The organism is Caballeronia jiangsuensis (assembly GCF_046030135.1).
Lineage (GTDB): Bacteria > Pseudomonadota > Gammaproteobacteria > Burkholderiales > Burkholderiaceae > Caballeronia > Caballeronia jiangsuensis.
This window is the reverse complement of record NZ_JAQQDB010000058.1, coordinates 1-40,651: the sequence shown is the minus strand read 5'-3', so window position 1 is coordinate 40,651 and position 40,651 is coordinate 1. Positions and strand designations below refer to the sequence as shown.

The 40,651-nt window shown below is 63.0% G+C and carries 40 protein-coding genes and 1 pseudogene; 20 read left to right on the top strand and 21 right to left on the bottom strand.

The window, feature by feature from the left end; genetic code table 11:
• Nucleotides 1-141: 141 nt before the first annotated feature.
• The 3 genes from PQR08_RS35695 to PQR08_RS35685 all read left to right on the top strand — a co-directional run bounded on the left by PQR08_RS35695 (nucleotide 142) and on the right by PQR08_RS35685 (nucleotide 2,716).
• On the top strand, nucleotides 142-906 hold the full coding sequence (locus PQR08_RS35695) for a ParA family protein (protein ID WP_187608054.1): 765 nt from the start codon (nucleotides 142-144) through the stop codon (nucleotides 904-906).
• 32 nt (nucleotides 907-938) lie between these two features.
• Nucleotides 939-1,622 carry a methyltransferase family protein gene (locus PQR08_RS35690; RefSeq protein ID WP_250484883.1) on the top strand — a complete coding sequence of 228 codons (684 nt, stop codon included), beginning with the start codon at nucleotides 939-941 and terminating at the stop codon, nucleotides 1,620-1,622.
• Nucleotides 1,623-1,813: 191 nt separating this feature from the next.
• Nucleotides 1,814-2,716, top strand: a complete 903-nt coding sequence (locus PQR08_RS35685) for a LysR family transcriptional regulator (RefSeq protein ID WP_250484882.1) — start codon at nucleotides 1,814-1,816, stop codon at nucleotides 2,714-2,716.
• A gap of 9 nt (nucleotides 2,717-2,725) precedes the next feature.
• Here PQR08_RS35685 and PQR08_RS35680 read toward each other — a convergent pair whose 3' ends face one another.
• The 3 genes from PQR08_RS35680 to PQR08_RS35670 form a co-directional block, all read right to left on the bottom strand.
• Nucleotides 2,726-2,890 carry an FmdB family zinc ribbon protein gene (locus PQR08_RS35680; protein ID WP_187607916.1) on the bottom strand — a complete coding sequence of 55 codons (165 nt, stop codon included), beginning with the start codon at nucleotides 2,888-2,890 and terminating at the stop codon, nucleotides 2,726-2,728.
• A gap of 81 nt (nucleotides 2,891-2,971) precedes the next feature.
• A complete protein-coding gene (locus tag PQR08_RS35675; RefSeq protein WP_187607915.1) occupies nucleotides 2,972-3,784 on the bottom strand; it encodes a mechanosensitive ion channel family protein in 813 nt (270 codons plus the stop codon).
• Nucleotides 3,785-3,943: 159 nt separating this feature from the next.
• A complete protein-coding gene (locus PQR08_RS35670; RefSeq protein ID WP_035506019.1) occupies nucleotides 3,944-4,474 on the bottom strand; it encodes an Lrp/AsnC family transcriptional regulator in 531 nt (176 codons plus the stop codon).
• A 138-nt stretch (nucleotides 4,475-4,612) separates the two neighbouring features.
• Here PQR08_RS35670 and mdeB point away from each other — a divergent pair, with 138 nt between their 5' ends.
• Nucleotides 4,613-7,324, top strand: a complete 2,712-nt coding sequence (gene mdeB / locus PQR08_RS35665; RefSeq protein ID WP_250484881.1) for an alpha-ketoglutarate dehydrogenase — start codon at nucleotides 4,613-4,615, stop codon at nucleotides 7,322-7,324.
• Here mdeB and PQR08_RS35660 read toward each other — a convergent pair.
• Both PQR08_RS35660 and PQR08_RS35655 read right to left on the bottom strand, forming a co-directional pair.
• Nucleotides 7,321-7,971, bottom strand: a complete 651-nt coding sequence (locus tag PQR08_RS35660) for a phosphoribosyltransferase (RefSeq protein ID WP_250484880.1) — start codon at nucleotides 7,969-7,971, stop codon at nucleotides 7,321-7,323. The two genes, mdeB and PQR08_RS35660, sit on opposite strands and share 4 nt — an antisense overlap.
• Nucleotides 7,968-8,774, bottom strand: a complete 807-nt coding sequence (locus PQR08_RS35655) for a crotonase/enoyl-CoA hydratase family protein (protein WP_250484879.1) — start codon at nucleotides 8,772-8,774, stop codon at nucleotides 7,968-7,970. The genes PQR08_RS35660 and PQR08_RS35655 overlap by 4 nt, the downstream gene beginning before the upstream one ends.
• A 292-nt stretch (nucleotides 8,775-9,066) precedes the next feature.
• Here PQR08_RS35655 and PQR08_RS35650 point away from each other — a divergent pair, with 292 nt between their 5' ends.
• From PQR08_RS35650 to PQR08_RS35640, 3 genes are all read left to right on the top strand, one after another.
• A complete protein-coding gene (locus PQR08_RS35650; RefSeq protein WP_250484878.1) occupies nucleotides 9,067-10,269 on the top strand; it encodes an ammonium transporter in 1,203 nt (400 codons plus the stop codon).
• Nucleotides 10,270-10,328: 59 nt separating this feature from the next.
• A complete protein-coding gene (gene nadE / locus PQR08_RS35645; protein ID WP_250484877.1) occupies nucleotides 10,329-11,186 on the top strand; it encodes an NAD(+) synthase in 858 nt (285 codons plus the stop codon).
• 86 nt (nucleotides 11,187-11,272) lie between these two features.
• Nucleotides 11,273-13,468: a hybrid sensor histidine kinase/response regulator family protein gene (locus tag PQR08_RS35640; protein ID WP_250484876.1), complete on the top strand. Its 2,196-nt coding sequence runs from the start codon at nucleotides 11,273-11,275 to the stop codon at nucleotides 13,466-13,468.
• Nucleotides 13,469-13,474: 6 nt separating this feature from the next.
• Here PQR08_RS35640 and PQR08_RS35635 read toward each other — a convergent pair whose 3' ends face one another.
• Genes PQR08_RS35635 through PQR08_RS35625 form a run of 3 tightly spaced genes read right to left on the bottom strand, consistent with a single transcriptional unit; the run spans nucleotide 13,475 to nucleotide 15,442 of the window.
• Entirely contained in the window at nucleotides 13,475-13,936 is a 462-nt protein-coding gene (locus PQR08_RS35635) for a hypothetical protein (protein ID WP_250484875.1), read from the bottom strand.
• The gene (locus PQR08_RS35630; protein ID WP_250484886.1) at nucleotides 13,937-15,223 is read right to left on the bottom strand and encodes a PQQ-dependent sugar dehydrogenase; all 1,287 of its coding nucleotides are present in this window, start codon (nucleotides 15,221-15,223) and stop codon (nucleotides 13,937-13,939) included.
• Between the two features lie 51 nt (nucleotides 15,224-15,274).
• Complete coding sequence (locus tag PQR08_RS35625; protein ID WP_238213376.1) at nucleotides 15,275-15,442, bottom strand: hypothetical protein; 168 nt, start codon at nucleotides 15,440-15,442, stop codon at nucleotides 15,275-15,277.
• A 242-nt stretch (nucleotides 15,443-15,684) separates the two neighbouring features.
• On the opposite strand from PQR08_RS35625, the gene PQR08_RS35620 reads away from it, so the two are divergent.
• On the top strand, nucleotides 15,685-15,867 hold the full coding sequence (locus PQR08_RS35620) for a hypothetical protein (RefSeq protein ID WP_238213377.1): 183 nt from the start codon (nucleotides 15,685-15,687) through the stop codon (nucleotides 15,865-15,867).
• 67 nt (nucleotides 15,868-15,934) lie between these two features.
• Here PQR08_RS35620 and PQR08_RS35615 read toward each other — a convergent pair whose 3' ends face one another.
• The 7 genes from PQR08_RS35615 to ehuB all read right to left on the bottom strand — a co-directional run bounded on the left by PQR08_RS35615 (nucleotide 15,935) and on the right by ehuB (nucleotide 21,740).
• Complete coding sequence (locus PQR08_RS35615) at nucleotides 15,935-16,309, bottom strand: DUF3175 domain-containing protein (RefSeq protein WP_187607906.1); 375 nt, start codon at nucleotides 16,307-16,309, stop codon at nucleotides 15,935-15,937.
• 9 nt (nucleotides 16,310-16,318) lie between these two features.
• A complete protein-coding gene (locus PQR08_RS35610; RefSeq protein WP_250484874.1) occupies nucleotides 16,319-16,942 on the bottom strand; it encodes a UdgX family uracil-DNA binding protein in 624 nt (207 codons plus the stop codon).
• Between the two features lie 10 nt (nucleotides 16,943-16,952).
• On the bottom strand, nucleotides 16,953-18,512 hold the full coding sequence (locus PQR08_RS35605) for an FAD-dependent oxidoreductase (RefSeq protein WP_250484873.1): 1,560 nt from the start codon (nucleotides 18,510-18,512) through the stop codon (nucleotides 16,953-16,955).
• Between the two features lie 76 nt (nucleotides 18,513-18,588).
• Nucleotides 18,589-19,413 carry an ectoine/hydroxyectoine ABC transporter ATP-binding protein EhuA gene (gene ehuA / locus PQR08_RS35600; protein WP_284509054.1) on the bottom strand — a complete coding sequence of 275 codons (825 nt, stop codon included), beginning with the start codon at nucleotides 19,411-19,413 and terminating at the stop codon, nucleotides 18,589-18,591.
• A 73-nt stretch (nucleotides 19,414-19,486) separates the two neighbouring features.
• Nucleotides 19,487-20,155 (bottom strand): ectoine/hydroxyectoine ABC transporter permease subunit EhuD, encoded by a 669-nt coding sequence (ehuD, locus tag PQR08_RS35595; protein WP_404989827.1) that lies wholly within the window; start codon nucleotides 20,153-20,155, stop codon nucleotides 19,487-19,489.
• Nucleotides 20,152-20,835: an ectoine/hydroxyectoine ABC transporter permease subunit EhuC gene (gene ehuC / locus PQR08_RS35590; RefSeq protein ID WP_187607903.1), complete on the bottom strand. Its 684-nt coding sequence runs from the start codon at nucleotides 20,833-20,835 to the stop codon at nucleotides 20,152-20,154. Before ehuC ends, ehuD begins: the two co-directional genes overlap by 4 nt.
• Nucleotides 20,836-20,885: 50 nt before the next feature.
• Nucleotides 20,886-21,740 carry an ectoine/hydroxyectoine ABC transporter substrate-binding protein EhuB gene (gene ehuB, locus PQR08_RS35585; RefSeq protein ID WP_187607902.1) on the bottom strand — a complete coding sequence of 285 codons (855 nt, stop codon included), beginning with the start codon at nucleotides 21,738-21,740 and terminating at the stop codon, nucleotides 20,886-20,888.
• Nucleotides 21,741-21,973: 233 nt separating this feature from the next.
• Here ehuB and ehuR point away from each other — a divergent pair, with 233 nt between their 5' ends.
• The 9 genes from ehuR (at nucleotide 21,974) to PQR08_RS35540 (ending at nucleotide 32,283) form a co-directional block, all read left to right on the top strand.
• The gene (gene ehuR / locus PQR08_RS35580) at nucleotides 21,974-23,371 is read left to right on the top strand and encodes a MocR-like ectoine utilization transcription factor EhuR (protein WP_250484872.1); all 1,398 of its coding nucleotides are present in this window, start codon (nucleotides 21,974-21,976) and stop codon (nucleotides 23,369-23,371) included.
• An 81-nt stretch (nucleotides 23,372-23,452) separates the two neighbouring features.
• A complete protein-coding gene (eutB, locus tag PQR08_RS35575) occupies nucleotides 23,453-24,418 on the top strand; it encodes a hydroxyectoine utilization dehydratase EutB (protein ID WP_035505986.1) in 966 nt (321 codons plus the stop codon).
• A gap of 4 nt (nucleotides 24,419-24,422) precedes the next feature.
• On the top strand, nucleotides 24,423-25,427 hold the full coding sequence (locus tag PQR08_RS35570; RefSeq protein ID WP_250484871.1) for a cyclodeaminase: 1,005 nt from the start codon (nucleotides 24,423-24,425) through the stop codon (nucleotides 25,425-25,427).
• Between the two features lie 11 nt (nucleotides 25,428-25,438).
• Nucleotides 25,439-26,665 (top strand): ectoine hydrolase DoeA, encoded by a 1,227-nt coding sequence (gene doeA, locus PQR08_RS35565; RefSeq protein WP_250484870.1) that lies wholly within the window; start codon nucleotides 25,439-25,441, stop codon nucleotides 26,663-26,665.
• 4 nt (nucleotides 26,666-26,669) lie between these two features.
• Complete coding sequence (gene doeB / locus PQR08_RS35560) at nucleotides 26,670-27,692, top strand: N(2)-acetyl-L-2,4-diaminobutanoate deacetylase DoeB (RefSeq protein ID WP_250484869.1); 1,023 nt, start codon at nucleotides 26,670-26,672, stop codon at nucleotides 27,690-27,692.
• A gap of 1 nt (nucleotide 27,693) precedes the next feature.
• Complete coding sequence (locus PQR08_RS35555) at nucleotides 27,694-28,176, top strand: Lrp/AsnC family transcriptional regulator (protein WP_238213383.1); 483 nt, start codon at nucleotides 27,694-27,696, stop codon at nucleotides 28,174-28,176.
• Between the two features lie 812 nt (nucleotides 28,177-28,988).
• Nucleotides 28,989-30,467 carry an NAD-dependent succinate-semialdehyde dehydrogenase gene (locus tag PQR08_RS35550; protein ID WP_250484868.1) on the top strand — a complete coding sequence of 493 codons (1,479 nt, stop codon included), beginning with the start codon at nucleotides 28,989-28,991 and terminating at the stop codon, nucleotides 30,465-30,467.
• A gap of 46 nt (nucleotides 30,468-30,513) precedes the next feature.
• Nucleotides 30,514-31,932 (top strand): aspartate aminotransferase family protein, encoded by a 1,419-nt coding sequence (locus PQR08_RS35545; RefSeq protein ID WP_250484867.1) that lies wholly within the window; start codon nucleotides 30,514-30,516, stop codon nucleotides 31,930-31,932.
• Nucleotides 31,933-32,049: 117 nt separating this feature from the next.
• Nucleotides 32,050-32,283, top strand: coding sequence for a hypothetical protein (locus tag PQR08_RS35540; RefSeq protein ID WP_408164049.1), 234 nt, complete (start codon nucleotides 32,050-32,052; stop codon nucleotides 32,281-32,283).
• Nucleotides 32,284-32,344: 61 nt separating this feature from the next.
• Here PQR08_RS35540 and pqqA read toward each other — a convergent pair whose 3' ends face one another.
• From pqqA to PQR08_RS35520, 4 genes are all read right to left on the bottom strand, one after another.
• Nucleotides 32,345-32,419 (bottom strand): pyrroloquinoline quinone precursor peptide PqqA, encoded by a 75-nt coding sequence (gene pqqA / locus PQR08_RS35535; RefSeq protein ID WP_008353049.1) that lies wholly within the window; start codon nucleotides 32,417-32,419, stop codon nucleotides 32,345-32,347.
• A gap of 273 nt (nucleotides 32,420-32,692) precedes the next feature.
• On the bottom strand, nucleotides 32,693-32,926 hold the full coding sequence (locus PQR08_RS35530) for a DUF2795 domain-containing protein (protein WP_238295228.1): 234 nt from the start codon (nucleotides 32,924-32,926) through the stop codon (nucleotides 32,693-32,695).
• An 81-nt stretch (nucleotides 32,927-33,007) separates the two neighbouring features.
• Nucleotides 33,008-35,929, bottom strand: coding sequence for a bifunctional diguanylate cyclase/phosphodiesterase (locus PQR08_RS35525; protein WP_250484866.1), 2,922 nt, complete (start codon nucleotides 35,927-35,929; stop codon nucleotides 33,008-33,010).
• A gap of 175 nt (nucleotides 35,930-36,104) precedes the next feature.
• Nucleotides 36,105-37,169, bottom strand: coding sequence for a GlxA family transcriptional regulator (locus tag PQR08_RS35520; RefSeq protein ID WP_408164047.1), 1,065 nt, complete (start codon nucleotides 37,167-37,169; stop codon nucleotides 36,105-36,107).
• Between the two features lie 57 nt (nucleotides 37,170-37,226).
• Here PQR08_RS35520 and PQR08_RS35515 point away from each other — a divergent pair.
• A pseudogene (locus tag PQR08_RS35515) lies at nucleotides 37,227-37,918 on the top strand (DJ-1/PfpI family protein).
• A gap of 57 nt (nucleotides 37,919-37,975) precedes the next feature.
• Here the strand turns inward: PQR08_RS35515 and PQR08_RS35510 are convergent.
• A complete protein-coding gene (locus tag PQR08_RS35510) occupies nucleotides 37,976-38,398 on the bottom strand; it encodes a GNAT family N-acetyltransferase (protein WP_250484862.1) in 423 nt (140 codons plus the stop codon).
• Nucleotides 38,399-38,408: 10 nt separating this feature from the next.
• Nucleotides 38,409-39,146, bottom strand: coding sequence for an ABC transporter substrate-binding protein (locus tag PQR08_RS35505; RefSeq protein ID WP_250484859.1), 738 nt, complete (start codon nucleotides 39,144-39,146; stop codon nucleotides 38,409-38,411).
• A gap of 89 nt (nucleotides 39,147-39,235) precedes the next feature.
• On the opposite strand from PQR08_RS35505, the gene PQR08_RS35500 reads away from it, so the two are divergent.
• Together PQR08_RS35500 and PQR08_RS35495 are read left to right on the top strand one after the other, a co-directional pair.
• The gene (locus PQR08_RS35500) at nucleotides 39,236-39,745 is read left to right on the top strand and encodes a cupin domain-containing protein (RefSeq protein WP_250484858.1); all 510 of its coding nucleotides are present in this window, start codon (nucleotides 39,236-39,238) and stop codon (nucleotides 39,743-39,745) included.
• A gap of 55 nt (nucleotides 39,746-39,800) precedes the next feature.
• On the top strand, nucleotides 39,801-40,583 hold the full coding sequence (locus tag PQR08_RS35495; RefSeq protein ID WP_238213401.1) for an IclR family transcriptional regulator: 783 nt from the start codon (nucleotides 39,801-39,803) through the stop codon (nucleotides 40,581-40,583).
• Nucleotides 40,584-40,651: the final 68 nt, after the last annotated feature.

Sequence of the window (40,651 nt, the reverse complement as noted above, 5' to 3'; positions counted from 1 at the left end):
ACAAATAGACCGACGCGAATCCGGGATCCGGCAAAAAAACAAAAACCAATGCGCTAAGATCACACCTCGGGAACCGAATCGCGACCCACCCAGAACGCCTTAAAAAAACCGAGCGTTCATAAACCGAGGATGAATAACCCGATGCGCCGTGTGGTCTTCAATCAAAAGGGTGGCGTAGGCAAGTCCACCATCGTCTGCAATCTCGCCGCGATCAGCGCCTCGCGCGGCCTGCGCACCCTGGTGATCGACCTCGATCCGCAAGGCAACGCGAGCCAGTACCTGCTCGGCGCCGAATCCCGCGATGCCCAGCCGAATCTCGCGAGTTTCTTCGAATCCGCATTGAGTTATAGCTTTCGCGAACCGGCGTTCGAATCTTTCATTCATTCGACGCCCTTCGAGAATCTCGACATCGTGCCGTCGCATCCGACTCTCGAAGCGCTGCAAAGCAAGCTCGAATCGCGATACAAGATCTACAAGCTGCGCGACGCGCTGAAGGGTATGCAGCAATACGACGCCGTCTATATCGACACGCCGCCCGCGCTGAACTTCTTCACGCGCTCGGCGCTCATCGCGGTCGAACGCTGCCTGATTCCGTTCGATTGCGACGACTTCTCGCGTCGCGCGCTCTATTCAGTGCTCGATAACGTGCAGGAAATCCGCCACGATCACAATCCAGACCTGAGCGTCGAAGGCATCGTCATCAATCAGTTTCAGCCGCGCGCGAGCCTGCCGCAGCAACTCGTCGACGAACTGCGCAAGGAAGATCTGCCCGTGCTCAATTCGCATCTGTCGCTCTCCGTGAAAATTCGCGAGAGCCATCAGCACGCGCGCCCCATGATCTATCTCGAACCTCGTCACAAGCTCGCGCAGGAATATGTCGCGCTGCACGAGGAACTGAACGGCTGAAGCGCACGGAAACGCCAACGCGCCATCACGCCATGCCGCTCGCATCGAAAGTTGCGATTGCAGTCATCGTCGAAGCAGCGGTGTTCGTCGCGCTGCTGTTCGGCGCGGCGGGCACGCTCGAATGGGGCGCGGGCTGGGCGTGGATGTTCCTGATGTTCGTCGGTGGCGGCGTCGTCACCGTGCTCATCGCGCAGCGCGATCCGGCATTGCTCGCCGAACGCATGCGCTCGCCGATGCAGCCCGATCAGCCGCTATGGGACAAGATCTTTCTCGTCGCGATGGGCGCGCTGTGGTGCGCATGGCTCGTGCTGATGGGCCTCGACGCCGTGCGCTTTCGCTGGTCCGTCATGCCGCTCTGGCTCGCATCGGTCGGCGCGGCGCTCGTCGCCATGTCGTTCTGGCTCGTCGCGCGCGTGTTTCTCGCGAACACGTTTCTCGCGCCCGTCGTGAAGATTCAAAAGGAGCGCGGGCATCGCGTCATATCGAGCGGGCCGTATGCAATCGTGCGTCATCCGCTCTATGCAGCGGCCTGCATCATGATTCCGGCGAGCGCGCTCGTGCTCGGCTCGTGGTGGGGCCTCGCGTTCTCCGCGCTGCTGCTCGCGGGGATCGTCTGGCGCACGGTGATGGAAGAGCGCGAACTCGTCGCGCATCTCGAAGGCTATGCCCAATATGCGCAACGCGTGCGCTATCGGCTCGTGCCCTTCGTCTGGTAAGCGCGCGCGATACGAAATTGCGGGAATAAATCGGCGTCGGGAACGTTCATGCAGGAGACAGGCGCATTCCGTCGCGCCTCATTTCCCGCCAGATCATGAACAATATGACGACCGTTCCATCGCAGGCTCCGCATGGGTCTCTTGCCGGGAATTCCCCCGGGGCGTCTCCCTCGACAGAAAGTCTCTCCGGCATGGTCGCGTTCGTGCGCGCGGCGGAGTCGGGCAGTTTCGTGGCGGCGGGGCGCGCGCTCGGGCTGTCGGCGTCGGCGGTGGGCAAGAGCGTGATGCGCCTCGAAGCGAAGCTCGGCGTGCAACTGCTCAATCGCACGACGCGCCGGATCGGTCTCACGCACGAAGGCGCGCGCTTCTTCGCGCGCTGCAAGCGCATGCTCGCCGATCTCGAAGAAGCGGAGAGCGAGCTGTTCCATTCGACCTCTTCGCCGCGCGGCCGGTTGCGGATCGCCGCGCCGTCGCTCGGCAGCCGGCTTTTGATGCCGCTCGTGCCGGAATTCAGGCGGCGTTTTCCGGATATCGAACTGGACATCGATTTCAGCGACCGCGTGGTCGATATCACGCAGGAAGGGTATGACGCCGTGATCCGCACGGGGCGTCTCGCCGATTCGCAATTGCTTGCGCGGCCGCTCGCGCAGTACGGGCCGGTGGTGGTCGGCTCGCCCGCCTATTTCGCGGGACACGGCGAGCCGATGACGCCCACCGATCTCGAAGGCCATGCGTGCATCCGCTTCCGCTCTCCGGCGAGCGGCCGGCCCGAACCCTGGCGCTTCGCACGCGACGATCACACCTTCGCCATCGATCCGCACGCGACGCTCACGTTCAACGACATGGAAGCGGTGCTTGCCGCCTGCATCTCGGGCCTGGGCCTCGCATGCGTGCCGGATTTCGTCGCGAAGAGCGCGCTGGAAGGCGGTCTGTTGCGCGCGGTGCTCGGCACGCATATGCGCACCGAAGGCGTGTTCCAGATTCTGTGGCCGCCGAGCCGTCACGAAGCGCCGCGCCTGCGCGCGTTCATCGATCACGTCGCGCAGCGTCTGGGCGGCCTGCCGTCACACGAGGTGCGGTTCCGCGCGGCGTAAAGGTAAAGATCAGCTTTTCTTCGTGGTCTTCGCGACGAACGGCGCGGGCGCGTGCGCGATTTTCTCGCTGCCGCACTTCGGACATTTGAGCTGCACCGTCGCATGTTCGGCCATATGCTCCGCGTGCTCGAAGTTCTCGCCGCAATCCTGACAACGGTACTGATAAGTCGGCATGGCATCCTCCGCGCGCGCGCGGTGATCCGGCGCGAGCGGCGCCGGTTCCACCCATTCTAGTTCAGCAATGGCGCATGAAAATCAGTTCAGGACGCGGCGCACGAGCGGCGTTTCCGGCGTCGGATAGCCGGCTTGCTTGAATGTCTCGATGATCGCGCGATTGGTATCGAAATAGACCTGCCAGTAGTCGTTGGTATTTGTATAGGGCCGCACGCACAACAGCGGGCCTTCGGGCGTGAAGGACAGCACTTCCACGTCCGGCGGCGGCGTGGTCGCGACATTCGGGATCTTCGCGACGGCTTCCTTCAGCCGCGCGATGGCATCGAGCGGATCGACGCCATTGGCGATTTTCGCCGTCAGTTCGACACGCCGATGCGGCAGCAAGCTGAAATTCCAGATGATGTCGGAAAAGATCTTGTTGTTGCCGATGATCGCGGCGACGTTGTCCGGCGTCGTGATCGTCGTACCGAAGAGGCCGAGTTCGGTGACGGTGCCGGTCACGCCGCCCGCGGTCACGAAATCGCCCACTTTGAACGGCCGCAGCACCTGCATGAATATGCCCGCGGCGAAGTGCGCGAGCAGCCCGCCCCACGCGGTGCCGATGGCGAGACCGAGACCCGCGAGCAGCGCCGCGAAAGACGTGGTCTGAACGCCAAAGATCTGCAGAATCGCGAGGACGAGCAGCAGATTGAGAATGACGCCGACGATCGAGCCGAGATAATGCGCGAGTGTCGGATCCACACGGCCGTTACGCGAAAGCAGCTTGCGCATCGTGCCCGTGACGAGGTTGATGAGCCAGCGGCCGATGATCCAGAGCGCAATCGCGCCGGCGACCATGATCGCGAAGTCGACGCCGCGCGTCATGATGAAAACACGTACGGTATCGAGGTTCATGTCGTTCTCGCGTGCGTGAAGCTTTGTCAGAGGAACACGTCAAGCCGGGAAAACATACCGCATGGGCCTCACGAGTTATAGGCGACGCCCCGCGTCATCGCAAGAATTACAGGAGCAGTTAAGTTTGATCGGAAGCATTGCCCGCGGGTCGCGCGTGCGTCATGTCCATTCTGCTTCGTCGGCGTTCTGATCGGGCAGGGTTAGTCCGGATGCGGGCAAAGGCAGCGCGGTCTTGTAGCGCACCTGTTTGAGCGCGAAGCTCGAACGGATGTTGGAAACGCCCGGCATTTTCGTGAGCCGCTCCAGGATGAAGCGCTCCAGCGCGGCGACATCGGGCAACACGACACGCAACAGGTAATCCGCATCGCCCGTCATCAGATAACACTCCATCACTTCGGGGCGCTCGCTGATCGCCTGCTCGAAGCGCGCGAGCGCGTCCTTGATCTGCTTTTCCAGACTGACCTGAATGAAGACGTTGATGGAAAGGCCCAGCGCTTCGGGATTCAGCAGCGTGACGTGCTGCTTGAAAAGCCCCGCTTTTTCCAGCGCTCGCACGCGATTGAAGCAGGGCGTCGGCGAGAGATTCACTGCGCGCGCAAGTTCCGAATTGGTAATGCGCGCGTTTTGCTGAAGCTGATTCAATATGCCGATGTCGGTGCGGTCGAGGCGCTGCTTGGTATTTGCCGTCATAGTCGAAACATTCCGGTTTCTGGCGTTTTCGAAGAATAAACACACTACCGCAAAGCGCGGCGCCAGCCAAATGAGACGCACATTCTGCGCATCAATGGATATGCTTGGATCATCCTTCAGCCACAGCGGAGTCGCGCCATGACCGACTTATCGAGCGGAACCAACCAGCTTCTTTCCATCGCCAAGGGACGCGAAGACACCGATCCCGGCGAAACCGCCGAATGGCTGGAGGCGCTCGATGCGGTCGTCGCGCATGTCGGACGGGACCGCGCGCAATACATCTTCGACAGGCTCGCGGAGCATGCGTTGTCGGTGGGCGTCGAATCGGCGCGGGCGCGCGCGACGCCCTACGCGAACACGATTCCCGTATCGCAGCAGCCGCCTTATCCCGGCAACCTCGACATCGAGGAAAGGCTCGCCGCCGTGCTGCGCTGGAATGCGCTCGCGATGGTCGTGCGTGCGAACCGCGCATACGGCGAACTGGGCGGCCATATCGCGAGCTATGCGTCGGCGGCGGATCTGTTCGAAGTCGGCTTCAATCACTTCTTCAAAGCCGCCGATGCAAACAATGGCGGCGACCTCGTCTACTTCCAGCCGCATTCGTCGCCGGGCGTGTATGCGCGCGCCTGGCTTGAAGGCTTTCTCGGCGAAGAGCATTTGAAGCACTATCGGCGCGAGATCGCCGGACCGGGTTTGTGCTCGTATCCGCATCCGTGGCTCATGCCCGACTTCTGGCAATTCCCGACGGGCTCGATGGGCATCGGTCCGATCAACTCGATTTATCAAGCGCGCTTCATGCGCTATTTGCAGAACCGCAATCTGCAGCGCACGGAAGGGCGCAAGGTGTGGGGCTTCTTCGGCGATGGCGAAATGGATGAGCCCGAATCGATCGGCGCGTTGTCGCTCGCGGCGCGCGAACAGCTCGATAACCTCGTGTTCGTCATCAATTGCAATCTGCAGCGGCTCGATGGCCCCGTGCGCAGCAACGGACGCATCGTCGATGAACTCGAAGCGCAGTTCACCGGCGCGGGCTGGAACGTGATCAAGGTGCTGTGGGGGTCGGACTGGGATGCGCTGTTCGCGCGCGATCGCACGAATGCGTTGCTGCGCGCCTTCGCGCATACCGTCGATGGACAATTCCAGACTTTCTCGGCCAACGATGGCCGTTATAACCGGGAACGCTTCTTCGGCCAGAATCCGGAACTCGCGGCGCTCGTCGCGCATATGTCGGATGAAGATATCGACCGCTTGCGCCGTGGCGGCCACGATGTGCGCAAGCTGCATGCTGCCTACGCGAAAGCGCTGTCGCACAAGGGCCAGCCGACCGTGATTCTCGCCAAGACGATGAAAGGCTTCGGCATGGGCACGGTGGGACAGGGCCGCATGACGACGCATCAGCAGAAGAAGCTCGATCTCGACGATCTCAAGCAGTTCCGCGATCGCTTCCGCCTGCCGCTTTCCGATGAAGACGTCGAGCAGGTCAGGTTCTACAAACCCGCCGATAACGCGCCCGAGATGCGTTATCTGCATGAGCGCCGTGCGGCTTTGGGCGGTTATCTGCCGCGCCGTCGCGCGAAGGCGTCGCAAGGCATCACGCCGCCCGCGCTCCATTCGTGGGGGCAATTCGCGCTCGACGCATCCGGCAAGGAGATGTCGACGACGATGGCCTTCGTGCGCATGCTCGGCAGCCTGCTGAAGGACAAGACGCTCGGCCCGCGCGTCGTGCCCGTGGTCGCGGACGAGGCGCGCACGTTCGGCATGGCGAACCTCTTCAGGCAGGTGGGCATCTATTCGCCGCTCGGCCAGTTGTACGAGCCGGAGGACATGGGCTCGATGCTCTATTACCGCGAGGACACGCGCGGGCAGATTCTCGAAGAGGGCATCTCGGAGGCGGGCGCGGTGTCGTCGTGGATCGCGGCGGCGACATCGTACAGCGTGCACGATCTGCCGATGCTGCCGTTCTACATCTACTACTCGATGTTCGGCTTCCAGCGCATCGGCGATCTGATTTTCGCGGCGGCGGACCAGCGTTCGCGCGGCTTTCTCATCGGCGCTACGGCGGGGCGCACGACGCTCGGCGGCGAAGGCTTGCAGCATCAGGACGGCACGAGCCACCTCGCCGCATCGACGATTCCGAACTGCCGCGCCTACGATCCCGCGTTCGCGTACGAAGTCGCCGCGATCGTCGATGAAGGCATGAAGGACATGATGGAGCGCCAGAACGACGTGTTCTACTACGTCACGGTGACCAACGAGAATTATGCGCAGCCGTCCGCGCCCGGCAACTCACTCGATGCGCACACGCGCGAAGGCATTCTGCGCGGCATCTATCGCATCGGCGGCGATGCGGCCGACGCGCAGGTGCAGTTGCTCGGCTCCGGCGCGATTCTCAACGAAGCCATCGCCGCGCGCACGATGCTCGAGGACGACTGGAACATCGGTGCCGCCGTGTGGAGCGTGACGAGCTTTACGGAATTGCATCGCGATGGAGCGTCATGCGAGCGTCTCGCGCGCCTGCATGACGACGATGCGAACGTGCCGTTCGTCACGCGTGCGCTCGAAGGGTCGCGCGGTCCCGTGATCGCCGCGACCGATTACGTGCGCGCGGTGCCGGAACTCATTCGCGCGTATGTTCCGCGCCGCTACGTCACGCTCGGCACCGATGGCTTCGGCCGCAGCGACACGCGTCAATCGTTGCGTGCGTTCTTCGAAGTGGATCGCGTGTCGATCGTCATTGCCGCGTTGAAATCGCTCGTGGACGAAGGCGTCATCGAGAAAACGGTGTTGCAGGCCGCGCGCGAGAAATACGGCAAGACGCAGGAAGCCCACGACGCGCCCTGGATGCGTTAGGCCGCCTTGCGCGCCGCGTCGAGCAGTTCGCGCACTTCGTCGTCGCTCGTCTGATCGAAGTCGATATAGAACTGCCCGACGCCGAAATAATGGCGCGGGCGCATCACGCAGACGAATTCGTCGACGACTTCTTCCACGCGCGCTTCGGAATCGAGCGGCGCGACCGGCAGCGCCGCGACGATCTTCGACGGATGCGCGTGACGCAGCGACATCGCCGCGGCCTTCATCGTCGCGCCGGTCGCCATGCCGTCATCGACGACGATCGCGACGCGGCCCTCGACATCGAGCGGCGGCAGCGAGCCGCGATATAGCTTCTCGCGGCGGGCGAGTTCGGCGCGTTCCTTCGCGATCACGCGTTCGAGATCGTCCTTCGCAACGCCCGCGTACTGCACGATGCGCTCGTCGAGATAGAACGCATCGCCGGATGCGATCGCGCCCATCGCGAGTTCGGGCTGAACCGGCACGCCCAGCTTGCGCACGACGAGCACGTCGAGCCGCGCGCCGAGTGCGCACGCCACTTCATACGCGACGGGCACGCCGCCGCGCGGCAGCGCGAGCACGGTGACATCGTTGCGGCCCGCGTAAGCGGTGAGATGCTGCGCGAGCTCGCGGCCCGCCGCTCTGCGATTCTCGAACACTGAGTTCATGTCGCCTGTCCTTTCGGGCTCGACGCGCGCGAAAGAAAACGCGTCGCACCGTCGAGACCTTCATCGAATATCGAGCGATATCCGTTTGCGCCTTCACGCTGCAATGCCCGGGCGATGTCGGTGTCGAACGCGTTCTCGTGCACCGAGCGCAGGTCGGCGCGCAACGCGGCTTGCGGCAGCGCGGCCAGCTCGCACGCGAGTGCTTCCGCCACGCTGCGCGCTTCGCCTTGCGGCGCGATGCGATTCGCGAGGCCGATGGCGAGCGCCTCGTGCGCATCGATCGCGCGCCCGGTGAGAATCAGATCCAGCGCGCGCGACATGCCGATGAGCCGCGGCAGGCGTATCGTGCCGCCGTCGATGAGCGGCACGCCCACGCGCCTGCAGAACACGCCGAGCACCGCGTGCTCCTCGACGACGCGCATATCGCACCACGCCGCGAGTTCGAGCCCGCCCGCGACCGCATGTCCGGCGATCGCCGCGATCACGGGCTTGTTCAGCGCGAGGCGCGTCGGTCCCATCGGGCCGGGGCCGCTGCCGTCGGGATGGATCTCGTTGCGGCGCGCATCGTTGTCGAGGGCGGAGAGGTCCGCGCCCGCGCAGAACGTGCCGCCCGCGCCCCACAGCACGGCGACCGACAACGCGTCGTCGGCGTCGAAGCGCTCGAACGCTTCGCGCAGCGCATCCGCGATCTCGCGATCCACCGCGTTGCGCCGTTGCGCGCGATCGAGCACGACCGTGACGACGCGCGGATCGAGCGCGTGCGGTTCCATGCGCACGTGCTCGCCCAGATATTCGACGGACATCGACGCCTCCTTTTGCGCGATGCAGCTTTCAGGATACTCGCCGCGCGACGCATCGGTGCGCCGCGTCGAATACTTGCAAAAGTGAAATTTTTGGCCCGCGTCCGGTGCATGCGATGCGACATGACGGGGCATTGCACCAACATCGAGCGAAACGATACGAACCTTCGCGGCGCACCTTGCACCATGCGTAACCGCGCCAATTCACGCCCGCGCACCGTTTCGATGCTTTGTGCGCCAACTTGGCCCGGAACTTGCAAAATCAGCGCCTCCTTCAGACCCGAGCGCTCGAAACATGCAGGCACTTCAATCCGGAACCAACACTCTTTTCCTGCTGCTGGGCGCCGCGATGGTGCTTGCGATGCACGCGGGCTTCGCCTTTCTCGAACTCGGCACGGTACGCCGCGAGAATCAGGTGAACGCGCTCGTGAAGATCCTCGTGGACTTCGCGGTATCGACGCTCGCGTACTTCTTCATCGGCTACAACATCGCGTATGGCGTGCAGTTCATGCACAGCGCCGATATCCTCGCCGAGCACAACGGCTATGCGCTCGTGCGCTTCTTCTTTCTGCTGACCTTCGCGGCCGCGATTCCGGCGATCGTGTCGGGCGGCATCGCCGAGCGCTCGAAGTTCAATCCGCAACTGTTCGCGACCTGCGTGATCGTCGGCTTCATCTATCCGTTGCTCGAAGGCGTGGCGTGGAACGAGCGCTTCGGCATTCAGGGCTGGCTGACGCAGGCATTCGGCGCGCCGTTTCACGACTTCGCGGGCTCCGTCGTCGTCCATGCGTTCGGCGGCTGGGTCGCGCTGCCGGCGGTGCTCCTGCTCGGGCCGCGTCACGGGCGTTATCACAAGGATGGACGCATCGCCGCGCATCCGCCGTCGAGCATTCCGTTTCTCGCGCTGGGCGCGTGGGTGCTGGCGGTCGGCTGGTTCGGCTTCAACGTGATGAGCGCGCAGACGGTCGACAAGATCAGCGGCCTCGTCGCGGTGAACTCGCTGATGGCGATGGTCGGCGGCACGCTCGCCGCGTGGGTCGCCGGCCGCAACGATCCGGGCTTCACCTACAACGGGCCGCTCGCGGGTCTCGTCGCGGTGTGCGCGGGCTCGGACCTCATGCATCCGTTAGGCGCGCTGATCGTCGGCGCGGTCGCGGGCGTGCTGTTCGTGCAGATGTTCACGTGCGTGCAGAACCGCTGGCGTATCGACGACGTGCTCGGCGTGTGGCCGCTGCACGGCATGTGCGGCGCGTGGGGCGGCATCGCTGCGGGCATCTTCGGGCAGAAGGTGTTCGGCGGCATCGGCGGCGTGTCGATGTGGTCGCAGGTCATCGGCACGGTGGGCGCGGTGGCCCTCGCATTGGCGGGCGGCGCGGCGGTCTATGGCGCGATCAAGATGACGGTCGGCTTGCGGCTCGATCGCGAGGAAGAATTCAACGGCGCCGATCTCGCGATCCATCGCATTTCGGCCACGCCGGATCGGGAAATGGCGGGCTGACGCCACAGACGCGCGCTTTGCTGTAGCGTTACGAGTTCATCAGCCCACGCGAGCACACGATGTCGAACGATCACGCCTCACGCCAGCGCGGCATCATCGAGGAACTGAAGGTCGCGCCGGTCTTCGATCTCGACGCCGAACGCGAACGCCGCGTCGCGTTCCTCGCCGACTATCTCGAAGCGCAGAAACTCAGCACCTATGTGCTCGGCATCAGCGGCGGCGTGGATTCGTCGACGGCGGGCCGTCTCGCGCAACTCGCCGTCGAGCGCCTGCGGGCGCGTCATGTCGATGCGCGTTTCATCGCGATGCGTCTTCCCTACGGCGAGCAGCGCGACGAAGCCGATGCGCAACGCGCGCTCGCATTCATCCGGCCCGACGAAACGCTCACCGTCAACGTGAAGCCTGCCGCCGACGCGATGCGCGAATCGCTCGCGTCATCGGGCCTGCTGTATCGCGACGAGCGGCACGAGGACTTCGTGCTCGGCAACATCAAGGCGCGCCAGCGGATGATCGCGCAATACGCGGTGGCCGCCGCGCACGCGGGCGTCGTGATCGGCACGGACCACGCGGCCGAATCGCTGATGGGCTTCTTCACCAAGTTCGGCGATGGCGGCGCGGACGTGCTGCCGCTCTACGGCCTGAACAAGCGCCGCGTGCGCGCGCTCGCTGAAGCGCTCGGCGCGGGCATCGAGATATACGCAAAGGTGCCGACCGCCGACCTCGAAACCCTCACGCCGATGAAGCCCGATGAAGACAGCTACGGCATAAGCTACGAGGACATCGACGATTTTCTCGAAGGCAAGCCGGTTTCCGATACGGTCTACGCGACCATTTACCGCTTCCATGACGCGACGCATCACAAGCGCGCGTTGCCGATCACACCCGATGACGACTGGCGCATGCAGGCGCTTTGCTGAACGGCAAATTTCATAGTTGATGTCGCTTTCCGGCGCACGCCGGGTACGATGTATTGGGTACCGGTCGATTTCTCGGAGACGCAACGTTGGACTCCACCGAGACCGCGACATTCGATTTGCCGCTGCCCGCTCGCAATTTCGCGTCGATGCGAAAGATGCTGCTGCTTGCGCTTTGCGCGTCGGTCGTGATTCCGCTCGCGAGCCTTTGCATTTACGGTTACCACGATCATCAGCGCCGCTTTGCGGAAGCACAGGAACTGACTGGGCGCCTCACGCGCATCGCGGACGAGCACGCGCTGAAGGTGATCGACCTGAATCGGCAACTGGAGACGCGCATCGTCGATCTGCTCGGCGACAGCGACGATGCCTCCATCAAGCGTCGCGAGGTTGGACTGCATCGCACGCTCGACGACATGAGCGGCACGCTTGCGCAGATCGCCGCAATTTCAGTTTTCGGCGTAAAAGGCGCGCTGCTCGCGAATAGCCGCTGGTATCCGGCGCCTGCCGTGTCGATTGCGGAGCGCGACGATTTTCAGTCCGCGCGCGCGGTCGCGCCCGTCACGTACTTCTCGCTGCCGTTGCTCGGCAAGGTGGCGCGTTCCGATGTGTTCACGACGACGAGAGGCCGCATCGGTCGCAACGGACAGTTTCTCGGCGTCGTGTCGATCGCGTTGAAGCGCGACTTTTTCACCGATTTCTATCGCGAACTCGCGGCGGGCGATCGCGCGCTCGTCATCGAACTCTATCGTCGCGACGGCAACATCCTCGCGCGCTTTCCGGAGAGCGCGGACAGCACGGAACCTGCGACGAACACGCCCTTTACCAGCGAGTTTCGCAACAACGAACTGTACGGCAGCACGCGCATGCGTTCGGGCATCGATCAAGTCGAGCGGCTGCTCGCCTTCAGGCGCGTGGGCGACGCGCCGCTCTATGTGTCGACGGGTTATGCGACGTCCGCCGTCGAGACGCGCTGGCGCGACAACCTCGCGTTCGTCGTGGCGATCGCGCTGATGCCGTGCATCGCGGTGTGGCTGCTGATCGCGTTTTCGATTTGCCGGCTCGATGCCGAACAGGCCGCATGGGAGCACTGGCAGGCCGAAGTCGCAACGCGGCTTTCCAACGAAGCGTCGAGCCGGCAATTGCGGCGCACGGGCGCGCTCGGCAATCTCGTCGCCAACGTCGCGCACGACTTCAACAATCTGCTGATGGTGGTCGGATCGAACATGGAGCTCGCGCGGCGCAAGCGCTTCAACGACGTCGAGAGCGAAGTGCTCGCGGTGGAGCGCGCCACCGCCGGCGCCAAGTCGCTCGCGCGCCGGCTCATGAGCGTCGCGCGCAAACAGCCGCTCAAACAGGAGTTGATCGATCCGGCCAACTGGTTGAGAAGCGTGCTCGATCTCGTGAAGAAGTCGATGGATCCGTCCGTCACGGTGACGCTGGAGCTGTCGCCCGGTCTGTGGAAGGTGATGGCCGATCCGGTCGAGCTGGAACTCGCGCTCGTGAATATCGCAGTGAATGCCAACGATGCGATGCCGGATGGCGGGCGCATGCTGATCCGTTGCCAGAATGCGCCCATGCGCGGCGCGGAAACGAATATTCCCGATGGCGATTACGTGCTCGTTTCGATCACCGACAACGGCGAAGGCATGACCGAGCAGGTTCAGCGGCGCGCATTCGAACCGCTTTTCACGATGAAGCAGCGCGGCGCGGGCACCGGTCTCGGTCTGACGCAAGTGCTCGCCGCGTGCGAGCAGGCGGGCGGCGCCGCGCGCATCGCGAGCGTGACCGGCGCGGGCACCACCGTCCGGCTCTATCTGCCGCGGGTTGATGGTCCGGTGCCCGAGGCGTCGAAAGCCGGTATGCCGTCCGATCTCGCGACGCTGTCGCTCGTGCCCGCGACGGACGACCAGGATGAGCCGCTGCGCGGCAAGTCGGTGCTGCTGGTGGAGGACAATGCGGATGTCGCGGCGGGCGTGACAGCGGTGCTCGAAATGTTCGGCTGCACGGTGCATCACGAGGAAAGCGCCGATGCCGCGTTCGCGCTATTGAGCGAAGGCCATGCATTCGATCTGGTGCTGTCCGATGTGCAGATGCCCGGCCGCATGAACGGCATCGATCTGGCCGAGGAGATCGTCAAGCGCCGTCCTTCGCAAAAACTCGTGCTGATGACGGGTTATGCCGACGAACTGGAGCGCGCGAAGCATCTCGGCGTGCCGATCCTCGCGAAGCCTTTCGACATGGACGATCTGCTCGATCTGATCGCGCCGGGCGGGCCGCGTTGATCGCGATCAGCCCTTGTCGCGTCCCTGCACGGCACGCGCGCCGACGAGCGGATTGAACGCCGCGCGCTTCGGCTGCGCTGCCTGCGTGCTCTTCCTGGGCGTCTTCGAGCTCGTATTCCCGCCAAGTTGACTGAGCAGGTCTTCGTCGTCCTCCGCCTGCGCTGCTTCGTCGTCTGCGGGCGATTCGCCACCCGCGAGATGCGCGACCACCGACATGAAGTCCTTCCTTGCGTTCTTGAGCGGGCGTCCCGGCATCATGACGAACACGACGGCCTCATGCACCGTATGGCCATCCACGGTCTTCAGCGCGCTGTCCTCGTTCCAGTCGATGCCGCTATCCGCATACGCCGCGACGACGTGATGCAATACGGCGGGCGACATTACGCCCGCATCGTAAAGGCCGACGATCTGCCGCTCCGCGAGCGCGAACAGGCTCTTTGCGGCGCGATTCGGCTTCTTCGCGGCCATTTACTTCGCAGCGGGCGCGACTCGCCACACCGTGTTGCCGACATCATCGGCGACGAGCAACGCGCCTTTGCCGTCCACCGCGACGCCGACGGGCCGGCCAAGCGCATGCCCGTCGGATGACAGAAAGCCCGTCAGGATATCTTCGGGCGGACCCGAAGGCTTGCCGTCGTCGAACGGCACGAAGACGACCTTATAGCCGCTTCTCGGCTTGCGATTCCACGAGCCGTGCTGACCGATGAATGCACCGTTGCGATAGTGCTCCGGGAACGCCTTGCCGTCGTAAAACGTGAGTCCGAGCGATGCGGTGTGCGCGCCCAACGCATAGTCAGGCACGATCGCCGATTGCACGAGATCCGCGCGCTGCGGCTTCACGCGGTCATCGACATGCTGGCCGTAATAGCTGTATGGCCATCCATAGAACGCGCCATCCTTTACCGAGGTCAGATAGTCAGGCACGAGTTCGTCGCCGAGTTCGTCGCGTTCGTTCACCACGGTCCAGAGCGCGCCGCTTTGCGGTTGCCACGACATGCCGTTCGGATTGCGCAAGCCCGTTGCGAACAGACGCGATTGTTTCGATTCGATATCGACTTCCATGATCGCCGCGCGGCCGTTCTCGGCGTCGATGCCGTTCTCCGCCGCGTTGCTGTTGGAACCGACCGTCACATAGAGCTTCTTGCCGTCGCGGCTCGCGATGATGTTCTTGGTCCAGTGATGATTGATATCGCCGGCGGGCAGGTCGATGAACTTTTCGCTGGGCGTCGCGATCTGCGTCGCGCCGTTTTCGTACTTGAAGCGCAGGATCGCGTCGGTATCCGCAACGTACAGATCATCGCCGACGAGCGCCATGCCGAACGGAGAATGCAGTTTATCGATGAACACGGTGCGCGTCTCCGCGACGCCATCGCCATCGGCATCGCGCAGCAGCATGATGCGGTCCGGGCTTTCCACCGCGGCGCCCGCGCGTTTCTGGACCTTCTTCATCACGAAGCCCTTGATGCCGGCGTTCTCATCGTGCTGCGCGGGCGCGTTGCTTTCGGCGACGAGCACATCGCCGTTGGGCAGCGTCGCGATCCAGCGCGGATGAGTAAGCCCCGCGCCGAAAGCGGTCACGTCGAAGCCTGCGGGCGCGATGGGCTTTTGTCCTTGCGCCCAAGGTCTGGCGGGGGCGATGTTGACAGTGGGCATCAGCGACTTGCGCGGCGCGGGCAGCGTGGGGTTCGGGCCGAAGCCCTGCGCGTAGTCATCGGCGATGGCCGCGCCGCTCGCGAGCAGCAAGGCAAGCGCCATCGCTCGCGTGAGTTGCTTTGTTTGCGTTTTCAAACCTGTGCTCCTGACGGGTCAGCCGCCGCCGATGCCTTGCGTGACCTTGCCGGTGCCGCCGCAAGTCTTGCAGTCGGCGCCATCGAGCTTGCCCGAGCCGTTGCAGTCCGGACAAATGTCCTCGCCTGTGCCTGGCGCGCCGGGCTCGGCTTCATCGCCGGGATTGAGGGGGGGTTCCTGGGCCATCGCCGTCTCCTTGGGTTGTTTTCCTGGAAGAAGAGAGCAAGCGACGTTCCTTGCAAGGGTTTCCATTGAACTGGCAGTTTTTGCAGGCGCGCGGCGTTCATGGCGTCGTGGCACGCGCGCGCAGGCGGCTGTGTCGTCTGGTACGCATGATGCTGCGACCATAATGCGGCGCGAGCCGTGGCTTTCACCACTGCAACGTCATCAAGCGTTTCAAGGCGCGATGACATAGCCAGGAGGGTTTCATGAGCGGAAATCAAAAGCAGATGGGCAACCAGCCGTCGACGCCGAATCAATCGAATCCGTCGCAGCGGCAACACGGCCAGCAGGAAAGGTCACCGGGGCAGCCGCAACAAGACCATCAGTCCGGTCAGCGGCAACAGAACCAGCCGTTGCCGCAGCATAAGGGCGGCCAGCGTCAACCCTGATGGTTGTTAGAAGTGGCAGGAAGCAACGCGCGCGGCTTCGTTTCGACGAGGCCGCGCGCGCTCGTATTCAAGGCTTGCGTCCGAATGCTTCGCGCAAGCGTTTCTTCGCGCGTTCGAGCGTGCTCTTGCGCGACTTCGGCAGATTGCGTCCCGCGCGATTGATATAGAAATTGAGCATCGACATCGCCGATTGAAACGGCGAGCCTTTGCGTCGCGTGCTGCGTGTCGATGAGCGCTTGAGCGAGTCGGCGATTTCCTGCGCATTGCCCGTCTTGAAGATATCGCGCTGGATATCCATCGCGTCGCTCGTTTCCATCACGTGATGCGACCAGCGATGCGAGGCACGCTCCGGCTTCTTTCGAGCGCTCGCAAGCGAATGTCTTTGCCGTGTGCTGGGACGCTTGCCGCCGCCAGTTTTCTTCTTCGATGTAGTCGTTGCCATAGCCTCACCTCAACGCGCTTTACGATGATGCGTAACGAGCCGATGCGCCTCGCGCAACGCATCGACGATTGCCTTGTAGGCACGGTCGCGCGTGTCGGGATCGGGCGCCCGCAACGCGAACGAAGGATGATAGGTCGCGACGATCGCATGGCCTTGGTGTTCGATTGCATGCCCCATCGTCGCCTGCAATGTCGCTTTCGAATCGCGCAGCACGGACTTGAGCGCGGTCGAGCCGAGCGCGACGATCACCTTCGGTGCGATATCGCCCGTCTCGCGATCGAGCCAGTAATGACACGCGTCGATCTCGCGTTGCGCGGGCGTCTTGTGCAGACGTCGCTTGCCGCGTGGTTCCCATTTGAAGTGCTTCACGGCATTCGTCAAATACACCTCCTTGCGTGCGACGCCGGCCTCCTCGAGCGCGCGATCGAGCATTGCGCCCGCTGGCCCGACGAACGGCTTGCCCTGCAGATCCTCCTGATCGCCGGGCTGCTCGCCGACGATCATCATCGGCGCGTGACGCGGACCTTTGCCGGGCACCGCCTGCGTCGCATGTTCCCAGAGTGCGCAGCGGCGGCATTCGTCCAGCGATTCCGGAGTCTGGTCCGGTTCGACGCCAGGCTGTTTCGTGGCCATGTCTGCTCGCTCAGGCGTTCGCGATGCGCCGCGCGTCCTCCAGCGTGAGCGGCTCGCGCATCGCTTCGGCGAGACGGCACACGGCGACGTCGTGTTCGCATGCGATGACCGCGCCCACCCGTCCATCCTTCAGCAGATAGGCGATGAAATGCTGCGCGTCAAGATCGCCATCGATTTCAATGTCGTCCGGTTTTTCGACATGCCCGAGATAGTCGAAAGTCTTCTCGTAGTGATATGTCCAGAAGTAGGGCACGCCGACATACTCGCGTGTGCTGCCGGCCATGTTATAGGCGGCGACACGCGCATGCTGCTGTGCAACGCGCCAGTGTTCTATGCGCACACTTTGATCCGAGCGCGGCAGAGGAAAGCGCGCGATATCGCCAGCGGCGTATAGCGCGGGCGCGGCGAGCATCGTTGCATCGACGTTGACGGACCGATCATCGGCGAGCGCGAGGCCCGACAGAAACGATGTCGCCGGCTCGACACCCGTGCCCGCGATCACGACATCGGCCGCGATCCTTCCGCCCGAATCGAGGATCACTTCGCTGACGGCGTTCTCGCCTGCGAATTCGCTAATGCGCGCATTCATATGAAACGTCACGCCGTTCTTCTGGTGCAGCGTCCTGAACATCTCGCCGATACGCTCGCCGAACTGTTTCGCGAACGGCACCTTGCCCGGCGCGACGACCGTTACGTCGATCTCGCGCTTCCGCAAACACGAAGCCACTTCGAGCCCGATGAAACTCGCCCCGACGATCACCACGTGCTTGCACCCTTCGAGCGACGCGAGAATCGCGCGCGCATCGTCGCGCGTGCGCAGCAGATGCACGTATTCGAGTTTCGCGCCGGGAATATCGAGCGGCTTCGGAACGCCGCCGGTGCACACGAGCGCGGCTTCATACTCGATCTTCTGTCCGTTCGCGAGTTCGGCGCGCTTCTCCTTCGGATCGAGATGAACGGCCTGCGATTCGACGCGTTCGATATCGTGCTTCGCGAAGAAATCGTCGTCGAGCAGGGCAGGGACATCATCGGGCGGCATGTCGCCTGCAAGCGTGAACTTGCTGAGCGACGTGCGATCGTAGGGCTCGCGCGCATCGTCGCCCGCGAGCACGATGCGTCCGTCGAAGCCCGCTTCGCGCAACGCCGAACATGCGGCCGCGCCCGCTGCGCCCGCGCCGACGATGAGCATGGTCCTGCTCGCGTTCGCTTGCTTCTTCGACGCTTCGCCGCTGTCGATGGGCTGCGCGGACACATATACGTCGCCGTCCTTGATCGTCGCTTCGTAGCGCGTCAATGCCTTCAGCGGAGGCGGTTCGACGAGACTGCCGTCGCGCACTTCGAACGTGCCCTTGTGCCAGGGACAAACGATACGGCCGTTGCAGATCGCGCCTTCATCGAGCGGGCCGCCCGCGTGAGGACATTCGGCGGTATAGGCGCGCACGTCGTCGCCATCGCGCACGAGCAGGATCGGGATTTCCTTCGCGTCGTCGCCGCCTTTGACGCACACGCGTGTGCCGCGCTCGGCGGAAAGATCCGCGAAGCGCGCGACTTTATGCAGGGTGGGGGACATCGCACTCTCCGTTGGCTGAAGCATCAGGCCATGCGAAGAGCGCGAAGCAATTATCGGACCGCGAAAAAGCGCCTGTTTAAAGCGCTTCGGTCACCGCTCGTAGAAACTGGCGCGTGCGCTCATGTTGCGGTGCGGAGAAGAACTGCTGCGGCGGCGCCTGCTCAATGATCTTGCCTTGCGAGAAGAAGCACACGCGATCGGCGAAGTCCTTGGCGAAACCCATCTGGTGCGTGACCATCAGCATCGTGAGGTTGTGCTCTGCGCCGAGCCGTCGAATCACGGTGAGCACCTCGCCGCACAATTCCGGATCGAGCGCGGACGTCACTTCATCGAACAGCATGATTTTCGGGCGCATCGCGAGCGCGCGCGCAATCGCGACGCGCTGCTGCTGTCCGCCCGACAACTGCGACGGATAGTGATTGCACTTTTCGGAAAGGCCGACCATCGAAAGCAAATCGCGCCCGCGCTCGGTCGCTTCCTTCTTCGACAACCCGGCCACGCTCATCGGCGCTTCGATCACGTTCGCGAGCGCGCTCATGTGCGGAAACAGGTTGAAGCTCTGAAACACCATGCCGATCTTGCTGCGCACCTGGCGAACATGTCGCGGCGATGCGGGCACGAGCTTGCCGCCGCGCATCTCATGCGTGAGCGGTTCGCCGTCCACGTCGATGACGCCATCGGTGAGCGGGTCGAGCGTCATCAGCACGCGCAAGAGCGTGGACTTGCCCGAGCCGCTCGGCCCGATGATCGCCACCTTCTCGTTGCGGGCGACATCGAGATCGAGGCCGTCGAGCACGGTGAGCGCGCCATAGCGCTTGGTGACATTGCGAAAGCGCACCATCGGCGTGTTCGCGCTGGCATCGGCCGCTGCACCCAGCGCCGGGTCGAGGTCTCGTTTCATCTGCTGCTCCTGGAGTTGCATTACCGTGCGCCGTCCAGCGGGGTCTGAGTGGTCGATACGCGAGGCTGAACCATCATGGCAGCCTCACGCGCCGTTCGAGATGACGCACGCCCGAAGCGAACGTCACGCTGATGAGAAGAAAGAAGATCCCGGTCATGGTGATCGGCTCGAGATAGCGGAACGTCTCGGAACCGATGTTCTTCGCCTGCTGCATCAGTTCGACGACGGTGATCGCGGAGAGCACCGGCGTGTCCTTGAACATCGCGACGAGATAGTTGCCGAGCGCGGGAATCACCGGGCGAATCGCCTGCGGCAGAACCACGCCGGTATAAGTGCGCCACGGCGAAAGCGACAGCGCGCACGATGCTTCCCACTGTCCGCGCGCGACGCCGTTCAGTCCCGCGCGATACACCTCGGAGACATAGCACGCATAGTGCACCGCGATGCCGAGCGTGCCCGCCATCAGCGCGGACATCGTAAAGCCATAGAGCGGCGCGACATAGAAGAGCACATACACCTGAATCAGGAGCGGCGTGCTGCGAATGAACTCGATGAAGAACGCGGTCGTCTTCGCGAGCGGCGCGAACTCGCTGCGCCGCATGATCGCGAGCACGAGGCCGAGCACGAGCGCAATCGCGAAACCGACGAGCGTGATGCCGATCGTGTAAATCGCCGCGCGCGCCAGCTCGGGCAGGATATGCAGCGCGTATTTCACATCGAAGAGTTGACCCAGCGATGTCATGATGCAGCCCTCGGAACAGTGCGGCGAATGGCGACATGACTGCTCACGCGCCGCTCGAACACGCGCATGACGGCGACGATCACCTGCGCAAGCACGAAGTAGATCAGCAGCGTGAGACCGAAGACTTCCGCCGTCTTGAAGGTCGCCTCGTCGAGCTGGCGCGCGCGGAACGTGAGGTCCGAGAGCGTGATCAGCGAGACGAGCGACGTGCCCTTCAGAAGCTCGATCATCAGGTTGGTCGCGGGCGGCAGCGCGTTGATCATCGCCTGCGGCAGCACGATACGGCGCAACCGCGCGGCGGCAGGCATGTTCAGCGCAAGCGCCGCTTCATACTGGCCGCCGGGCACGGAACGCAGCGCGCCGCGCAGGATCTCCGAGCCATACGCGCCGTAGTGCAATCCCAGACCGACGATCGCAACCGTGAAAGGCGTCAGTTGCACGTTGAAGGGCGGCAGCGGCAGCACGAAGAAGAGCCAGAATAGTTGCACCAGCAGCGACGTGCCGCGAAACACCTCGACATACACGTTGCCGGCCCAGCGCACGGCGCGGTAAGGCGCGGCGCGCAACGCCGTCGCGACACCCGCCATGACGATCGCGAGCAGGATGCTGATGACGGCGATCTGGATCGTGACGAGCGTGCCCTTCATCATCAGGGGCAGAAGCTCATTGAGGTCACTCATGACGGTTCCTCGCAAATTGATGAACGCTGCGCGTCGCTATGCAACGATGTTCAACCGGCGCACAACTCCGGCGCCTTCTTGGTCGTTACGTTGGTCTTGTCGAAGCCGAAGGGTTTGACTGTTTTCAGGTGATCGTCGGTGCCGAGCCACTGATGCAGTTCCTTGTTGACGGCATCGCGCAGGTCCGTGTCTTCGGGGCGAAACGCGAGCGCGCCATAACCGGTGTGCTTCGGATCGTCGTTGAACTGGCTGATCGCTTCGACCTGCGGGCCGCCCTTTTCGGCGAGACCTTTCATCGTCAATGCGGTGCCGACCGCTGCATCGGCGCGACGCGCGCGCACGGCCTGCAATTGCGCGGTGGTGTCCGGAACCTGCAGGATCTGATCGTCCTTGATACCGGCCTGGCGCGCATAGCCCAGCTCGGCCGTTCCTGCCATCACAGCAAGTTTCGTGTCCGGTTGCTTCGCGACATCGGCATAGCTGTGCAGAGCCTTCGGATTGCCCTTCATCGTCAGCAGCGTGTCGGGAATCTGGTATTGCGGATCGGCGAAGGCCACCTGCTTGCAGCGTTCCGGCGTGATGTACATGCCCGCCGCGATCACGTCGAAGCGTCCGGCCTTGAGGCCCGGGATCAATGCGCCCCATTCGGTCAGCACTGCATCGACCTTCTTCACGCCGAGCTTGGCGAACACTTTCTTCGCGATTTCGGGCGATTCGCCGGTCACGGTGCCGTCGGGCGTCGTGTAGGCGAACGGCGTTTCGTTCGCGTAGCCGATACGCACCTCGCCGGTGCGCTGGATGCGCTGCAACGTGGTTTCCGCGCTCGCGCTCGTGGTGTAGGCGGCAAGGCTCGCTGCCGCGACGCACGCCGCTGCCAGCATGCCAGACAGTCGCTTCGTGTTCATATCGTTCCCGTAGTGATGGTTCTTCAAGCGTGGTCGAGTAGGCAATCCAATGGCGCGAACGCGCGAGACACAGAGAAAACCCTTATTCCGCAGGGCTTTGAAGCGACTCGCAGCGCAGCCACCAACGCAGAATACAAAGCCATATATTTGTTCCGATTGCTCTAGGACAATTATTTTCATGCGCGCTTTTGCGCCACTATTGCGCATGGAACGAGGCATGTGAGGAGCAGGAAGTGAATGAACGATGGCGCGACGCCGTGCGCACGGTGCAGGGCGTGCAGTCCAAATACAAGCGGCTCGTCAAGGCGATGGCCGCCGACATAGAAAGCGGCGCGCTCGCATCGGGCGAACGCTTGCCGCCGCAACGCGAAGTCGCGGCGGATCTCGCGATCAGCGTGCAGACCGTCACCAACGCGTACAAGGAACTCGAACGGCAAGGGCTGATTCGTTGCGAAGTCGGGCGCGGCAGCTTCGTCAGCGCGCGCGTGACCGAAACGATGTCCAACTACATGCTCGACACGGCCGAGCGCTCGGTGGTCGATTTTTCCATCGCGCGCATCGTGCATACGCCCGAGCACGACGCGATGTGGCGCAAGGTCTGCGCGACGCTGTCCACCATCGAGGATCAGCCGTGGATTCGCGCATTCAGGCCGATTGCGGGCTTCGACAGCCATCGTCAGGCGGGCGTCGAATGGCTCGCGTCGCTCAACATGCCCGCGAAGGTGGAGACGCTGCTCGTCACCAATGGCGTCGCGCACAGCATCTTTCTGGCGCTGGCGAGCATCGTCGGGCCGGGCGATACGGTGCTGTGCGAAAGCCTCACGGATCACGGCGTGATCGGCTCGGCAAACGTGCTGGGGTTTACGCTCAAGGGTCTGGAGATCGACGAGCACGGCATTCGCCCGGAGCACTTCGAGGAAGTCTGCGACAGCGAGCGTGTGAGCGCGCTCGTCTGCACGCCGACACTGAACAATCCCACGGTCGCGATGATGACCGATTCGCGCCGCCGCGCGATTGCGCGCATCGCGGAGCGCTACGGCGTGTATGTGGTCGAGGACGATGTCTACGGCGCGTTGCCCGCCAAAACGCAGACGCCCATCGCGAGCCTGATTCCCGAACTCGCGTTCTATTGCACGAGCATGACCAAGTCGGTGCTGAGCGGTCTGCGTACCGGCTTCATGACCGTGCCGCGGCGGCTCGCATTGCGCGCGGAAAGCGTGTTGCGCGTGAGTTGCTGGATGGCGACGTCGCCGATCGCGGAAGTCAGCGCGCGCTGGATCATGGACGGCACGGCGCAGCGTCTCGTGCAGATTCAGCGCGAGCGGCTTGCGGCGCGTCAGAGCGTCGTGCGCGAAGTGCTCGGCGAATATGTGCTCGGCAGTCATCCGAACGCGCTATCCGTCTGGTTGCGCGTCCCCGACGAATGGGAAGCGGAGCGCATCACGCGCGAGTTGCGCAATCGCAATATCGCGGTGACGTCGCCCGATCCGTTCCTCGTGCGCGGCGCGGACCGGCCCAATGCAGTGCGGCTGTGCGTGGGCGCGGAAGTCGGCGAGAGCACGTTCCGCACGGCTGTCGAAACCATGCGCGAAGTCTTCGGCCAGTTCCCGCACGTACATGACTTCAACTAAATGAACTAGGACAATCGAAAACGATTTTTTAGGACATTAGACTGGGTTGCATCGATACCCGAACTCGCAGCTCAGTCACTTATGTCAGCACTCACGCTCGCCGATGTCTACCGCGCCCGCCAGCGCATCGAAGGCCGCGCGCTCGTCACGCCGCTGGTTCATTCGTTGTCGCTCTCGCGCCTCGCGGGCGTGCCGGTTCATCTCAAGCTCGAAACGCTGCAACCCACGGGCAGCTTCAAGTTGCGCGGCGCGACCAATGCGCTCGCGCAGATCGCGGAACAAGGCTGCACGCGTGTCGTCACGGCATCGACGGGCAATCATGGCCGCGCGGTCGCGCACGCGGCACGCGCGCTCGGCATCGAAGCGGCGGTGTGCATGTCGTCGCTCGTGCCGAAGAACAAGGTCGATGCGGTGGCCGCGCTCGGCGCGCGCGTCGTCATCGAGGGCAAGAGTCAGGACGATGCGCAGAGGGAAGCGCAACGTCTCGTGCGTGAAGAAGGCTATGCCTTCGTGCCGCCTTTCGACGATGAACGCGTGATCGCGGGACAGGCCACCATCGGCCTCGAAATTCTCGAAGCGCTGCCGGATACGGAGAGCATTGTCGTGCCCTTGTCGGGCGGCGGGCTTTTCAGCGGCATCGCGTTCGCTGCAAAGAACATTCGCGCCGACGTGAAGCTGATCGGCGTCTCCATGCAACGCGGAGCCGCGATGCACGCGAGTCTCGCAGCGGGCAAGCCGGTCTTCGTCGATGAACTGGAGACGCTCGCCGATTCGCTCGGCGGCGGCATCGGCCTCGATAACCGGCATACGTTCTCCATGACGCGCGATCTCATCGACGACATCGTGCTGCTCGATGAAGTGTCTATCGCGCGCGGCATCGTGCATGCGTATCGCGAAGAGCGGCTCGTCGTCGAAGGCGCGGCGGCGGTGGGCATCGCGGCGCTGCTCGATGGCGCGATCGCCGTGCAGGACGGACCCATCGTCATCGTCGTGAGCGGCAGCAACATCGATATCGAAACACATCGTCGCCTGATCGGAGCGGCCTGAACCCATGTCCAACATCGATACCTCCACCGTGCTGCTCGGGCAGGCGCAATTGCGCAAGCTCGTGCCGCTCGACCTCGACGCGATCGAACAAGTCGAAGCCGCTTTCAGATCGCTCGCGACAGAAGCCGTTGCGATGCCGCCGATCTTGCGTCTCGACATTCCCGAGCACGCAGGCGAAGTCGATGTGAAAACCGCTTATTTGCCGCGCTTTCCGAGCTTCGCGATCAAGGTGAGCCCGGGCTTCTTCAACAATCCGTCGCTCGGTTTGCCGAGCCTGAACGGTCTGATGCTGGTGCTGTCGGCGCGCACGGGTCTCAGCGAGGCCGTATTGCTCGACAACGGTTATCTCACCGCGGTGCGCACCGCTGCGGCGGGTGCTGTCGCATCACGCTGGCTCGCGCGCAAGGATGCGAAGCGCGTGGCGATCATCGGCGCTGGCGAGCAGGCGCGTCTGCAATTGAAGGCGTTGCGGCTCGTGCGCGCTATCGAGCATGTCACCGTATGGGCGCGCGATGCCGAAAGCGCGCATCGATTCGCGCGTGACTGTGACGGCTTGCCATGCGATGTCGCAGGCAACGTCAATGAAGCGCTGAAGCATGCGGACATCGCCATCACGACGACGCCGAGCCGAGAGCCTTTGATTCACGCGCGCGATCTGCATCCCGGCCTGCATATCACGGCGATGGGATCGGATGCCGAGCACAAGAACGAAATCGCGCCGGACGTGTTTGCGAAAGCGCGCTATGTATGCGACCGCTTGCAGCAAGTGCGCGTGCTGGGCGAACTGCATCATGCGATCGAAAAAGGCGTGATCGCAGCCGATGCTTCATTTGCCGAACTCGGCGAAGTCATCGTGCAGAAGGCGCGGGGCCGCGCGCACGATGACGAGATCACCGTGTGCGATCTCACCGGCACCGGCGCACAGGACACCGCGATCGCAACGCTCGCCATTCAGCGTGCGCGCGGGAGTCATGCAGGAACCATTTTCCACAACGATGTGACCGCTTGATAGAGGGGACGATGTCCGAAATCATGCAACAGAAGAAAGCGGATGAACGAGGGGCGCCCGTGGTACGCCTGCCGTTCGAGCGCAGCGAGTACGACGCGCGCATCGCGAAGACGCGGCGTGCGATGGAGAAGGCGGGCATCGATCTGATGATCGTGACCGACCCGACCAACATGGCATGGCTCACCGGCTACGATGGCTGGTCGTTCTACGTGCATCAATGCGTGCTGCTCGCGATGGAAGGCGAGCCGGTCTGGTACGGCCGCGGCCAGGACGCGAACGGAGCAAAGCGCACGGTGTTCATGTCGCACGACAACATCGTCGGCTATCCGGATCACTACGTGCAATCGTCGGTGCGTCATCCGATGGATTATCTGTCGAGCGAAGTGATCGCGGCACGCGGTTGGGACAAGAAGCGCATCGGCGTCGAGATGGACAACTACTACTTCAGCGCGAAGGCGTATGCGTCGTTGACGCAGCATCTGCCGGACGCGAAGTTCGTGGATGCCACCGCGCTCGTGAATTGGCAGCGCGCGGTGAAGTCGCCGCGCGAGATCGAATACATGCGCGTAGCGGCGCGCATCGTCGAGAAGATGCATGCGCGCATTCTCGACAAGGTCGAGCCGGGCATGAAGAAGAGCGACCTCGTCGCGCAGATTTACGAAGCGGGCATTACGGGCGCCGATGGTTATGGCGGCGACTATCCGGCGATCGTGCCGCTGTTGCCGACCGGTTCCGATGCCGCCGCGCCGCATCTCACATGGGACGACTCGGCATTCACCGCGAACGCGGGCACGTTCTTCGAAATCGCCGGATGCTTCAAGCGTTATCACTGCCCGCTCTCGCGCACGGTGTATCTCGGCAAGCCGCCGCAGCATTTCATCGAAGGCGAGAAGGCGGTTGTCGAAGGCATCGAAGCGGGTCTCGCGATGGCGAAGCCGGGCAATAAAACCGAGGACATCGCCAATGCGTTCTTCGCGGTGCTGCGCAAGTTCGGCATCGAGAAGGACAGCCGCTGCGGCTATCCGATCGGCGCGAGCTATCCGCCCGATTGGGGCGAGCGCACGATGAGTTTGCGTCCGGGGGACAAGACTGTCCTCGAACCCGGCATGACCTTCCATTTCATGCCGGGTCTCTGGCTCGACGACTGGGGCCTCGAAATCACGGAGAGCATCCTGATTACGGATACCGGCGTCGAGACCTTCTGCAACACGCCTCGCAAATTGTTCGTGAAGGAGTAGCACGATGCGCGCGTCACCGATCAGCCCGACCATCGACTTCGACGCCGATGGAGAACAGCACGGCTTCCTGAAGCTGCCGTACTCGCGCAACGATTCCGCGTGGGGCGCCGTGATGATTCCGGTCACCGTGATCAAGCGCGGCGACGGACCGACTGCGCTGCTCACGGGCGGCAATCATGGCGACGAGTACGAAGGGCCGATCGCGCTGGCGAAGCTCGCATCGACGCTCAAGGCCAGCGACGTGAACGGCCGCGTGATCATCGTGCCGTTCATGAACTATCCCGCGTTTCGTGCGGGCTCGCGCACCTCGCCGATCGACGCGGGCAACCTGAATCGCAGCTTCCCCGGCAAGCCGGACGGCACGGTGACGGAGAAGATCGCGGATTACTTTCAGCGGCATCTGTTGCCGCTCGCCGATTACGTGCTCGATATCCACGCGGGCGGCCGCACGCTCGACTTCCTGCCGTTCGCGGCGATTCACGTGCTGAACGACGCGACGCAGCAATCGCGCTGCGAAGCCGCGATGCGCGCGTTCGGCGCGCCGTACTCGATGCGCATGCTGGAGCTCGATAGCATTGGTCTCTATGACAGCGCGGCAGAGGAAGCGGGCAAGGTGTTCGTATCGACGGAACTGGGCGGCGGCGGTTCGTCGACTGCGAAGAGCGTCGCGGTTGCGGAGCGTGGCGTGCATGGCTTTCTCGCGTATGCTGGCATCATCGAAAAACGAGTGACGCGCGGCGAAGCGCGTACGACGACGCTGCTCGACATGCCGGACGGTTCTTGCTACACGACGAGCGAGCATACGGGCCTGCTCGAAATGTGCCGCGATCTCGGCGACATGGTGAAAGCGAACGACGTGCTCGCGCGCGTGTATGACATCACGCGCACGGGCGCGGCGCCGGTCGAATATCGCGCGAAGCGTGACGGGTTGCTGGCGGCGCGGCATTTTCCGGGCCTTGTACAAACGGGCGATACCGTGGCTGTGGTCGCGGATATCGTCGAACGCAACATTGCTGTGAGCGTTTAATTTGATCAAGCTCGACCGCTACGATCTGGCCATCCTGCGTATTCTTGCGCGGGATGGCCGCATTACGAAATCGCGCCTGGCGGATGAGGTCAATCTTTCGATCTCGCCTGCATGGGAGCGCGTGAAGAAACTCGAAGACAGCGGACTCATCAAGGGTTATCGCGCGGATATCGACTGGACGGCTGCTTTCAAGGGCAGCCGTATCGTTGTCGAGGTGACGCTTTCGCGTCATACCGCGCAGGATATGCGGCGTTTCGAGGAACGTGTTTGTTCTGCTTCCGAGATCGTGCAATGTTTTGCCACCGGGGGTGGCGTGGATTATGTGCTGCATGTCGTGGCGCGGGATATCGATCACTATCAGCGGTTCATCGATTCTTTGCTCGTCGAGGAGCTGGGGATCGAGAGGTATTTCACTTATATCGTTACTAAAGTCGTCAAGGATGTGGCGGGTGGCCCGCCGGATGGGGTTGATGATTTGGTGTGATCTTTTTTGCTTTTGCTTTTGCTTTTGCTTTTGTTTTTGCTTTCGCTTTTGCTTTCGGGGAATCCTGATTTCGTGTTGGTCTATTAGCACTGCCCCTGTGCGGGGCGGCAGTCACTTTCTTTGCTGCTGCAAAGAAAGTAACCAAAGAAACAGCTCTCCCCAGCCTAAGCACTTCACACCGGCCGCGGCACAGGCGATTGGCTGAATGGCCCGGCAGTAGCGAGTGCCCCCACAAGCAGATAAGGGCTTGGACCGCGCACGGTCTGCAGCACCAAATGTTTAAGCGCGCTGGTTCAGCACCAAATAGCTCCGGCCCGCTTCGCGGCCGATGGGTCAATCGGGTTTGCGCGTGCTTCTTCTCGATGGTTTCCCTCGCATACCCAACGGCAGCGCGTAGCGCTGTGCCGAAGCTATTTGGTGCTGAACCATTCCATAGTGCGGTGCGATGTGTCAGACCGTGCGCGATCCAAGCCCGATTGGGCCTGTGAGGGCGACACTTAGGCGAGGGCCACCACGGGCTGGCAAGCATGGCCAAACTGCGTGTGACCGCGGGCGATGAGAAGCTGCTTTCTTTGGTTACTTTCTTTGCAGCAGCAAAGAAAGTGACCCCCGCCCCGGGGAGGGGCAGTGCTAATAGACCGACACGAACACAGGATTCCACGAAAGCCGAGAAACCTTAAGAACCACAACCCCAAACAGAAAAAATACCAACCCGCCACAGCGATAACAAAAAAACCACCGACTGCAAGCCCCATAGACTAGACGCATCGAATCAAGCAAGCGAAACGCACGCTGTGAGCAAGGAGACAAACATGCTGCTGGGTCATCCCGTTCTATTCAAATCGCTGTGTTACATCGACGGCCGCTGGGTTCATAGCGAAAGCGCCGCATCGATCGCGGTAACCAATCCCGCGGATCAAAAAGTTATCGGCCACGTCCCGATGCTCGAGCAATCGCAAATCAAAGACGCAATCGACGCCGCCGATCGCGCATTCCAGTCCTGGCGCTGGATGCCGCAACAAAAGCGCAGCGCGCTGCTCTTGCGCTGGCACGAACTCATCATGCGTCATCAGTCCGACCTCGCGGGCATTCTGTCTCTCGAACAGGGCAAGCCGCTCGCCGAATCCAAAGGCGAGATTGCATACGCGGCGAGTTTCGTCGAGTGGTTCGCGAACGAAGCCAAACGTCTGACGGGCCGCACCATTCCCACGCATATCGACGGCGCACATCTCGGCACGGTGATGGAGCCGGTCGGTGTCGCCGCGCTCATCACGCCGTGGAACTTTCCGGTCGCGATGATCACGCGCAAGGCCGCCGCCGCCATCGCAGCGGGCTGTACCGTCGTCGTCAAACCCGCACACGAAACGCCATTCTCCGCGATCGCGCTCGCGCAACTCGCCGAAGAAGCTGGCTTCCCGCCGGGCGTGTTCAACGTCGTCATCGGCGAACCGCAAATGGCGATGGAAACGCTCGTCAGTGATACGCGTGTGCGCGCCGTGAGCTTCACGGGCTCGACGCGCGTCGGCGGTCTCGTGGCCAGGACAGCGGCGCAAGCGGGCATCAAGAAGCTCGCGCTGGAACTGGGCGGCAATGCGCCTTTCATCGTGACGGAAGATACGGACCTGGAACAGGCCGTGCGCGTCGCAGTGGGCGCGAAGTTTCAAACGTCGGGTCAGGATTGCTGCGCTGCAAACCGCATTCTCGTCGCGCGTCCGCTTTATGAACAATTCGTTGAACGCTATACGGAAGCGGTAAAAAAGCTGAAAGTAGGGACCGCATTCGAAGCGAATGTCGATGTGGGCCCGCTCATGCATCAGGCCGCATTCGATGCGACCGTCGCACGCGTCGAGGATGCGAAAGCGCAGGGCGCGCGCATCACCGTGGGCGGCAACGCGCATTCGCTCGGCGGCTGGTTTTATGAACCGACCGTCGTCGCCGATGCCAAACCAGGCATGCGCATTTACGACGAAGAGAACTTCGCGCCGATCTCCGCGATTTCCCCGTTCGATACGCTCGACGAAGCCATCACGCGCGCGAACGACACGGAGTACGGCCTCGCCGCCTACGTCTGCGCGAATCGCATCGACACGATCTTCCAGCTCGTGCGTCGGCTCGACTTTGCGATGGTGTCGGTCAATGGCGTGAAGTTCACCGGCGCGCCGATTCCGTTCGGCGGCATGAAGGCATCGGGTCTCGGCCGCGAAGGCGGCGCTGAAGGCTTCGAGCCCTTCGTCGAAACGAAATACTTTTGCCTCGGCAATCTCGGCCTGCCGCTCACGAGCGCGGCCTGAAAGAAACATCCTCAAAGACACGCATCATCGAATCAAGGAGAAGCATATGACCCAGCAAAATCAATCGCTCGAGCAACTGTTCGCCGAAGACCGCGCGCATTTCATGCATCCATCGACGCATGCGCACGATCACGCCAGCGGCGCGCTGCCCGGCAAGATCGTCACGGGCGCGAAGGGCATCCGCATTCAGGATCATCAGGGCAAAAGTTATATCGATGCATTCGCGGGTCTCTATTGCGTGAACATCGGCTATGGCCGCACCGAAGTCGCGGAAGCGATCTATGAGCAGGCGAAAAAGCTCGCGTATTACCACACGTATGTCGGCCACTCGACGGATACGATCATCGAATTGTCCTCGCGCATCATCGACTGGTCGCCCGAAGGCATGAAGAAGGTGTACTACGGCATGTCGGGATCGGATGCGAACGAAACGCAGATCAAGATCGTCTGGTACTACAACAATGTGCTCGGCCGTCCGAACAAGAAGAAGATCATTTCGCGCGAGCGCGGCTATCACGGGTCGGGCATCGTGACGGGCAGCCTTACCGGATTGCCGAGCTTTCATCAGAACTTCGATCTGCCGATCGAACGCGTGAAGCACACGGTTTGCCCACACTGGTATCGGAAAGCGCCGGCCGGCATGAGCGAAGCGCAATTCACCGCGTATTGCGTGGAAGAACTGGAAAAGCTGATCGCGAAGGAAGGCGCCGATACGATCGCCGCATTCATCGCCGAACCGGTGATGGGCACGGGCGGCATCATCGCGCCGCCGCAAGGCTACTGGGAAGCGATCCAGGACGTGCTCAGGAAGCACGACATCCTCCTGATCTCCGATGAAGTCGTGTGCGGCTTCGGCCGTCTCGGCTCGAAGATGGGCGCGCAGCACTTCGGCATCAAGCCGGACCTCATCACCGTCGCGAAGGGCCTGACGAGCGCGTATGCGCCGCTGTCGGGCGTGATCGTCGGCGAGAAGGTGTGGGATGTTATCGAAAAGGGTTCGCAGGAATTCGGGCCGATGGGTCACGGCTGGACCTATTCGGGACATCCGATTTGCGCGGCCGCTGCGATCGCCAATCTGGATATCCTCGAACGTGAGAACCTCACGCAGAATGCCGCCGATGTCGGCGCGTATTTGCAGCAGCAATTGCACACGGCTTTCGATGCGCATCCGCTCGTCGGTGAAGTGCGCGGCGCGGGCATGCTTGCGGCGCTCGAATTCATGGCCGACAAGGACGCGCGCACGCCGTTCGATGCGGTGCTGAAGGTCGGCCCGAAGGTATCGGCGGCGGCGCTGGAACGCGGCGTGATCGCGCGCGCGATGCCGCATGGCGATATCCTCGGCTTCGCGCCGCCGCTCGTCACGACGCGTGCCGAAGTGGACGAAATCGTCGGTATCGTGAAGCAGGCCGTGGATGTGGTGGCGAACGAGGTGATCGGTTCGGCGCTCACGACTCAGGCGATCTGAGCTTTTTGCAACTGTGGTGGTAGCGAGGGCCCGCGAAAGATGCGGGCCTTTTTATTTGCCGCGAAGTGGTACGCGCGTTGCTGCATAGCTTTCGACCAGATCGAAAGGAGACTTACGATGAGCGATAGTGAAGAGAAGCGCCATCAGCAACCGCATTCGGCGCCTAATCCGAATGCGGCGGAAATCGAACCTGAGAATCAGCGGCTGGATCAACATCCGCATCAGACGGCGGAAGTGCCTTACGGCTCGGGCAATGAGCCGGAGGTCGCGGGCAAGGGTGGTTTCGACGCACAGGATGCGGAGCTTCCGCGTCCAGCGAATAAACATACGGAACCGCTGCAACGCAAATAAAGATCTTCCGATAGCCCCAAAAACAAAACGGCCACTTTTATGGCCGTTTTGTCATTTTCGATTAGCGGGTGGCTATGTACATCGTGATTTCGAAGCCGAAGCGCATATCGGTGAAACTCGGGGTTTCCCACTTCATAGAGCCTCCTTGTGCTTGATTGGCCAGACGGATGCCGGGCCATTGCGCGGTTCATCTGCTGCGGGCGCCGTGCAAAGCCGCGCATCCTAAATCGACGCTCTTTCATCCTAGCGCGATAACACATGATGCACGATTAGAAATTGCACCGGCGTTCATTTAATTTATCTATAGCGTCTGCCATCGATCGATTCGGGACAAGGGATTACCCTATACAGACAGTATTGCTCCGATAATAATGCCGCATCGCGATATCCGTTCAAAACTCGTGCGAGATCAGCCCGTACGCATTGCCTCGCGCATCACCGCGTCCGCGCTGTCGAAATGACGATTGGTCATCTTTTCGAGCACGGCGATGACTTCGCCGTCCGCGCCGTTGCTTTTCGCCAGCGCCATGAGCTTTTCCTTGCCCATCGGATAATCGGCGCCCTTGAGCGCGCGTGCGATCTCTTCCGGCGGCGGTTCGTCCGGATGTCGATGATTCTGCGAATGCGCGGGATGCTGTGCCATTTACGCCTCCTTTCGATTCGACGATAACGCTTACGAATCAGCAACGCGCGTACCCGTCGCGTCTGGAGGCTTATAAGCGCCTCATAGCGCCGCGCTTGCCGTAGTCGAACGCGGTGCGAGCGATGCGCGGGTGAGTGCGTCGAGCGGAAGCGGTTTGTCGAAGAAATAGCCCTGCGCTTGCGCCGCGCCCATGTCGCGTAGCACGGCGAGCGTAGCCGCATCCTCGACGCCTTCTGCTACGAGCGTCAGATCGAGCGATTCGGCCATGCGCACGATGGCCCGCACGATCGCCCGGCTGCGCGGACTTTCGGTCAGTTCAAGAATGAATGACTTGTCGATCTTCAGGCCCGTGAACTGATACTGGTGCACATAGCTGAGCGACGAGAAGCCGGCGCCGAAATCATCGAGCACCACGGACATGCCGTTGTCCGCGAGGCGCTGCATCGTGCGGCGCGCGAGCGCGGGTTCGGCGACGAGCGCGCCTTCCGTCAACTCGAGACATACGCGCGACGGCGATACGCGATAACGTCGCAATAGCGCGAGCACGTCATCGGCGAATTCAGGGCGCGTCATGCTATAGCTGGAGCAATTCACATGCACCGGCGGCCAGTGCGCAAAATGCGCATTGGAGAGAATCGCCGCAACGCGCTCGAGCATGTAGAGATCGAGCCTGCCGATGAGTCTCAAGCCTTCGACCGAAGGAAGAAACTCGCCCGGCCCGACGAGGCGTCCATCGGGCTGACGCCAGCGTATCAATGCTTCGAGCGCGACGACTTCGCCACTCTTCACATCGACGATAGGCTGAAAGTAGGGCAGCAGTTCGTCGTCGCGCTTGATCGCATTGCGCAGCGCGCCTTCGCGTTCCACCTGGTCCGACACCTGGCGTCGCAGTTCCTGATTGAACACGACGAAGCTGTCGCGGCCCGCGTTCTTCACGCGATACATCGCGGTATCGGCATCGCGCAAAAGATCCGCGGGCTCGGTATGGAACTGGCTGTCCGCACTCACGATGCCGATGCTGCACGACGAAAACACCACATGCTCTTCGATATGAAACGGCAGATCGAACGCGGCGAGAATGCGCTTCGCGATCGATACCGCATCGCGCACGTGCGCATTCGGCGAAAGCACGGCGAATTCATCGCCGCCCAGACGCGCGAGCAGATCCGTCGAACGCAGGCAATCACGAAGACGCGCGGCGGCTTGCACGAGCAGCATGTCGCCGAAGTGATGGCCGAGACTGTCGTTGACGACCTTGAAGCGGTCGAGGTCGATGAACATCACCGAAAGCTGTTCGTCGCGCGTCTGATAGTCACGCCATGCGCAACGCAACCTCTGCATCAGATGGCTGCGATTGGGCAGGCCCGTCAATGCATCGTGCGAGTTCTCGTAGAGAAGGCGCGCGTTGACATCGTCGAGTTCGCGCGTGCGGGCCTGCACGCGTGCTTCGAGTTCGAGGTTCGCGGCATGCAGCGCTTCGGCATCGCGACGGCGCGAGAGCGCGGTGTCGATATGGCGCGATACGAAGGTCAGCAATTCCTGATCGCGCAACGAATAGCGCACGAGCGGCGAATAGCTTTGCACGGCGAGCACGCCTCGCACGACGTCGCCATCGAAGAGCGGAATGCCGAGCCACGAGCGCAGGCGCACTTCGCTGTGCTCGATCTCGAATGCCCCCTCTTCGATGAGACGCAATGCTTCCGAATGATCGATGAGCCGCGCGCGCCGCTCGTGAATCACGTATTCCGTGAGGCCGCGCTGATTGCGTCGCGGTGCGGGGCGCTCCTGCACGATCTCATCGACGTAATACGGGAACGACACTTCTCCCGTCTTCGTTTCGAAGAGCGCGATATAGAAGTTGCGCGCATAGAGCAGCTCGCCGACGATACCGTGCAGGCTGCGAAAGAACTCCATCGTGTCGCCTGGACGGCTGGACAATTCGGCGATCTGATACAGCGCTGCCTGCAAGTGCTCGGAACGCTCGCGCTCCGCGATGCCATGACGCAGCGCCGCGTTGAGCTTCGACAATTCGGAGGTGCGCCGCGCGACCTGCTCTTCGAGATCGGCGCGGTGCAGGATACGGTCGAGCGCCATCGCCACATGGCGCGCGACGACGAGAAAGAGCGCGCGGTCCTCGGCGGTGTAGATGCGCGACACGTCGTAGACCTGCATTGCGAGCATGCCGAACACTTCGTCGCTGGCGTTCTTGAGCGGCGCGCCCATCCAGAACTCGGGGCGATCGCCGATGCAATAGAAACGGCCCGCGCGCTCGGCCGCGCAGATATCGGCCGCGGTGATGAAAAGCGGCTGCGCGCTCGTGAGCACCTGACCGGTCATCGATAGATGCGCCGGATTCAGAATGTCGTAGTTCTCTGCCGCGACGACATCGGTATCGATCACATCAACGTAATACGGATAGGTGACCCGGCCCGTCTTGCGATCGTAGAGCGCGAGATAGAAGTTCTCTGCGTCGATGAGCGTGCCGAGCCGTTCGTGTACGCCGCGCAGAAAATCGGCGCGCTCGGGCACGGAGCTCGCGAGATAAGCGATTTCATAGAGCACGCGCTGCGTGAGTTGCGCGCGCGCGAGAACATCGGCCTGCACGCGCTCGCCGAGCGTGCGCGCGAGTTCGGCGAGATGCGCGTCGTCGCGATGCGTGACAGGCGCGAGCAGCCAGCCGAGTGCGCTTTCGCCGCGCCCGGTTGGCCACGCATGCCAGCCCTGCGTCGCGCATAGGTCCGCGAGACGTTCTTCCGCGATGTCATGCGGCCATGCTTGCGCGTTGGGCAGCGGTGCATCGCCGCGCCGCTCCAGATGCAATTGCTCGCCCGCGCGATACCACGCCCATTGCTGCGGGCAGCCCGTCGCGGCGGCCTCGCGCAGCAAGGCATCGATCGATGGCGCGACGCGGGCGAAGACCTTATCGTCGGTCGCCGTCGCGGCTGCAGGTTCGACCGCGGTTGCGCGGGCAACCTGAGCGTCGTACGCGGGAAACACACTCATCGGCGCTCCAGGCCATATTGTCGCCACGGCGGGCGGTTCTCGTTCAGCGACTGCGTGCGCACGCGGCCCCGGGCGCGCGTCTCAAGCAAACGTTCTAAATGGGGTAACGGCAGCGAGCATACAGGCTTGAGTGCGCGGGACAAAAAAAGCCGGGGCGACGAAACAATATGGGCATTCATGCCGGATGTGCGGCGTCGGCGCGGTCGTGTCCGGTAAATCTCTCGCGATAAGCCTGCGGCGAAACGCCGAGCGAACGCAGAAAACCACGGCGCATGGTTTCTTCGGTGCCGAAGCCGCAGCGCGCGGCGACACGCTTCACGGGCAGCGCCGTATCGCCGAGCAGCCGCCGCGCCGCTTCGAGGCGCATGTGTTCGATCGAGCGCGCGGGCGTCGTGCCGGTCTGCGCGCGGTAATGGCGCACGAAGCTGCGCTCGCTCATGCCGACGCGCGCGGCCAGCACGCCGACCGATAAATCCGCCGCCAGGTTTTCGGCGATCCACGCGTGCAACTCGCCGAATCGTTCGCCCGATTTCTGCAGCGACAGCGCCGCGCTGAACTGCGCCTGCCCGCCGGGGCGCTTTAGAAACACGACGAGCTGGCGCGCGACGTCGAGCGCCAGCGCGCGCCCTAAATCGTCCTCGACGAGCGCGAGCGACAGATCGATGCCCGCCGTGACGCCGGCGGACGTCCACACGTCGCCGTCGCGGATAAAGATCGGATCGGGCTCGACGTGAACCGACGGAAAGCGCGTGGCGAGTTCCGCACAGCGCGTCCAGTGCGTGACCGCGCGGCGCTCGTTCAGGAGGCCCGCCGCCGCGAGCAGAAACGCGCCGGTGCAGACCGACGCGGTGCGCCGCGCGTGCGTCGAGCGCGCGCGCACCCAGTCGACCAGTTCGCGGTCATGCACCGCTCTGTGCACGCCCCATCCGCCCGCGACGATCAGCGTGTCGCACGCTTCGTTCGCGTCGGGCAACACGTCGCCGACGAGCCCCAGTCCCGCCGACGCTTTGACCGTGCCGCTTCGCGAAACGACGCGCGGACGATACGGCGGCGGCAAGCCCGCCGCCACGGCCAGATCGTTCGCCGACGCGAACACCTGCAAGGGACCGGCGACATCGAGCAACTGGACGTCAGGGAAGGCGAGCACGTCGATGGTGCGTGGGACGTCGGTCGGCATGGCGGTCTCCCGGAGCGAGAGAGGAATTGGCGGAAAACGTGGGTTCTGTGTCAACTTCGCCATAGCGTAGCGGCGTAGCATCGGTTCGTCTACTGCATACAATCGACCAAGGAGAAGACGATGACGCTACACATCGGCCTGTTGCTGTTCCCGCGCGTGCAGCAACTCGACATGACCGGCCCCTACGACGTTTTCGCGTCCATGCCCGACGTGAAGGTGCATCTCGTCGCAAAGACGGGCGAACCGGTGAAATCGAGCGCCGGCATGATTTTGACCCCCGACGCGACCTACGCCGATTGCCCCGCGCTCGACGTGTTGTGCGTGCCGGGCGGATCGGGCGTCGGCGATCTGATGGAGGACGAGGCGACGTTCGCGTTCCTTCGCAAGCAGGCGGCGAGTGCGCGATACGTCACGTCGGTGTGCACCGGTTCGCTCGTGCTCGGCGCGGCGGGCCTGTTGCGCGGCAAACGCGCGACGACGCACTGGGCGTATCACGAACTGCTCGCGGAACTGGGCGCCATACCGGTGCACGGACGCGTGGTGCGCGACGGCAACGCGTGTTTACCGGCGGCGGCATCACGGCGGGGATCGATTTCGCGCTGACGCTCGCGGCGGAACTCGTCGGCGAACACGAGGCGCAGGCGATTCAATTGCAGATGGAATACGCGCCCGCGCCGCCGTTCGATTCGGGCGATCCGGCGCACGCGCCCGCGGCTGTCGTCAGCGATGTGCGCGAACGGTGCGCGCCGTCGCTGGCGCAGCGTGGCGCGGTCACGGCGCGCGTGGCGGAGCGGCTGAAACTTAATGCGTAATGCAAAACGCATCATGCAAGAAGGTTCAATGCATGCGTAATGCAAAACGCCAAACGATCAAAACCGCTTCTGCATGAAATAGCGTGTGTGGCCGGCGTGAAAATCGGCGAGTTCGCCGAAGGTCTCGTAACCGCGGCGCGCATAGAGTGCGCGCGCCGCGGGGTTGACCGTGTCGAGCCACGCGGCGCGGCAGCCGCGTTTTTTCGCCTCGTTTTCGGCGGCTTCGAGCGCGCGTGCGCCGAGTCCGGCGCCGCGCGCGTCTTCGCGTATCCACAGCCATTTCACGAAGAGCCAGTCCCACGCGGTGTAGCCCGCGAGCCCGCCCAGAAAATCGTCGTCGCGGTACAGCGACACGGCGAGATCGCGCTGCTGGCTCGGCCCGAGTCGCGCGCGATTGAATGCGGCGAGGCCGCCCGCGACGTCCTGCTCGAAGGTCGCGTCGATCCAGTCGGTCACCGCGAGCGTGACGTCCGCGCTCATATCGCGTCGCTCAGCTCTGCGCGGCCGGTGCAACCGATGCGCCCTTGATGCCGTGCCGCGCGAGCGCCTCGGCGACGAAGCCCGAGCGTTTCACATCCTCGACGAATTCGCTCAGATAGCGTGCGGCTTCGTCACCGCGCATCTTCGACAAGCCCATTGCCTGCTGGATCACCATGAAACGTCCGTCGAGAAGACGCAGGCCGGGCGTGCGCGCCGCATCGGCTTCGAGTTGCTGCTTCACGCCCGCCGCGACTTCGAGGTTATCGCGCAGAAACTCTTCGACCACCGTTTGCGACAACGCGGTGCGCACGATCTGCGCATGCTTGATCTCACGCGTGAGAAAGAGATCGTATGCGCTGCCCTTGCCGACCATGATGCGGTTACCTTCGCGATCGACGTCTTCGTTGCGCGTGAGCGGCGACGCATCGCGCACGAGATAGCAACCTTCGATCAGCACGTAAGGCGCGGTGAACGCGATGCCCGCGCCGCGCAGCGGATCGATCGCGAAGAAGCCGATGTCGGCGCCTCCGTTCGTGACGGTTTCGACCGACTCCGCGGCGCGGTCGAACGACGTGAACGCGACGGGCACGCCGAGCCGCGACGCGAGCTCGCGCGCGATATCCACCGATACACCGCCCGGCTCGCCGCTGCCGGTCCGGTGCGCGAGAATCGGATTGCCGAGATTGATCGATGCGCGCAGCGCGCCCGTCGGCACGAAGGCATTCAGCAAGGAAGAGGAAAGAGTCATGGTGTCCGTCGATTGAATGAAGGGAAGTGGCCACACGAGCAATCCGATGCAGAATACGCGAACCGCAACCGCTCTGGCAAAGGAACGACATGCAACGCACACGCATCGACAGCCGGGAATTGATCGCGCGCCTGAAGCTCGAACCGCATCCCGAAGGCGGATTTTTTCGCGAGACGTATCGCGCGAGCGGCAACGTCACGCGCGAAAACGAAGGCGAATTGCGTTCGGCGTCGACCGCGATCTACTTCCTGTTATGCGACGGCGCGCATTCCGCATGGCATCGCATCCGCTCCGACGAAGTCTGGCATTTTTATGCAGGCGATCCCATCGACGTGCATGTGCTCGATGCACACGGCACGCTCGTCACCCATCGTCTCGGCAACGCGCTCGAACATGCGGATACGGTGTTTCAGGCGGTCGTCAAAGCGGGCGACTGGTTCGCGGCCGAGTGTCGCGATGAAGAGGGCGCGGCGCTCGTCGGCTGCACGGTCGCGCCGGGCTTCGAGTTCAGCGAGTTCGAACTCGCGGTGCCGGGCACGCTGGAAGCACGTTATCCGCAACATCGCGAACTGGTCGCCCGGCTCGGCCCCAAACCATGACGATGCGAGTGCGGTTATCATCGCGCGCATCATCGACAACGACACAAGGTCAGGCATGAGCGGAGTGCGCCGGGGGATTCAATCGATCGAAGTCGGGGGCGCGCTTTTGCGTGCGCTGGTGGATCATGGCGGGCCGATGTTACTCGGCGATCTCGCCAGGAAGGCGGGCATGCCGTCGGCGAAGGCGCATCCGTATCTCGTGTCGTACGGTAATCTCGGGCTGATTCAGCAGGACGCCGCGACGGGCCGATACGAGCTCGGGCCGTTCGCGTTGCAAATGGGGCTGATCAGCCTGCAGCGCGTCGATCCGGTGCGTCTCGCGATCGCGGAAGTGGCGAACATGACGCCGGGTATCGAGCATACGGTCGCGCTCGCGAGCGCGGGCAGCTATGGACCGACCATCGTGCATATTCAGCAGGCGAGCGTGCCGATCCACGTGACGATGCGCACGGGCACGGTGATGTCGCTGTTGCAGACCGCGACGGGCCGCGCATTCGCCGCGTATCTGCCACCCATGACGGTCGATGCGCTCGTCGCGATCGAGCGCGCGGGCGCGTTGCAGATCGGTGCGGGGCGTCGCGACTATACGCGTGCGCAGATCGACGCGATGCTCGGCGAAGTGCGCGAGCATGGCATCGCGAGAGCGATCGACGAACCGGTCGCCGGGATCAGCGCGATCAGCGCGCCGGTGTTCGATCACACGCGCAATATCGTGCTCGCGATTACGGCGATCGGACCGAGCGGGTCGTTCGATGGTGCCTGGGATGGGGGCATCGCGAGGGCGCTGCACGCGTGTGCGCTGCGCGTGTCGAAGATGTTGGGGTTTGTTGCGGTCTGATTTTCGGCGAATTTCGAAAGCGAGCGTGGGTGTGGTGGGTTTGTTTCGCCGGATCCCGGATTCGCGGT

Bases quoted from the DNA above. Each gene is read 5' to 3' on its own strand.
- PQR08_RS35695 (WP_187608054.1), top strand. From the start codon at position 142: ATGCGCCGTGTGGTCTTCAATCAAAAGGGTGGCGTAGGCAAGTCCACC.
- PQR08_RS35690 (WP_250484883.1), top strand. From the start codon at position 939: ATGCCGCTCGCATCGAAAGTTGCGATTGCAGTCATCGTCGAAGCAGCG.
- PQR08_RS35685 (WP_250484882.1), top strand. From the start codon at position 1,814: ATGGTCGCGTTCGTGCGCGCGGCGGAGTCGGGCAGTTTCGTGGCGGCG.
- PQR08_RS35680 (WP_187607916.1), bottom strand. From the start codon at position 2,890: ATGCCGACTTATCAGTACCGTTGTCAGGATTGCGGCGAGAACTTCGAG.
- PQR08_RS35675 (WP_187607915.1), bottom strand. From the start codon at position 3,784: ATGAACCTCGATACCGTACGTGTTTTCATCATGACGCGCGGCGTCGAC.
- PQR08_RS35670 (WP_035506019.1), bottom strand. From the start codon at position 4,474: ATGACGGCAAATACCAAGCAGCGCCTCGACCGCACCGACATCGGCATA.
- mdeB (WP_250484881.1), top strand. From the start codon at position 4,613: ATGACCGACTTATCGAGCGGAACCAACCAGCTTCTTTCCATCGCCAAG.
- PQR08_RS35660 (WP_250484880.1), bottom strand. From the start codon at position 7,971: ATGAACTCAGTGTTCGAGAATCGCAGAGCGGCGGGCCGCGAGCTCGCG.
- PQR08_RS35655 (WP_250484879.1), bottom strand. From the start codon at position 8,774: ATGTCCGTCGAATATCTGGGCGAGCACGTGCGCATGGAACCGCACGCG.
- PQR08_RS35650 (WP_250484878.1), top strand. From the start codon at position 9,067: ATGCAGGCACTTCAATCCGGAACCAACACTCTTTTCCTGCTGCTGGGC.
- nadE (WP_250484877.1), top strand. From the start codon at position 10,329: ATGTCGAACGATCACGCCTCACGCCAGCGCGGCATCATCGAGGAACTG.
- PQR08_RS35635 (WP_250484875.1), bottom strand. From the start codon at position 13,936: ATGGCCGCGAAGAAGCCGAATCGCGCCGCAAAGAGCCTGTTCGCGCTC.
- PQR08_RS35630 (WP_250484886.1), bottom strand. From the start codon at position 15,223: ATGGCGCTTGCCTTGCTGCTCGCGAGCGGCGCGGCCATCGCCGATGAC.
- PQR08_RS35625 (WP_238213376.1), bottom strand. From the start codon at position 15,442: ATGGCCCAGGAACCCCCCCTCAATCCCGGCGATGAAGCCGAGCCCGGC.
- PQR08_RS35620 (WP_238213377.1), top strand. From the start codon at position 15,685: ATGAGCGGAAATCAAAAGCAGATGGGCAACCAGCCGTCGACGCCGAAT.
- PQR08_RS35615 (WP_187607906.1), bottom strand. From the start codon at position 16,309: ATGGCAACGACTACATCGAAGAAGAAAACTGGCGGCGGCAAGCGTCCC.
- PQR08_RS35610 (WP_250484874.1), bottom strand. From the start codon at position 16,942: ATGGCCACGAAACAGCCTGGCGTCGAACCGGACCAGACTCCGGAATCG.
- PQR08_RS35605 (WP_250484873.1), bottom strand. From the start codon at position 18,512: ATGTCCCCCACCCTGCATAAAGTCGCGCGCTTCGCGGATCTTTCCGCC.
- ehuA (WP_284509054.1), bottom strand. From the start codon at position 19,413: ATGAAACGAGACCTCGACCCGGCGCTGGGTGCAGCGGCCGATGCCAGC.
- ehuD (WP_404989827.1), bottom strand. From the start codon at position 20,155: ATGACATCGCTGGGTCAACTCTTCGATGTGAAATACGCGCTGCATATC.
- ehuC (WP_187607903.1), bottom strand. From the start codon at position 20,835: ATGAGTGACCTCAATGAGCTTCTGCCCCTGATGATGAAGGGCACGCTC.
- ehuB (WP_187607902.1), bottom strand. From the start codon at position 21,740: ATGAACACGAAGCGACTGTCTGGCATGCTGGCAGCGGCGTGCGTCGCG.
- eutB (WP_035505986.1), top strand. From the start codon at position 23,453: ATGTCAGCACTCACGCTCGCCGATGTCTACCGCGCCCGCCAGCGCATC.
- PQR08_RS35570 (WP_250484871.1), top strand. From the start codon at position 24,423: ATGTCCAACATCGATACCTCCACCGTGCTGCTCGGGCAGGCGCAATTG.
- doeA (WP_250484870.1), top strand. From the start codon at position 25,439: ATGTCCGAAATCATGCAACAGAAGAAAGCGGATGAACGAGGGGCGCCC.
- doeB (WP_250484869.1), top strand. From the start codon at position 26,670: ATGCGCGCGTCACCGATCAGCCCGACCATCGACTTCGACGCCGATGGA.
- PQR08_RS35550 (WP_250484868.1), top strand. From the start codon at position 28,989: ATGCTGCTGGGTCATCCCGTTCTATTCAAATCGCTGTGTTACATCGAC.
- PQR08_RS35545 (WP_250484867.1), top strand. From the start codon at position 30,514: ATGACCCAGCAAAATCAATCGCTCGAGCAACTGTTCGCCGAAGACCGC.
- PQR08_RS35540 (WP_408164049.1), top strand. From the start codon at position 32,050: ATGAGCGATAGTGAAGAGAAGCGCCATCAGCAACCGCATTCGGCGCCT.
- PQR08_RS35530 (WP_238295228.1), bottom strand. From the start codon at position 32,926: ATGGCACAGCATCCCGCGCATTCGCAGAATCATCGACATCCGGACGAA.
- PQR08_RS35525 (WP_250484866.1), bottom strand. From the start codon at position 35,929: ATGAGTGTGTTTCCCGCGTACGACGCTCAGGTTGCCCGCGCAACCGCG.
- PQR08_RS35520 (WP_408164047.1), bottom strand. From the start codon at position 37,169: ATGGCGAAGTTGACACAGAACCCACGTTTTCCGCCAATTCCTCTCTCG.
- PQR08_RS35510 (WP_250484862.1), bottom strand. From the start codon at position 38,398: ATGAGCGCGGACGTCACGCTCGCGGTGACCGACTGGATCGACGCGACC.
- PQR08_RS35505 (WP_250484859.1), bottom strand. From the start codon at position 39,146: ATGACTCTTTCCTCTTCCTTGCTGAATGCCTTCGTGCCGACGGGCGCG.
- PQR08_RS35500 (WP_250484858.1), top strand. From the start codon at position 39,236: ATGCAACGCACACGCATCGACAGCCGGGAATTGATCGCGCGCCTGAAG.
- PQR08_RS35495 (WP_238213401.1), top strand. From the start codon at position 39,801: ATGAGCGGAGTGCGCCGGGGGATTCAATCGATCGAAGTCGGGGGCGCG.